At 62.0% G+C, this 41,988-nt stretch carries 35 protein-coding genes and 1 pseudogene; 26 read left to right on the forward strand and 10 right to left on the reverse strand.

Annotated elements, in window-relative coordinates; genetic code table 11:
* Nucleotides 1–483 precede the first annotated feature (483 nt).
* Together LOC54_RS02415 and LOC54_RS02420 are read right to left on the reverse strand one after the other, a co-directional pair.
* Nucleotides 484–2,322, reverse strand: a complete 1,839-nt coding sequence (locus tag LOC54_RS02415) for an ABC-F family ATP-binding cassette domain-containing protein (protein WP_279312229.1) — start codon at nucleotides 2,320–2,322, stop codon at nucleotides 484–486.
* A gap of 103 nt (nucleotides 2,323–2,425) precedes the next feature.
* On the reverse strand, nucleotides 2,426–3,151 hold the full coding sequence (locus tag LOC54_RS02420; protein ID WP_279312230.1) for a PhyR family response regulator anti-anti-sigma factor: 726 nt from the start codon (nucleotides 3,149–3,151) through the stop codon (nucleotides 2,426–2,428).
* Nucleotides 3,152–3,235: 84 nt separating this feature from the next.
* Between LOC54_RS02420 and LOC54_RS02425 the strand changes: the two genes are divergently transcribed.
* The 4 genes from LOC54_RS02425 (at nucleotide 3,236) to LOC54_RS02440 (ending at nucleotide 6,543) form a co-directional block, all read left to right on the forward strand.
* Complete coding sequence (locus LOC54_RS02425) at nucleotides 3,236–3,775, forward strand: sigma-70 family RNA polymerase sigma factor (RefSeq protein WP_279312231.1); 540 nt, start codon at nucleotides 3,236–3,238, stop codon at nucleotides 3,773–3,775.
* Between the two features lie 84 nt (nucleotides 3,776–3,859).
* The gene (locus tag LOC54_RS02430) at nucleotides 3,860–4,450 is read left to right on the forward strand and encodes a sigma-70 family RNA polymerase sigma factor (protein WP_279312232.1); all 591 of its coding nucleotides are present in this window, start codon (nucleotides 3,860–3,862) and stop codon (nucleotides 4,448–4,450) included.
* Nucleotides 4,451–4,702 (forward strand): NepR family anti-sigma factor, encoded by a 252-nt coding sequence (locus LOC54_RS02435; RefSeq protein ID WP_347709381.1) that lies wholly within the window; start codon nucleotides 4,451–4,453, stop codon nucleotides 4,700–4,702.
* 113 nt (nucleotides 4,703–4,815) lie between these two features.
* Nucleotides 4,816–6,543 carry a sensor histidine kinase gene (locus LOC54_RS02440; RefSeq protein ID WP_279312233.1) on the forward strand — a complete coding sequence of 576 codons (1,728 nt, stop codon included), beginning with the start codon at nucleotides 4,816–4,818 and terminating at the stop codon, nucleotides 6,541–6,543.
* A gap of 45 nt (nucleotides 6,544–6,588) precedes the next feature.
* On the opposite strand, the gene LOC54_RS02445 is transcribed toward LOC54_RS02440, so the two are convergent.
* Nucleotides 6,589–7,041, reverse strand: coding sequence for a hypothetical protein (locus LOC54_RS02445; protein ID WP_279312234.1), 453 nt, complete (start codon nucleotides 7,039–7,041; stop codon nucleotides 6,589–6,591).
* A 109-nt stretch (nucleotides 7,042–7,150) separates the two neighbouring features.
* Here LOC54_RS02445 and LOC54_RS02450 point away from each other — a divergent pair, with 109 nt between their 5' ends.
* On the forward strand, nucleotides 7,151–7,315 hold the full coding sequence (locus LOC54_RS02450) for a hypothetical protein (RefSeq protein WP_279312235.1): 165 nt from the start codon (nucleotides 7,151–7,153) through the stop codon (nucleotides 7,313–7,315).
* Nucleotides 7,316–7,369: 54 nt separating this feature from the next.
* On the opposite strand, the pseudogene LOC54_RS12325 reads toward LOC54_RS02450, so the two are convergent.
* Both LOC54_RS12325 and LOC54_RS02455 read right to left on the reverse strand, forming a co-directional pair.
* Nucleotides 7,370–7,633: pseudogene (locus LOC54_RS12325) on the reverse strand (4Fe-4S cluster-binding domain-containing protein); the annotation flags it as partial.
* A gap of 12 nt (nucleotides 7,634–7,645) precedes the next feature.
* Nucleotides 7,646–7,897 (reverse strand): hypothetical protein, encoded by a 252-nt coding sequence (locus LOC54_RS02455; protein WP_279312236.1) that lies wholly within the window; start codon nucleotides 7,895–7,897, stop codon nucleotides 7,646–7,648.
* A gap of 278 nt (nucleotides 7,898–8,175) precedes the next feature.
* Between LOC54_RS02455 and LOC54_RS02460 the strand changes: the two genes are divergently transcribed.
* The 9 genes from LOC54_RS02460 to LOC54_RS02500 all read left to right on the forward strand — a co-directional run bounded on the left by LOC54_RS02460 (nucleotide 8,176) and on the right by LOC54_RS02500 (nucleotide 22,191).
* Nucleotides 8,176–9,930 (forward strand): ABC transporter ATP-binding protein/permease, encoded by a 1,755-nt coding sequence (locus LOC54_RS02460; RefSeq protein ID WP_279312237.1) that lies wholly within the window; start codon nucleotides 8,176–8,178, stop codon nucleotides 9,928–9,930.
* A gap of 2 nt (nucleotides 9,931–9,932) precedes the next feature.
* The gene (cydC, locus tag LOC54_RS02465; RefSeq protein ID WP_279312259.1) at nucleotides 9,933–11,651 is read left to right on the forward strand and encodes a thiol reductant ABC exporter subunit CydC; all 1,719 of its coding nucleotides are present in this window, start codon (nucleotides 9,933–9,935) and stop codon (nucleotides 11,649–11,651) included.
* A 56-nt stretch (nucleotides 11,652–11,707) separates the two neighbouring features.
* Nucleotides 11,708–13,552: a DNA helicase RecQ gene (gene recQ, locus LOC54_RS02470; RefSeq protein ID WP_279312260.1), complete on the forward strand. Its 1,845-nt coding sequence runs from the start codon at nucleotides 11,708–11,710 to the stop codon at nucleotides 13,550–13,552.
* Complete coding sequence (locus tag LOC54_RS02475; protein WP_279312238.1) at nucleotides 13,549–14,322, forward strand: DeoR family transcriptional regulator; 774 nt, start codon at nucleotides 13,549–13,551, stop codon at nucleotides 14,320–14,322. The genes recQ and LOC54_RS02475 overlap by 4 nt, the downstream gene beginning before the upstream one ends.
* 87 nt (nucleotides 14,323–14,409) lie before the next feature.
* Nucleotides 14,410–15,930, forward strand: coding sequence for a glycerol-3-phosphate dehydrogenase (gene glpD / locus LOC54_RS02480; RefSeq protein WP_279312239.1), 1,521 nt, complete (start codon nucleotides 14,410–14,412; stop codon nucleotides 15,928–15,930).
* A 49-nt stretch (nucleotides 15,931–15,979) separates the two neighbouring features.
* Nucleotides 15,980–16,795, forward strand: a complete 816-nt coding sequence (locus tag LOC54_RS02485) for an aquaporin family protein (RefSeq protein WP_279312240.1) — start codon at nucleotides 15,980–15,982, stop codon at nucleotides 16,793–16,795.
* Between the two features lie 48 nt (nucleotides 16,796–16,843).
* Nucleotides 16,844–18,331: a glycerol kinase GlpK gene (glpK, locus tag LOC54_RS02490; protein ID WP_279312241.1), complete on the forward strand. Its 1,488-nt coding sequence runs from the start codon at nucleotides 16,844–16,846 to the stop codon at nucleotides 18,329–18,331.
* Nucleotides 18,332–18,371: 40 nt separating this feature from the next.
* Nucleotides 18,372–21,791: a DNA polymerase III subunit alpha gene (dnaE, locus tag LOC54_RS02495; protein WP_279312261.1), complete on the forward strand. Its 3,420-nt coding sequence runs from the start codon at nucleotides 18,372–18,374 to the stop codon at nucleotides 21,789–21,791.
* A gap of 73 nt (nucleotides 21,792–21,864) precedes the next feature.
* Nucleotides 21,865–22,191 carry a hypothetical protein gene (locus LOC54_RS02500; protein WP_279312242.1) on the forward strand — a complete coding sequence of 109 codons (327 nt, stop codon included), beginning with the start codon at nucleotides 21,865–21,867 and terminating at the stop codon, nucleotides 22,189–22,191.
* Nucleotides 22,192–22,229: 38 nt separating this feature from the next.
* Here LOC54_RS02500 and LOC54_RS02505 read toward each other — a convergent pair whose 3' ends face one another.
* Nucleotides 22,230–22,640 carry a hypothetical protein gene (locus LOC54_RS02505; RefSeq protein ID WP_279312243.1) on the reverse strand — a complete coding sequence of 137 codons (411 nt, stop codon included), beginning with the start codon at nucleotides 22,638–22,640 and terminating at the stop codon, nucleotides 22,230–22,232.
* 95 nt (nucleotides 22,641–22,735) lie between these two features.
* The gene (locus tag LOC54_RS02510; RefSeq protein ID WP_279312244.1) at nucleotides 22,736–24,595 is read right to left on the reverse strand and encodes a hypothetical protein; all 1,860 of its coding nucleotides are present in this window, start codon (nucleotides 24,593–24,595) and stop codon (nucleotides 22,736–22,738) included.
* Between the two features lie 210 nt (nucleotides 24,596–24,805).
* On the opposite strand from LOC54_RS02510, the gene dapF reads away from it, so the two are divergent.
* Genes dapF through LOC54_RS02530 form a run of 4 tightly spaced genes read left to right on the forward strand, consistent with a single transcriptional unit; the run spans nucleotide 24,806 to nucleotide 28,927 of the window.
* Nucleotides 24,806–25,630, forward strand: a complete 825-nt coding sequence (gene dapF / locus LOC54_RS02515) for a diaminopimelate epimerase (RefSeq protein WP_279312245.1) — start codon at nucleotides 24,806–24,808, stop codon at nucleotides 25,628–25,630.
* On the forward strand, nucleotides 25,627–26,874 hold the full coding sequence (gene mtaB, locus LOC54_RS02520) for a tRNA (N(6)-L-threonylcarbamoyladenosine(37)-C(2))-methylthiotransferase MtaB (RefSeq protein ID WP_279312246.1): 1,248 nt from the start codon (nucleotides 25,627–25,629) through the stop codon (nucleotides 26,872–26,874). The genes dapF and mtaB overlap by 4 nt, the downstream gene beginning before the upstream one ends.
* Before the next feature lie 5 nt (nucleotides 26,875–26,879).
* Entirely contained in the window at nucleotides 26,880–27,842 is a 963-nt protein-coding gene (gene ftsY, locus LOC54_RS02525; protein ID WP_279312247.1) for a signal recognition particle-docking protein FtsY, read from the forward strand.
* Entirely contained in the window at nucleotides 27,842–28,927 is a 1,086-nt protein-coding gene (locus tag LOC54_RS02530; protein ID WP_279312248.1) for a glycosyltransferase family 61 protein, read from the forward strand. The genes ftsY and LOC54_RS02530 overlap by 1 nt, the downstream gene beginning before the upstream one ends.
* A 32-nt stretch (nucleotides 28,928–28,959) precedes the next feature.
* Here the strand turns inward: LOC54_RS02530 and LOC54_RS02535 are convergent, their stop codons facing one another.
* The 3 genes from LOC54_RS02535 to LOC54_RS02545 all read right to left on the reverse strand — a co-directional run bounded on the left by LOC54_RS02535 (nucleotide 28,960) and on the right by LOC54_RS02545 (nucleotide 31,682).
* Nucleotides 28,960–29,604 (reverse strand): 2OG-Fe(II) oxygenase, encoded by a 645-nt coding sequence (locus LOC54_RS02535; protein WP_279312249.1) that lies wholly within the window; start codon nucleotides 29,602–29,604, stop codon nucleotides 28,960–28,962.
* A gap of 93 nt (nucleotides 29,605–29,697) precedes the next feature.
* Nucleotides 29,698–30,588 (reverse strand): prephenate dehydrogenase/arogenate dehydrogenase family protein, encoded by an 891-nt coding sequence (locus LOC54_RS02540; protein WP_279312250.1) that lies wholly within the window; start codon nucleotides 30,586–30,588, stop codon nucleotides 29,698–29,700.
* Complete coding sequence (locus tag LOC54_RS02545; RefSeq protein ID WP_279312251.1) at nucleotides 30,585–31,682, reverse strand: lysylphosphatidylglycerol synthase domain-containing protein; 1,098 nt, start codon at nucleotides 31,680–31,682, stop codon at nucleotides 30,585–30,587. The genes LOC54_RS02540 and LOC54_RS02545 overlap by 4 nt, the downstream gene beginning before the upstream one ends.
* A 370-nt stretch (nucleotides 31,683–32,052) precedes the next feature.
* Between LOC54_RS02545 and hpnA the strand changes: the two genes are divergently transcribed.
* From hpnA to LOC54_RS02585, 8 genes are all read left to right on the forward strand, one after another.
* Complete coding sequence (hpnA, locus tag LOC54_RS02550) at nucleotides 32,053–33,063, forward strand: hopanoid-associated sugar epimerase (protein ID WP_279312252.1); 1,011 nt, start codon at nucleotides 32,053–32,055, stop codon at nucleotides 33,061–33,063.
* A gap of 109 nt (nucleotides 33,064–33,172) precedes the next feature.
* Nucleotides 33,173–34,039 carry a squalene synthase HpnC gene (gene hpnC / locus LOC54_RS02555; RefSeq protein WP_279312253.1) on the forward strand — a complete coding sequence of 289 codons (867 nt, stop codon included), beginning with the start codon at nucleotides 33,173–33,175 and terminating at the stop codon, nucleotides 34,037–34,039.
* A 16-nt stretch (nucleotides 34,040–34,055) separates the two neighbouring features.
* On the forward strand, nucleotides 34,056–34,970 hold the full coding sequence (gene hpnD, locus LOC54_RS02560) for a presqualene diphosphate synthase HpnD (protein WP_408740278.1): 915 nt from the start codon (nucleotides 34,056–34,058) through the stop codon (nucleotides 34,968–34,970).
* Nucleotides 34,967–36,259, forward strand: a complete 1,293-nt coding sequence (hpnE, locus tag LOC54_RS02565) for a hydroxysqualene dehydroxylase HpnE (protein ID WP_279312263.1) — start codon at nucleotides 34,967–34,969, stop codon at nucleotides 36,257–36,259. Before hpnD ends, hpnE begins: the two co-directional genes overlap by 4 nt.
* Nucleotides 36,260–36,301: 42 nt before the next feature.
* Nucleotides 36,302–38,263: a squalene--hopene cyclase gene (shc, locus tag LOC54_RS02570; RefSeq protein WP_279312254.1), complete on the forward strand. Its 1,962-nt coding sequence runs from the start codon at nucleotides 36,302–36,304 to the stop codon at nucleotides 38,261–38,263.
* Nucleotides 38,253–38,954, forward strand: a complete 702-nt coding sequence (locus tag LOC54_RS02575) for a hypothetical protein (protein ID WP_279312255.1) — start codon at nucleotides 38,253–38,255, stop codon at nucleotides 38,952–38,954. Before shc ends, LOC54_RS02575 begins: the two co-directional genes overlap by 11 nt.
* 85 nt (nucleotides 38,955–39,039) lie before the next feature.
* A complete protein-coding gene (locus LOC54_RS02580; RefSeq protein WP_279312256.1) occupies nucleotides 39,040–41,577 on the forward strand; it encodes a glycosyltransferase family 2 protein in 2,538 nt (845 codons plus the stop codon).
* Nucleotides 41,578–41,746: 169 nt separating this feature from the next.
* Nucleotides 41,747–41,917: a hypothetical protein gene (locus LOC54_RS02585; RefSeq protein WP_279312257.1), complete on the forward strand. Its 171-nt coding sequence runs from the start codon at nucleotides 41,747–41,749 to the stop codon at nucleotides 41,915–41,917.
* Nucleotides 41,918–41,988: the final 71 nt, after the last annotated feature.

Genomic DNA, 41,988 nt, shown 5'->3' on the forward strand with positions numbered 1-41,988 from the left:
CCTCCCCAAATCAAGAGAATCAGAACTGACGCCAATCGTCACTTCACACACAAGTCAGCGGCTACCGCCTTTGGTATAACGGCCAGTCCGAGAGGGTGAAGGGGAGCATTGTCACGTTCCCTGTGGCAACGTTGATGACGCCGCCCGTGACGCATCCGGCACCGCATCCCCATGTTGTCAGAACAAAATGTCCGGCAAAATTAACGGGCTGGCTTCTGGCCTTACGCAGCATTGTTGCGAACCGGCGTTCTCTATCTGAGCGAAGTCTGAGCTGTGGCCGGCGGGCGGGTTCTGTCACCTGAACTTTATGGTCGGAAAATGATTCCGTGGCGGCGGATGTGATGCCCGGGCACAGCGAGGCTGAGAGGCACAGAATGAGAGGGATTTTGTGATGTCTCAGTGCCATTGATGCTTTTTCGGGAAGCTTCGGTGCGTCTTTGCCGGTATTTTTCGATATCGGGCGGGTGTGCGGGGCGGATGGAATCAGCCCTGATCGCCGGAGGCGAGGGTTTCCTTTTTCATTTCCAGTTCCAGCCACTGTTCTTCCGCGCGGGTGAGATTTTCCTCTGTGGTGGTCAGCTGGTCCGTGAGGGATGTGAATTTTTTCGGGTCTTTTGTGTAGAGCCCGGGGTCTGCGAGGGTTTCGCGCAGGGTGCTGATCCGTGTCTCGAGCGCTGCTATTTCTTCGGGCAGTCTGTCGAGCGCGTGCTGGTCCTTGTAGCTCAGTTTTTTCCGGGGGGCGCTGCGTTGTGCCGGTGTGGCTTGTGCCGGTGTGGCTGCGGCGGCCGGGGTCTGGGTCTGGCGGGATACGGGCGGTTCGGAGGCCTGTGTGAAGCTGTTCCGCAGGGCGAGCATGTCGCTGTATCCGCCTGCGTATTCGACCCATGATCCGTTACCTTCCGCGACGAGGACGGAGGTTGCGACGCGGTCGAGGAAGTCTCGGTCGTGGCTGACGAGTATGACGGTGCCGTCATAGGCGGCGAGCATGTCCTGAAGCAGGTCGAGGGTTTCGATATCGAGATCGTTTGTCGGTTCGTCGAGGATCAGGAGGTTGGAGGGTTTTGCGAGGGCGCAGGCGAGCATGAGCCGTCCGCGTTCTCCGCCTGAGAGATTTCCGACGGGGGTTCTGGCCTGTTCGGGCCGGAACAGGAAGTCTTTCATATAGCCGATGACGTGGCGTTTTTCCGATCCGACCTGGACGATATCTCCGCTGCCGCCTGTGAGGGTGTCGCTTAATGTGGTGTCGGGGCTGAGGGTCTGGCGCTGCTGGTCCAGTGTGACCATGGAGAGGGATGCGCCTGTGGTGACGGTTCCGCTGTCGGGCTGATCCGCTCCGGTGAGCAGGCGAAGCAGGGTGGTTTTTCCCGCGCCGTTGGGGCCGACGATTCCGAGGCGGTCTCCGCGCAGGACCCGGAGGTCGAGGTTTCTGACGATCGGGCGTTCGCCCCATGATTTCGAGATATTTTCCGCGACGGTGATGAGTTTTCCTGATGTTCCGGCGGCGTGGGATGTCAGGGTGACGTTGCCCTGTGCGCGGACGGTTTCGCGGCGTGTGGTTCTGAGGGCGGCGAGTTCCGCGACGCGGCGGACGTTGCGTTTGCGGCGTGCGGTGACGCCGTAGCGCATCCAGTCTTCTTCCCGGGCGATCTGGCGGTCGAGTTTATGAAGGTCGCGCTCTTCCTGTTCGAGCACGTCTTCCCGCCAGGCTTCGAATTTCGCGAAGCTCTGATCCAGTCTGCGGCTTGTTCCGCGATCGAGCCACACCACGCTTTTCGAGACGGTTTCGAGCATGCGGCGGTCATGGCTGATGATGACGATGGCGGTGCGCAGGGAGAGCAGTTCGCGTTCCAGCCATTCGATGGCCGGGACGTCGAGATGGTTTGTCGGCTCATCCAGCAGCAGGACGTCGGGTTCTGCGGCGAGAACGCGGGCGAGGGCGCAGCGGCGGGCTTCTCCGCCGGAGAGATGGGCCGGGTTTTCCTCTCCGGTCATTCCCAGTGCGCTGAGCATGGCGGTTGCGCGCCAGTCCTGCGTGGGGTCGGTCAGTCCGGCCTGCACGTAGTCCAGGGTTGTTGCGTGGCCTGAGAGGTCCGGTTCCTGGGGGAGGTATTGCAGGGCGCATCCGGGCTGGAGGAAGCGGGTTCCTGAATCGGCCTGCAGCATGCCTGCGGCGATTTTCAGCAATGTGGACTTGCCGGAGCCGTTCCGGCCGACGAGGCAGATTTTCTCTCCGGGTGCGACGGAGAGTTCCGCGCCTCCGAGGAGGGGTTTTCCGCCGAGGGTGAGAGTGATGTCCTGGAGTGCGAGAACCGGGGGTGCCATGCGCGGGAGACTGGTCCGGGGGGCGGGATCACGCAAGGGGCGGGGAGAAAAAAACTGCCTGCCGGGGGCGTGATCCGGGGAACGGGGTTTTATGGCGGCTGATTCAGGGGACGCGGACGCCGCCGGATGTGGCCTGGTATGTTGCGATGGCGAGTGTTGTGGGTTCGAAGGGTTTTGTGATGACGAAGGCCGGTTCCACGGTGTTTCCGGTCAGGAGGGATTCGGGATAGGCGGTGACGAAGATGACCGGGACGTCGTTGTCCCGGAGGATTTCGGCCACGGCCTCGATCCCGTTCCCGCCGGTTCCGAGGTTGATGTCTGCGAGGATGAGGCCGGGTTTCTGTTCCCGGGCAAGCGCCACGGCCTCTTTGTGTGTGTGGGCGACGCCGGCGATCGTGTGTCCGCAGGCCCGGACCTGGTCTTCGATGTCCATGGCGATGACGGGTTCGTCCTCGATGATGAGGATCGAGGTCCGGGCGGAGGCTTTCAGAGTTTCATATGTTTTCGCGAGCAGCGTGTCTGCCTGATCGGGGGACAGTCTGAGGACGTCTGCGGCTTCTTCCTCCGGGAGGTCTTCGAGTGAGATCAGGAGGAGGAGGCACCGGCTGGTGATGTCTTCCGCGTCTGAAAGAACTCTTGCGGCCCGTTCGCAAATGGCCTGATACAGGGTGAGGCGGGCGGCGAGCTGGCCGGAGGGGCTTCGTGAGAGATCCCGCAGACTTTCTGCAACGAGAAGATCGCCGTCGGACTGGCTTCCGGTAAGGGCCCGGGCGAAGCGGCGCGCATAGGGAAGGGTACGGATGAGTTCGCTTCGCTGCGACTCAGACATCAGGGTCGACTCCTTTGCGCGTCTGGTAACGGTTGCGGGTCATTACGATTGCATGGTCTGCACGCATCCGAAAGGGTACTTGATGTGAGAGACGCGGAGGGTGGCATAAAAACCACGGAAAATCAGAACTTTCGTGGTTCTCTGGTTTCGCTGCTGCCTGCTCTTCGTGGTTTCGCGCGGTTTCTGACCCATGATCCGGTCCGTGCGGATGATCTGGTTCAGGAGACGATCGTCCGTGCTCTGGCGGCTCAGGACCAGTTTACCGAGGGGACGAGTCAGAAGGCGTGGATGTTTACGATTCTGCGGAATCTGTTTTTCGAGCAGGTCCGCAGGCACCGGCGTGAGGCTGAGGTGATGGATGAGGCGGAGGCGGGGATCAGTCTGTCTCATGCGCCGCGTGCTGTCATTCAGGATGACATCCGGGATCTGGACCGGATGCTGCGGGATCTTCCGCCCCGGATGCGTGAGGCTCTGATTCTTGTTGCGGCTCAGGGGATGAGCTGTGAGGAGGTTGCCCTGATCACCGGGGTTGCGGTGGGCACGGTGAAGGCGCGGGTGTCGAGGGCGCGGCGGCTTCTGTCCGAGCAGCGTGCCGCGGGGGGTGTTCCGTCCGGCGTTGCGTGACCTCACGTTCATGTGAAGATGAATTCGCAACCTTTCGTTTTTCCCGTTCATTGATGTTTCAAAAGTGCAGGGAGAACGAAAACGATGTCAGATACATTTCATGACCAGATGGTGGTGATTCTCCCGAAGCTTCGCGTGCAGGCTCTGGCTCTGACCCGCAACCGTGCAGCGGCTGAGGATCTGGTTCAGGATGCGGTGTGCAATGCGCTGTCGGCGCAGGACAGTTTTACGCCGGGTACGAATTTTGCGGCCTGGATGCACAGGATTCTGAGAAACCGCTTCATTTCCGATCTGCGCCGCAAGCGGGCGACGACGGATATTGATGATGTTCCGGGCAGCTTTCTTTCCACTGATCCGGACCAGGAAGATCGTCTGGCTGTGAAGGATCTGGCGCTTGCGCTGGGTCTTCTGCCGGCTGACCAGCGTGAGGCTCTGGTTCTTGTTGTGCTTCAGGGGATGAGTTATCAGGAGCTCGCGGAAATTGCCGGGTGTGCTGTAGGAACGGCCAAGAGCAGGGTGTTCCGGGCCCGGCGTCAGCTTGAGGCCTGGATGTCCGGCGATCTTCCGTCCGATGACAGGCTGCGTCAGAAGGCGGGCGAGCTGCGCGAGATGCTGCTTCGTCGCCGGAGAACCTCGACTTCCGTTTCCGGCCGTTCCGAGCCGGAGATGGTCTGAATGGGGGCCGCGGTCGTGTTGATTTCTGGTGTGGGCGAATGGCTGCGGGCTGATGGCTATTACTACGGATCGGGGTGTTTTCTTATGACGGAGAAGGACAGGAAGTCCGGAGCGTCAGGGAAGGCTGCGGATCCTGTATTTGATCTGTGGCTGCGCAAGGGGCTGCATCAGCTGTTTGATGATGTGGCCAGCGAGCCGGTTCCGCAGGAGCTTCTGGACCTGATTGAGCAGAGCAGGGGCAAGCCGGATTAGGGTTTCCCTGTCCGGCTTTATGGTCAGGCTGCCCGCGGGAGGGCGCTCCGGGATGTGTGACGAGGGCCGGTCTGTGCATGTTACGCGCGCTACGTAGATTGCTTGGCAGGCGTATGGCTTCGGTCAACGCCCGGCTGTCAGTGATCGTGATCGGGTCTCTTGCTCCGGTTTCCGTTCTCGGCAGCATTCTGATCTGGAACAGCTATCAGCAGTGGACGCGGCCTTCCGAGGTCGGGCTTCAGGATCTGGTCCGGAGGATGAAGTTCCGGCTCAACCATGATGTTGACCGGATCGGTTCCGTTCTTGAGACCACGGCGGTTCTTGATCCCTATTCCGAGCTTTTTGCCCGTGACGTTATGCTGGTTCAGAATCTCAGCGGGAGCAGGTTCTGTTTTATCGGCAGTGTGAAGCCGTCCGGCGAGATCGGGCGGTCGGGTGAGCTGACGTCTTCGGGCGGGAACTGTGAGCACGTTGTCGTCTCCCATGTTCAGCGGACCGGCAATCCGCCTTTTTCCGTCGTGACTGACCGGGGTGTTCCCTATCTGCTGATTATGGTCGGGGCGTTTTCTCCGTCTGCGACGTACAGTGATTCCAGCCGGGAGGTTCCGCAGGGTCAGGTTGTGGCGGCGATGCCGCTTGAGCAGAGCATTCTGCCACTGATATCGGACACGCATGGTTCGGTTCATCCTGAGGAGGGGCTGGAGGGGAGTCAGGTCTGGCTTCTGAACAAGGACGCCGGTGCTGTTGCCATCTGTCCGGAGTGTGGCTGGACGCTGCCGCCGGACATTCTTTCTGATTCCCGTGTAAAGGCTGTTTTTTCGGCATCGGGAGACCAGCGGCGGACTCTGGCGGATGCCTGGGTTTCAAAGGGGTATCTCTGGCAGACGGCGTATCTGGGGGGGGCGGTGCCTGTTCTGGCGGGCAAGCCTCTGTCTCCGGCCGAGCGCAGTGCGGGCAGTCTGTTTGTTGTCTGGCTGGCTGTTCTGGCCGGGATGCTGACGGCGGCTCTGATCGGGGTTGCGATCGGTGCGAGGGAGCTTGTCCTGCGTCCCGTGCAGAAGCTCAAGGCGGCTGCGGTGAGCTGGGAGAAGACGGGTCAGTTTCAGGTCAGCCGCCGGGGGATGCCTCTGGAGTTCCGTCAGTTTGTCTGGGCGTTTCATCTGGTGACGGCGCGTCTCTCGCGCAGGGAGACCGAGCTTGAGCTGTCTCTTGAGGGGCAGCGTGAGCTTCTTAAGGAAGCGCATCACCGTGTGAAGAACAATCTTCAGATCATTGCGTCTCTTCTCAATCTTCAGGCGAGCCGGATTGCCGATCGGGAGGCGAAGGCTCAGGTTCTGCGGGCGCGTGAGCGTGTGCGGTCTCTGGGGACGCTGCACCGGTATCTTTATGACAGCGGGGATACCAAGAGCTTTCATGTCCGGCCTTTTCTGCGTGAGCTGAGCGCGCAGATCGTTCTGAGCGGGAGTTCCGCGCGGGAGGGGGCAGCGGAGGTGCGTCTGCATTTTGATGCGGATGACATTACCCTGACGCCGGATCAGGCGGTGCCTCTGACTCTTCTTCTGACGGAGATCATGACCAACGCGGTGCAGTATGCGTTTCCGGATGGTCGTCAGGGGAAGGTTTCTCTTCTTGTGCGGAAGGAGGGGAACATGGCGACGGTTCGTGCCGGGGATAACGGGATTGGCATGACGAAGGAGAGTTCCGGGCTTGGCCTGCGTCTGATCAACGGGTTTTCCCGGCAGCTTGGTGCGAGGATGTCTGTCAAAAGCCGTCCGGATGAGGGGACGTGGTTTACGTTCCGGGGGATTGTTCTGGCGGATCCGCCGGAGCCTTTCTCCTGAGGGAGGCGTGGCTTCGGCGGTGTTCTGATCCGGGCTGTCTCGTGTTCAGGGTGTGAGTTCGGGATGTGTGCGGGGGGTGCTGTCGGCACCGGCTGTCTGTCTGAGGCAGGCGCGGGCCAGTTCGGGCAGCATGTTCCGGGATGTGTCGTGGTTGTATTCCCGGGCCAGCAGGGCGTGGATGAACAGGGCGGTCTGCGGCTGTGCGAGGATGTCCTGTATGGCGCTCCGCACGGGTCCGTCCTGGCAGACATCGAAGCAGAAATCGCAGGTGCTCAGGGGCCAGTAGGTTTCAAAGCGGCTGTCATGTGCGACGAGCTGTTCGCGCAGCCAGTCGAAGCCGAGTGACTTGATGGCGGCCCAGAGCGTGTTTTCCTGTTCCCGTCGTGTTGTCTGTTCCGGGCTGTCCAGCAGGATATTTCCGAAATCGAGCGGGTGTGCGCGGGTTCTGAGCGAGACGATGGTGTTGCAGCAGGGGATGACGCGTCCGTCCTCGAACACGTGTGGTCCGGTTGAGGGGCACAGCCCGTAGCGTGTTGCGCTTCTTCCGGTCTGAGAAATCCGCTGAGTTCGTCGCGGAGTTTTTTTCCTCATCCGTCATGATTTCAGCATGGGTGAGGCGGACGGTTATTTTTGCCTTGCGGGCGCGCATGGCTTTCATGGCGTTGTGGACGTGGCCCAGGGGGATGAAGGACTGGTGATGCACGTCTGTCGAGACGGTCATGAATTTTATGTCCGGGACGGCGGCGAGCGCTTTCTCGCAGCTTTCCGGTGATTTTGCCCAGAAGGCGCTGGTGATCGCGCCGTAGCGTGCGCCGTGTCCGGAGACGATGGCGGCGAACTGTCTGAGTTCTCTGGTGTGATGGAAGGGTTCTCCGCCTGTGAAGGTGACGAAGCTGACGTTGGGGCGCAGGCGGAGATAGTCTCCGAAGGCTTCTGCGAGGCCCGGGGCGCCGCGGTTCGTGTCCGGGGAGGAGCCTGAGACGCAGTGGGCGCATTTCAGCGGACAGGAGTTGGTGACAGATATGGCGATATGCTCGCCATATCTGCTCAGCTCGAAGTCCGGGGCGGGTTCTGAGCTGAATGTGGTCATGATATCAGGGCTTCAGATATCGATGACGGTGATGATCGTCTTGATCATCGCGGCGTTGTCGATGCCGTTTTTAATACCGTAATCCGTCAGGCGCCTGCGGAGCACATCTCCGGAGACACCGAAGAATTTGGCCCGGTTTGCGGGACTTTCGAAGAATGTATCCGGATCATTTGCGAGGGTGCTGAGATCGGCGTTTGTCAGTTCGGGGACGGAGAGCTTTGAAGAGGAGGACTGGGAGTAGGGATTTTTGACGACGCGGGCCATATTTTTATTTCCGTGTCCAGGAATTTAGAAAAAATTGCAAATATTTTTACTTGCAAGTGCCTGAGTCGCACTCATTCAGTATTATAAATATTTACCGATTCGCCATATTTAATTGGTTATTATTTGTATCTTATCTTTTCCGGTTCAGAAAATGACATCGTTTCATGCGGAACTGTTGCAGAGCGGGAACAGCGTGCCGGGCGGGTTCTGACGGTGGCACACGGCACCTTTTCGTCTGGTGACTGTCTCGTTGTCCGGGAGTCCGGTATAGAGCCGGTATGAGCGACACTAAGGCAGCGATACGGCTCTGGACGAAGGCGCAGATGCGGCTGGGGTTCAGGGCGGGCAGTCCCGTTATTCTGATATCCATGGTTTCCGCGCTTCTGGGGGCGGGGCAGATGTGGTGCCTTGCATCGGTGCTCGGGCCGGTTCTGGCGCGTACGATGGCCGGGGGCGGTGCGGAGCCGGAGGCCGGCATGGCTGACGGTGTTCCTTTATGGGGTGTGGCCGGGTTTGCGGTCTGTGCGCTTTTGCGGGTCGTGGCGGGGATCGTGTCCGAGGGGCTGGCCGCGCGGGCCGGAGAGGTGGCGCGGCGGCGTCTGCGGCGGGACGTTATGGGGCGTGTCGTGGCGCATGGTCCTGCGCTGCTGCGGCGCAGTCACAGCGGGGCGTTTGCGGCTCTGATCGTTGACCGGATCGAGGCGGCTGACGGGTATTTCTCGCGCTGGGTTCCGGCTTCGGTTCTGTGGATGGCGATCCCGGCTCTTCTGCTTGTGTGTGCTTTTGCGGTTCAGCCGTTTGCAGCTCTGATCCTTCTGGTTTGCGGTGCGGCGGTTCCGGTGTGTCAGGCGGTGTTCGGGATCGGTGCGGCGGTTGCGTCGCGCAATCAGTTTCTGGCGATGACGCGGCTTCAGGCGCGGTTTCTTGACCGTATCCGCGGGATTGCGACGATTGTTCTGGCGGGCCGGGCTGAGGATGAGGCGCGGCGTCTGGCGGAGGCGGCGTCTGATCTGCGTGTCCGGACGATGAAAATCCTGCGTGTTGCGTTTCTGTCCTCTGCCTCCATCGATGTTGCGATGGTTGTGGCCCTGATCGGGATCGCGCTTGCGGATGCGCATGGTGTGAGCGGGATTCAGGCGATGATTTCGGCGCATCCGGATCATGTTGCGGCTCCGGCTGCTGCGGTGACGCGGGGGATGTTCGTTCTTCTGCTTGTTCCTGAGTATTTCGCGCCGTTCCGTGGTCTTGCCCTGGCCTATCAGGATCGTGCCCATGCCCAGGGGCTGGCGTCTTCGGTTCTGGAGCTTCCGGAGCTTGCGGAGCGCGAGGCGGGGGCGCCTTTGCAGTCTGTCGGGCCGGAGGGGGTTTCTGTTGCGTTCGAGGATGTGAGTTTTACGTGGGACCCGGCGCGGGGGCAGGCTCTTTCGGATGTGAGTTTTGCCGTCCCCGCGGGGCAGGCGCTGATTCTTTCGGGGGTTTCGGGGTCTGGCAAATCGACTGTCATGGAGCTTCTGCTTGGCTTTGTGCGTCCTGGCAGCGGTCGTGTTCTGTTCAGTGGCACGGATCTGCGGGATATCGCACCGGACAGTCTGGCGCGGATGACGTCCTGGATCGGGCAGCGTCCGGTTCTTTTTGCCGGGACGCTGCGTGAGAACGTTCTGTTCGCGCGTCCGGAGGCGACGGAGGCGGAGTTGTTTACGGCGCTGCGTGCGGCGGCTGTGGACCGGTTTCTTCCGTCTCTTCCCGATGGTCTGGATACGCCGGTGGGTGAGGGCGGGTTTGGTCTTTCCGGCGGGCAGGCGCAGCGTGTTGCGATTGCCCGGGCCTGGCTGAAGGATGCGCCGCTTCTGCTTCTGGATGAGCCGACGGCGCATCTCGATCCTGCGACGGAGGCGGATGTGTTTGAGAGTCTGCGGCGTCTTGCGGCGCGGCGGACGGTGATCATGGCGACGCATTCGGGGGCGGCTGAGGCGATTTCCGGGCATCGTGTCGTTCTGTCGGGTGGCTGTGTCGTCCGGGGTTCGGAGGTCTGATGATGCGCGGGCGTAGAAAATCCAGCGAGGCTCTGGCGGATCTTGCCGGGCAGGAGGAGGCTCTGACGGATGTTGCGGCGATCCGTGAGGTTGTCGGTCTGTGGAAGCCGCAGCGTGTGCGGCTGGTGACGGGTGTCGTGCTTTCGGTTGTGGCTCTGGGCTGTGGTCTGGCGCTGATGCGCGGGGCCGGTCTGCGGTATTCGGGGGCTGTGACCGGGGCTCTGGTCGTGGGGTCTTCGGCTCTGGCCGTTCTGGGTGTGTGTCGGGTTGTTTTCCGTTATGCCGAGCGGCTTTATGCGCACGGGGCGATGTTCCGGGCTCTGGCGGATCTGCGCGTGTGGTTTTTCCGCAGGCTGGCGGGCGGGGCTGCGGCGGGGCTTGGTTTCCGCCGTGCGGGGGAGCTTTTGTCGCGGCTTGTGAGCGATATCGAGGCTCTGGACGGGCTTTATCTTCGTGTGCTTCTGCCTGCCGTTGCGGCCTGCGTGATCCTGCCGGTTCTGTGGTTTGCTCTGGCGCGTTATGACGTGCCTCTGGCGTCTGCCGTGGTGCTTCTGTTTCTGGTGTCCTGTTTTGTCGTTCCGGTGACGGCGATGCGGATCAGCCGCCAGGAGGGGGGTGTTCAGCTTCAGGCTCTGGGGCGTCTGCGCGTGGGGGTTCTGGATCTTGTGAGCGGGATTCGTGAGATCCGTGCGTTCGGGTCCGAGGAGCGGATGCTCGGTCGGGTGCGTGAGGCGGATGAGGAGCTGATGCGGTGTCAGGCGGCTCTGGCGTGGCGGATGGCTCTGGCGGATGGTGTGTCGCGGCTGTGCGGTTATGGTGCGGTTGTGCTTCTGCTTCTGGCCGTGACGGGGACGGGGTTTTCGGTGCTTCCCGTTGTTCCGGCTGTCGGTCTGATCTTTCTGGTTCTGGCGGGATTTGAGAGCGTGTCGTCCCTGACGCGGGCGGGGATGCTGTCCGGCATGATGGGGGCTGCGGCGCGGCGTGTGGTCGCGGCTGCGGGGCCTGAGGAGCGGCGAGTGCGTGCGGGGGGCGGTGCGCTGCTTCCGGCGCCGGAGGAGACGGATATCCGGTTTGATTCCGTGACGTTCCGCTGGCGCGAGGACGGTCCGAAGGTTCTGGATCGTCTCAGCCTTGATATTCCTGCCGGGTCGCGCGTTGTGATCCTTGGTCCGTCGGGAGCGGGGAAGTCCAGCCTGGCGGCTCTGCTTCTCAAGGTTGTCTCCCCTGAGGGCGGGCGGATTCTTCTGGGCGGGGCTGATCTTGCGTCGGTTTCGGATGTGTCCGTGCGGCAGCGTGTGGCGTGGCTGTCTCAGGCGACGCATCTGTTTGATGATACGATCCGTGCCAATCTTCTGCTCGGGCGTCCGGACGCGTCTGAGGATGATCTGTGGCGGGCTCTGGATGATGCGGCTGTCGGCGATGTGGTTCGTGAGCTGCCGCAGGGTCTTGATACCTGGCTGGGTGAGGGTGGTGTTCGCGTGTCCGGTGGTCAGGGGCGGCGGATTGCGCTGGCGCGGACGCTTCTGTCCGGTGCGCCGGTTCTGCTTCTGGATGAGCCTGCGACGGGTCTCGATTCACAGACGGAGATGGAGTTTCTGGCCACTCTGAACCGTGTGGCTGAGGGGCGGACGGTGATTCTGATCGCGCATCGTCTGACCGGTGTGGAAAAACCTGATTACGTCTGGAAAATTTCCGAAGGTCAGGCCATCCTGGTTTCGTGACTGATTTTTTTGCAGATATTGCGGATGATCCGGGCTGGGTTCCCGGTGAGGATCAGGTGAGTGTCCGCGACCGGTTTGTCGGGCGCGATCCTGCTCTGGTTCTGCGGGAGGTTTTCGGGTTTCCGGATTTCCGGGGGCTTCAGGCTCAGGCGGTCGGGCGTGTCATGGACGGGCGGGATGTGCTTGTCCTGATGCCCACGGGTGGCGGGAAGAGTGTCTGCTACCAGGTTCCGGGGCTGTGCCGTCCGGGGACGGGGCTTGTGATTTCTCCGCTGATTGCGCTGATGGATGATCAGGTGGCGGCCCTGAGGCAGCTCGGGATCAATGCCGGGGCGCTGCATTCGGAGCTTCCTGCGGAGGAGGCGGCGCGGGTCCGTTCCGATCTTGCGGCCGGTGAGCTGGATTTTCTCTATATTTCTCCCGAGCGTCTTCTGGCTCCGGGGATGGTTGCGCGGCTGTCGCGGCAGCGTGTGTCCGTGATTGCGATTGATGAGGCGCATTGTATTTCGGCCTGGGGGCATGAGTTCCGGCCGGAGTATCGTGCTCTGGCCTGTCTTCCGGAGTCCTTTCCCGGGGTTCCGCGGATTGCCCTGACGGCGACGGCGGATGCGCGGACGCGGCAGGACATTCTTTCGGCTCTGGCGATGCCAGAGGCGGAGACGCTTGTTGCGAGTTTCCACCGGTCCAATCTGTTTATCTCTGCCCTGCCCAAGGGTGGGGAGATGCGACAGCTCGTTTCGGCTCTGGCACCGCATGAGGGGGCGGCGTGTATTGTCTACTGCGGCAGCCGTGCGCGGACCGAGCGTGTTGCCGCGTCGCTCGTGACGCAGGGCTGGCCGGCTCTGGCCTATCATGCGGCGCTGTCTCCGCAGGAGAAGCGTGCGGCTCTGATCCGGTTCCGTTCGGGGGAGCCGGTTGTGATTGTCGCGACGGTTGCGTTCGGGATGGGGATTGACCGTCCGGACGTGCGGGCGGTGATTCATCTGGACATGCCGTCGTCTCCGGAGGGGTATTATCAGCAGATCGGGCGTGCGGGGCGTGATGGTCTGCCGTCGGATACGCTTCTGCTTTATGGCGGGGAGGACATGGTCCGGGCGCGGTACTGGCTGGATCAGTCCCAGGCTCCGGACAGTGAGAAGCGGATCATGCGCGGGCGTCTGGAGGCGATGAATGCGCTGACGGAGACGACGGGCTGCCGGACGACGGCGCTTCTGGCGTGTTTCGGTGAGGTTCTGTCCGGGCCCTGCGGGCATTGTGACAACTGCCGGACGCCGGTTGCGACGTTTGACGGGACGGAGGCGGCGCGCAAGCTGCTGTCTGCGGTTTACCGGACGGGACAGCGGTTCGGTCTGATCCATGTCATCAATGTTCTGCGCGGGAAGGTGACGGAGTCCGTGGAGAAGCACGGGCATGAGCGGCTTTCGGTGTGGGGGATCGGGAAGGATCAGGGGGAGGCGTTCTGGCGCAGTGTCAGCCGTCAGCTGATTGCCAGGGGCATTCTGATGGCGCCGGATGATCACGGGGGGCTGGCTCTGGATCAGGAGCGGGCGCGGCCTGTTCTGCGCGGGGAGGAGGAGATCCGGATGCGGGTTGATCCTCTTGTTCCCAAGGAAGAGCGGCGTCCGGGTGTCTCGCGCAATGCGGTTCCGGAGGATCTTCCGGAGGAGGCGCGGCGGCGGTTTGTTGCGCTGCGGTCCTGGCGGCGGAGTGAGGCGCAGGAGCAGGACATTCCGCCTTATGTCATTTTCCATGACTCGGTTCTGCACGATATTGCTCTGGACTGTCCGGATTCGATTGCGACCCTGGGAGAGGTTCGCGGGGTCGGGCGGTCCAAGCTGGAGCGGTATGGCGCGGCGGTTCTGGCGGTTCTGGCGCGTGACCGGGCGGAGCAGGCGGGATGAATCCGAGGCATCAGGCGATTATTTCCGAGGTCTGCCGCAGGGGATATGCCTCTCATGAGGATCTGGCGCGGCTGTCGGGGGTTGCGGTTCAGACGATCCGGCGTGACGTGCGGACCCTGGCGGATGCGGGGCTGCTGATCCGGCATCACGGGGGAGCGGCGGCTCCGTCTTCTGTTGAGAATATTGATTATTACGACAGGAAAATTCTTGATCGCAGCAAGAAGGAGGCGATCGGGGCCTGTGCGGCTGCGGCCATTCCGGACGGGGCGTCCCTGTTTGTGAATATCGGCACGACGACGGAGGCTTTTGCGCGGGCTCTGTCGGGGCATGCGCGGCTGCGTGTGATTACGAACAACCTGCATGTCGCGAGTGTTCTGGCGCGGGATCCGGAGTGCCGTGTCGTGGTGGCGGGCGGGACGGTGCGGGTGCGGGACGGGGGGATTCTCGGGCCTGCGGCTCTGGAGGTTCTGGAGGGGTATCGTGCCGATTACGGCGTGGTCGGGATCAGCGGAATCGATGAGGACGGGACGCTTCTGGATTTCGATGCGGATGAGGTGCGCTGCGCGCGGACGATCATGCGGAACTCGCGGCATGTTTTTCTGTTAGCGGATCATACGAAGTTCAGTCGCCGGCCGCTGGTGAGGGCAGGGCATATTTCGCAGGTGAGTGCGTTTTTCACGGATCGTCCGCCGCCGCTGCCGGTGCGGGAGATTCTGGAGAAGAGCGGGGTTGCGCTTCACATTGCGCCAGATGTTCGGAAGCGAACATAAATATGTTCGGTTTTACTTGCTTCCTGAGTGAATGTTCGTTTACGAATAAAGGCGAGCACTTGCCAGAAACAGCGAACGGGACCCGTCATGTCTGCACAGGAAAAACCGGTTTATGACCTGCTGATCATCGGCGGAGGGGTGAACGGGACCGGAATTGCGCGTGATGCGGCCGGGCGCGGGGCGTCTGTTCTGCTGGTCGAGCAGGATGATCTTGCCAGCTATACCTCCTCTTCCAGCACGAAGCTGATTCATGGCGGTCTGCGGTATCTGGAATATTACGAGTTCCGGCTGGTGCGCGAGGCGCTGATCGAGCGCGACCGTCTGCTGGCGATTGCGCCGCACATCATGTGGCCGCTGCGTTTCGTGCTGCCGCATTCGAAGGATCTGCGCCCGCGCTGGATGCTGCGTGCGGGTCTGTTCCTTTATGATCATCTTGCGCCGAAGATGAAGCTTCCGAAGTCCCGCGGGGTGAAGCTGCGGCAGCATTCTGCCGGGCGTCCTTTGAAGCCTGAATATGAGTATGGTTTCATCTATTCTGACGGCTGGGTTCAGGACAGCCGTCTGGTGGTGCTCAATGCGATGGATGCGCGGGATCGCGGGGCGGAGATCCGCACGCGGACGATGCTGACGGGGGCGCGTCGTGAGGGTGAGTTCTGGGAGGCTGATCTTCAGGACATGTCCGGCAGCAGCGGGGTGACGTCCTCGGTGCGGGCGCGTGCGATTGTCAATGCGGGTGGTCCGTGGGTTGCGCATCTTCTGAACCGTCAGCTTTCGGTGTCTCATTCCAAGACCGTGCGTCTTGTGAAGGGGAGCCACATTGTCGTTCCGCAGATTTTTGACGGGCCGCAGTGTTATATTTTCCAGAATCCGGATAGGCGGATCGTGTTTGCCATTCCCTATGAGCAGAAGTTTACGCTGATCGGCACGACGGATGAGGCGTGGAATGCGGAGCCGGGCCGTGTGGAGATTTCTCCGGCTGAGGTGAGCTATCTGTGTGAGAGTGTGAACAGGTATTTCACGACGAATGTGAAGCCGTCCGATGCGGTGTGGAGCTATGCCGGTCTGCGTCCGCTTTATGATGATGCGGCCAAGAATGCGTCTGCCGTGACGCGCGATTACGTTCTGGATCTGGACACGCAGGGCGGTGCGCCGCTTCTGTCGATTTTCGGTGGCAAGATCACGACGTTCCGCAAGCTTGCCGAACATGCTCTGGAGAAGCTGGAGCCGGTTCTGCCTGCAGTTCGTGGCGGGTCCTGGACGGCGGATGCGGCTCTGCCGGGCGGTGATCTGGGTGTCGGCGGGTTTGAGGGGGCTCTGGCCCGTCTGAGGGCTGCGGCGCCGTTCCTGCCGGAGCAGCTGGCCTGGCGTCTGATGCGCAGCTACGGCACGCGGGCTTATGAGATTCTCGGTTCGGCTCAGTCCATGGCTGATCTGGGGACGGATCTCGGGGGTGGTCTGACCACGCGCGAGGTTGACTATCTGGTTTCACAGGAGTGGGTCCGCCGTCCGGAGGATGTTCTGTGGCGCCGGAGCAAGCTTGGTCTGCATCTGTCGGCGAAGGAGCGTGAGGCTGTTGCGGACTATGTGAATTCAGTCGTTTCCGGCTGAGACCGGATGGTCCGGTCTGGCCTGTTTCGCTGTGAGAAGAAGAACAGAAATGAGCGAAGGCAGGAAGTTTATCGGCGAGCTGATCGCTGAGTGTATTGCGGTATTTATCATCATCGTTTTCGGGGATTCCGTGGCGGCGATGTATACGCTTTATGATCCCAGCCCGTACAAGCTGGCGTACTGGGGGGTTTGTATTGTCTGGGGTCTGAGCGTGACCATTGCGATCTACACCACGGGGATGGTTTCGGGGACGCATGCCAATCCGGCGGTGACGCTGGCTCTGGCTCTGTTCCGCGGGTTTCCGTGGCGCAAGACGGTTCCTTATGTTGCGGCTCAGGTTGTCGGGGGCTTTCTGGGTGCGATTGTGGTCTATGCGCTGTTTTCTCCCGTGATTGATCATTTTGCCCTCACGCACGGGATTGACCGTCTGCATGACGGGGCTGCGGCGGGTGTGTTCTTCACGCATCCGGGTGATTTCATCACGCCGATGCATGCGTTTTCTGATGAGATCATTCTGACGGCGATGCTGGTGTTCGGGATTTTCGCGATCACCTATGAGTTCAACACGATGGCTCCGACGGCCAATATGGGCGCGCTGATGATTGGTCTTCTGGTCGCGATCATCGGGGCCAGTGCCGGTTATCTGGAGGCCTGGGCGATCAATCCGGCGCGTGATTTCGGGCCGCGTCTGTTCTGCTGGTTTGCCGGCTGGGGCGGGCAGGCGCTTCCGGGTCCGATGAATTACTGGTGGGTTCCGGTTGTTGCGCCGCTGATCGGCGGTGTGATCGGCGGCGGTGCTTTCCAGTGTCTTCTCAAGCCCTTTATGGCGGACAGGCGGGTTCCGGATGAGCTGTCCGGCAACTGAATCATCAGGCAACTGCATCATCCTGACGAGGCAAGAAGGAATATAAGAATGACCAGACAGGATCGTATTCTGGCGATTGACCAGGGCACCACGTCCACCCGCAGCATCGTTTTTGACCGTGAAGGTCGTGAGCTGTCGGTCGCGCGGCGGGAGTTTACGCAGCATTATCCCAATGCCGGCTGGGTTGAGCATGATCCGGAGGATATCTGGCGCGACACGGTGGATACGGCGCGCGAGGCCGTGGAGGCGTCGGGCGGTGCGGAGACGATTGCGGCGATCGGCATTACGAACCAGCGTGAGACGATTGTCGTGTGGGATCGTGCGACGGGTCAGCCGGTTTACAATGCGATTGTCTGGCAGGATCGCCGCACGGCGCGTCTGTGTGCGCGTCTGAAGGAGAAGGGTCGGGAGGCTCTGGTGACGGAGCGGACCGGTCTTGTTCTGGATCCGTATTTCTCTGCGACCAAGCTGGCCTGGATTCTTGAGAATGTTGAGGGCGTCCGGGCGCGTGCCGAGAAGGGTGAGCTTGCGGCCGGGACGATTGACTGTTTCCTGCTGTGGCGTCTGACGGGCGGTCGTGTTCATGCGACGGATATTACGAATGCGTCGAGGACGATGCTGTTCGATATTCATCGTCAGCAGTGGGATGACGATCTTCTTGCGATGGTCGGGGTTCCGAAATCCCTGCTTCCGGAGGTGAGGGATAACAGCTGTATTTTCGGCGAGACCGATCCCGAGATTCTGGGCCGTTCCGTTCCTGTTGCGGGGATGGGGGGTGATCAGCAGTGTGCGGTTGTCGGTCAGGCGTGTTTCGAGCCGGGTTCCGTGAAGTCCACCTATGGCACGGGCTGTTTCGTTCTGATGAACACGGGTGACAAGCCTGTGAAATCGACGCAGCGGATGCTGACGACGGTTGCCTACCGGATTGATGGCCGGACGGCCTATGCTCTGGAGGGGTCTGCGTTTGTGGCCGGTGCGGCGATCAAGTGGCTGCGTGACGGGCTGCATCTGATCACGCATGCGTCCCAGACCGATGACATGGCGACGCGGATTCCGCATTCGCATGGTGTTTACATGGTTCCGGGCTTTGTCGGTCTTGGTGCACCGCACTGGGAGCCTGAGGCGCGGGGTCTGATCAGCGGTCTGACGCTGGATGCGACGGCGGCGCATATCGCGCGTGCGGCGCTCGAGTCCGTGGCTTATCAGACCTATGATCTCGTGAAGGCGATGGTCAGTGACGGGGGTGCCCGTCCGACGCAGCTTCGCGTGGATGGCGGCATGTCTGCCAATGACTGGCTCTGTCAGTTTCTTGCGGACATGGTTCAGACGGATGTGGAGCGTCCGGCCCAGATCGAGACGACGGCCATGGGGGCGGCGTTCCTGGCCGGTATCGGTGCGGGTCTGTGGTCTGATCTGGATGAGGTTGCCTCGGTCTGGTCGCGTGGCAGGCTGTTCAGTCCGAAGATGGAGGACGGGCAGCGTCAGAGCATGCTGGATGGCTGGCACAGGGCGGTTCGTCGCGCTCTGGTGAAATAAGGGCGCGGGTGCGGGGTTTTCCTGTGCTAGAATGACCGGCATGTCACATGCCGGTTTTGTCCATCTTCGCGTTCATTCCGCCTATTCCCTGAGCCAGGGGGCGATCCGGGTTCCCGAGATTGCCGCTCTGGCCAGGGAGATGGCGATGCCTGCGGTCGGGATTGCGGATACGGGCAATCTGTTCGGTGCGCTGGAGTTTTCGCAGTATTGTTCCGGCAAGGGCATCCAGCCGCTGATCGGGTGTCAGATTGCCCTGCCGCCCCGGTCTGGTAAGCATGGCGCGCCGGCTGAGCCGGTTGTTCTGATTGCCCGTAATGAGACGGGTCTTCTCAATCTTCAGTATCTGTCTTCCGCGGGGTTTCTTGAGGCCAGCGGGGATGAGGCGACGGTTGCGGCGGAAATGATCGCGGCGCGGGCCGAGGGTCTGTTTCTGCTGACGGGCGGGACGCGCGGTCCGGTTTTCCGGATGATGGCGGACGGGCAGGAGGAGGAGGCCGGGCTGTTCCTGCGCATGATGCGCGATGCGTTTGGCGATTATATGGGGATGGAGCTCAACCGGCATGGTCTGCCGCAGGAGGCGGGGGTTGAGCCTGGTCTGATTGCTCTGGCGGATCGGTTTTCCCTTCCGCTTGTTGCGACGAATGAATGTTTTTTTCCGAAGCGTTCGATGCATGAGGCGCATGATGCGCTGATCTGTATCGCGCAGGGCTGCACGATGGCGGAGAAGGAGCGCTGGCGCGTATCTCCGGAGCAGTGGTTCAAGCCGCCGGAGATGATGCGCGAGCTGTTTTCCGATCTTCTGGATGCGTGTGACAATACGCTTGAGATTGCGCGTCTGTGTTCGGTGAAGGTTGAGACGCGCAGTCCTCTGCTTCCGGTCTGTCCCAAGGTGCGGGAGGGATCGACGGAGGATGAGACACTGCGGGCGATGGCGCGCGAGGGTCTGGCGCGGCGTCTGTCCGGCACGGGTATGGATGAGCAGACCCGCCGGACCTATGAGGAGCGTCTGGAGTTCGAGCTGGGTGTGATCTCCGATATGGGATTTCCCGGCTATTTCATGATCGTTGCCGACTTCATCCAGTGGGCGAAGGCACACGATATTCCGGTGGGTCCGGGGCGTGGATCGGGTGCGGGGTCTCTGGCTGCCTGGGCGCTGACGATTACGGATATTGATCCTCTGCCGTTCAATCTTCTGTTCGAGCGGTTTCTGAATCCTGAGCGTGTGTCGATGCCGGACTTCGATATCGATTTCTGTCAGGACCGCCGGGACGAGGTGATTTCCTATGTCCGCAATGAGTATGGCGCCGATCGTGTGGCGCAGATCATCACCTTCGGAAAGCTGCAGGCGCGGGCTGCGGTGCGTGATACCGGGCGTGTTCTGGGTCTGCCGTACGGGATGGTCAATCGTGTTGCAGAGCTGATCCCGAACAATCCGGCGAATCCGGTGACCCTGCGGCAGGCGATCGAGGGGGAGGAGAAGCTTCAGGAGATGCGTGACGGGGACGAGGCCCTGCGTCGTCTTCTGGAGATTGCGCAGGAGCTTGAGGGTCTGTTCCGTCATGCCTCGACCCATGCGGCGGGTGTCGTGATCGGGGACCGGGATCTGCGGGAGCTTGTTCCACTTTATCGCGATCCGAAGAGCGACATGCTTGTCACTCAGTACAACATGAAGTTTGTCGAGCAGGCGGGGCTGGTGAAGTTTGACTTCCTCGGTCTGACGACGCTGACGATTCTCAAGAGAGGTGTGAATTTCCTGCGGCAGCTCGGGACGGAGGTGGATCTTTCTGCGATACCGCTCGATGATTCCCGGACCTATGAGATGCTCTCGCGCGGGGATACGGCGGGTGTGTTCCAGTTCGAAGGCGCGGGCATGAAGGATGTCCTGCGTCAGATGCGTCCGACGCGTCTTGAGGACCTGATTGCGGCGGTTGCACTTTACCGGCCGGGTCCGATGGCGAATATTCCTGATTACTGCAGGAGAAAGCACGGGGAGGCGTGGGCGCCTCCGCATGAGGAGATCCGCGATATCCTGGAAGAGACCTATGGTATCATGGTCTATCAGGAACAGGTGATGCAGATCGCCCAGAAGATGGCGGGGTACAGTCTGGGCGGGGCTGATCTTCTCCGGCGTGCGATGGGCAAGAAGATCCGTGCGGAGATGGACAAGCAGCGCGAGATTTTCACGAAAGGAGCCACGGGTCGGGGTATTCCGCAGGAGAAGGCTGTTGAGGTTTTTGACCTCATGGCGAAATTTGCTGATTACGGCTTTAATAAATCTCATGCTGCGGCTTATGCGCTGGTTTCGTATCAGACGGCCTGGATGAAGGCCAATCATCCGGTTCCGTTTCTTGCGGCCTGTATGTCTCTGGCGCGGGAGAGGACGGACAAGCTGGCGTCCCTGCGGCAGGAGGCGGAGCGCATGGGGATTGCGGTTCTGCCGCCCGACATCAACCGTTCGGGGCCTGACTTTACGGTGGAGACGGATGCGGAAGGGGTTCTGTGCATCCGTTATGCGCTTGCGGCGGTCAAGAAGGTTGGTCTTTCCGCGATGGAGGCTCTGGTTGCCTGTCGCGGGGATGAGCCGTTTAAGGATCTGGCGGATTTTGCGAGCCGGGCTGATCCGAAGATGCTCAACAAGATGCAGATTGAGAATCTGGCGAAGGCCGGGGCATTTGATTCCATGGAGCCGAACCGGGCCAGGGTTTTTCTTTCGGTTGAGGCTCTGCTGCGCCGGGCGCAGTTGCGGGCGCAGGAGGAGGCGAGTGGTCAGATCGGTCTGTTCGGCGGACCTGCGCGTCCGGAGCCTTTAAAGCTGTCTGATGATCCTGACTGGCCGGATTTCGAGAAGCTTGGGTATGAGGCGGAGGCGATCGGGTTTCATATGACGGCGCATCCTCTGGATGCGTATCGTGTGACGCTGCGTCGTTTTGGTGTGACGCCGATGTCCCGTCTGGCTCAGGTGGCTGAGGCGGGTGTGACCCGTGTGAAGATTGCGGGTTGTGTGATCGATCGCAAGGAGCGTCCGACGCGCAGTGGCAGCAAGATGGCGTGGCTGAGGATGTCCGATGCGTCGGGTTCATGCGAGGTGACGCTGTTTTCCGAGGTTCTCGGGCGGGTGCGTGAGATGCTGGTTGCGGGGCGTCCGGTTCTTGTGACGGCGGATCTGAAGCTTGAGGGCGAGGCTTTGCGGATCACGGCGACGGATCTTGCCGATCTGGAGCAGATGGCGGGGCAGAGCGGCGGGGAGATGCGGATCTGGCTCGATAATGCGTCTGCTGTCGAGCGGATTGCGGCCATGCTGGAGGAACAGCGGGGCGGGGCGGGTCAGGTTGTTCTTCTGCCGTCGGTGGATGAGGTGTGTAATGTTGAGGTCCGGCTGCGTGGCCGGTATCGCATCAGTCCGGTTCTGACCCAGGCGATAAAAACCGTGCGAGGTGTTGTCCGGGCCGAGCAGGTATAGGTGAAATAATAGTTGGAAAAACAACTATTGGTTGTATAATGGGGATGAAACACACTTCGCGGAAAAACGTGCCATGCAGGTCAACACTGTAAAGAATGCTGCTTCGGGCAGCGATCCTACTGAAGCGGTCGGGAAAAAAACGGCTTCGGATATCGCTCCGGTTTCTGACGGGGATGCTTCTGAGCAGGAATCCCGTGATACTCAGGCGCAGGGGCTTCAGGTGAAGACGTGGTCTTCCGAGGCGCCGGTTGTGAATCCGGTTCAGCGGATTGATCCTGCGCTGGGCATTCTCGTGACGGAAGTTTACGGGATGGACGGCACGGTTCAGTCTCAGGTGCCGACGGCTGAGGCGCTTCGTGAGTATCAGCTTTTCGGTACGGCGAACGGGCAGAAGATCTGAGGGTTCAGATCCTTCTGTTGCGTACCGGCTGACACGTTTTACATCGAGCGTGCGGCGAGAGCGGAGACGGTTGCGCCGGCAGCGGCGACGGCCATGAGCAGGATTCCGTCAAAGATCAGTCCGGACGGCGTGAGTGTATGTCCGCTGAGGATGATCTGCTGCGGGATGACGCCGGCGATATGGGAGACGGCATCGCTGGCCTGCGGATCGATTGTTGCGGCACTTCCTGAGGCTGCGGAGATCAGATGCGGCAGCAGTGACCAGCCGATCCCTGCGATCAGCAGGAGCGGGGCGAGCAGTTCAGCGAGCTGCTGTGCGATATAGAACAGGAAATAGACAACGGCCCAGATGATGGTTCCGATCCGGAACTGGCCGGAGAGGCTGTTCCCTGATGAAGTCCGGCGCGGGAGGCGCCAGTCCGTTGTTCCCGGGGATGACCTGTTATCCATAGAGCCCTGTGACCATGTTTTCTGCGGCAAGGTTGGACTGGCGTAACGCTCCGGCGCGCGAAAAGCAATCTTCCTTTCGAGGCCGTGGCCGGAGATTACTGGAATGGCAGGTAGCGGAAGTCGAGGAAGAGCTGGCTGACATCGGCGGAGGGGTGTCCGCCGACGGCTTCCCAGGTGTCGCGGCGGGACCATGCGAGCTGCACGCCGACTTCTGCGGTGCCATATTTGCCTTTGAGGAAGCGCCACCATGCGCCTGCTGTGGCTTCCGTGACGGCGCGTGTATTGGCGGCGCAGGGCAGGGAGGACAGCTCGATATTACAGCCCGTGTTGTTGTACATCGGGTTGCCGTAGCCGTAGTCTGATCCGTTCTGTGAGAAGTAGCGGCGTCCTGCGCGCTGGGTTCCGAAATATCCGTAGACATCGAAGGCTGAGGTCGGGTGTGCGATCAGCCCTGCGGTGGCCTGTACGGAGAGGACGGGCACGGGTTGTCCGTTCCGGCCGATGGCGGCGTCGGGCAGCATGACCGATCCGTAGCGTCCGATCCCGGTTCCGACCAGGCCGGCGAGGCGCATTTCCAGCAGATGCGGGACGAGGGGCAGGACGGCGGATCCGCCGCCGCCGCCGGCCACGACGGTGTGGCTGTTGCCGCCTCCGGTCCAGGAGACGCGGTCATGCGGGAAGTGGAGGATGCCTTCGAGTTCGTAATGGCCCCATTTCGGGTCCCAGGCGATTTTTCCGATGACGTCGGGGGCGGCTTCGCTGGAGAAGAGGGCGTTGTTGGTCAGGCCCGTTCCGTCTTTTCCGATGGTTGCGACTCGCCCGCCGGGGAGGACGAACTGCCCATCATTGCCGTTATATGTTGAGAAGCCCGTGGTGTCGTAAAGCGTCTGCGGGTTTTCGATCGACAGTCCGAGCCACAGCCGGTGTTTGAAGAAGTCCTTGACCATGCGGATCTGCCACTGGCGGGCCCAGGTCTGTCCGGCGAGCATGGAGGATTCGATGGTTTCCGGCAGGCTTTCCTGACGGGGCGTGATGCCGATGCGGTTTGGCGTCAGCATGCTCCAAGCCTGTCCGGCGAGGAAGTGGAAGTTCAGCTCGCTGTTGTCGTAGGCCATATAGGCCTGGCGGAGACGGAAGGCGTAGCTGTTGCTTTCATAGGCGTCGGTGGTGGCGGCACCGGCTCCGAAGTCCATTTCGAAGAAGCCGGAGACGGTGGAAACCTTGTCGATGTTTCCGCGCGCCATAAGCGAGATGCGGCTGTAGCGCGCGCCGCCTTCGAAGCTGTGGGTGTGGTAGTGCGGGCTGTTTTTGAGCGGCAGGGCGCTCCAGTAGTTGAATGTGCCGGTTGCGGTCTGCCGGTTCTGATAGACTGCCGAGGCATCGATGAAGCCGCCCAGGGCGATGGTGACGGGTCCGAGGTGGAACACGCCGTGATCGCCGACCGCGCCGCTGAGCTGTGCGCCCACGGTTTCGCGCGCGTGGGGGCCGACCTGGTTTTCGGCCATATGCGCGATGATGTCTTCGGCTCTGTGGCCGATGACGAGGTCTTTTTCCGGCACGTCGCGGAAGGAGGGTTCGGGTTCGGGCTCTGATGAGACGCGGTGGCCCGGTGTTCCGGGTTCGGCGTCCGCGGTCATGAGCTCCGGCTCCTCACCATGGCTGCGGGTGCGGGCCTCGATCTGTCTGCGATGTGACGGGGTGAGGGCGTCTCCGTGGTGTCCGCTTGCTGCTTTTGCTCTGCGGACGGCCAGCTGCTTCTGCATGCCGACGAGGGCTTTCGTAAGCTTTGCCTGTTCTTCCTGAATGTGAGCGATCTGGCGTTCCATCACTTCCAGCGAATCCGTCTCGTCATCCGCGCGGGCGGGATGCGCCATGAGGACTGTGCCGGACAGCAGGCAGGAGCCCAGGGCTGTGAGGCTTCTGGCGCCCTGGCGTGCGGAGATGGAAAAAGGCATAGGCGGACGGACTTTCGGAGCAGGGAAAGGTTTTTGTCTGATTAGTGACGAAGTATTTCAATGTGAGCATGGAATGCAATGCTGCCAGACCCGGAATGATTTTAATGCCTGCGAGTTTGCTGGCAATATGCTTTTCCGGTCACAGTCCGCCAGGGGCTGATCAACCTTTTCTCGCTTCCGGCTGCAACATCTCCTATATACGCAGCTCTTATGCGTATTGCTTTTCACAAGATGAACGGTCTGGGGAATGACTTTGTCATCGTGGACGAGCGTGTCTCGTCTGCGGGGCTGTCCGTGTCTAGGATCACGGCTCTGGCGGACCGGCGGCGCGGGATCGGCTGTGATCAGCTTGTCGTGCTTGGTGCGCCGTCCGGTCCGGATCATCATGTTCATGTCCGGTTTTTCAATCCTGATGGCAGTGAGGCCGGGGCGTGCGGCAATGCGTCGCGCTGCGTTGCCTGGCTGATTGCGTGCGAGACGGGTCTGCGCGAGGTGGTTCTGCGGACGCGGGCGGGTCTGCTGGCGGCGGTTGTCGAGAGCCGGGATTCGGTGACGGTGGATATGGGGGTGCCTGATCTGTCGTGGCACGGGGTGCCTCTGTCGCGGGAGGCGGACACGCTGTGTCTGCCGCTTCCGGGCGGCCCGGCGGCTTTGTCGATGGGTAATCCGCATGCGACGTTTTTTGTCGATGATCTGTCTGAGGATCTGCCCGATGCGGCGTCCGGTGCGGCTCTGGAGAGTGATCCTCTGTTTCCGGAGCGGGCGAATATCGGATTTGCGCGGATTCTTGCGCCTGATCTGATGCGTCTGCGGGTCTGGGAGCGCGGGGCCGGGTTTACGCTGGCCTGCGGGTCCGGGGCCTGTGCGGCTGTGGTTAATGCGGCGCGGCGTGGTCTGGGGACGCGGCGGATGCGTGTTGTGGCGGATGGCGGAGAGATGGTGATTGACTGGGGGGAGGACGGGCGTGTCCGGATGACCGGTCCCGTGGCGCTTTCGTTTACCGGTGAGGCTGAATCCGCGGATTATCCGCAATGACGAAGCCTGACATCATGACATTCGGCTGCAGGCTCAATACCTATGAGAGTGAGGTGATGCGCGGGCATGCGGCGGGTCTGGAGAATGTGATCATCGTCAACACCTGTGCGGTGACGGGGGAGGCGGAGCGTCAGGCGCGTCAGGCCATCCGCCGGGCGCATCGGGAGCGTCCGGAGGCGCGGATTGTCGTGACCGGCTGCGCGGCCCAGATCGATCCGGACCGCTGGGGGGCGCTGCCGGGTGTGGTGCGGGTTGTGGGCAATGAGGACAAGCTGAGGGCGGAGAGCTGGACGGCTTCGGCTCTGGGTTCGGGCGATGCCGTGTCGGACATCATGGCGGCGCGGGAGACGGTTCCGCAGCTTGTGACGGAGTTTGCCGGGCGCACGCGGGCGTTTGTTCAGGTGCAGCAGGGCTGTGATCACCGCTGCACGTTCTGCATCATTCCGTTTGGCCGCGGTCCGTCGCGTTCGGTGCCGGTCGGGGCGGTTGTCGAGCAGGTCCGGACGCTGCTTGCGGGGGGGTATCGCGAGATTGTCCTGACCGGAGTGGATATCACGTCCTGGGGGAGTGATCTGCCGGGAGAGCCGCGTCTGGGTCAGCTGTGCCGCAGGCTTCTGGCTCTGGTTCCTGATCTGGAGCGTCTGCGTCTGTCGTCGGTCGATCCTGTGGAGATCGATGAGGATATCTGGCGGCTTCTGGAGAGCGAGCCGCGTTTCATGCCGTATCTGCATCTTTCCCTGCAGGCGGGATCGGATATGATTCTCAAGCGGATGAAGCGGCGTCATCTGACATCCGATGCGCGTGACGTGATCCTGCGGGCGCGGGGTCTGCGTTCTGACATCGGGATCGGTGCGGATGTGATTGCGGGATTTCCGACCGAGGATGACGGCCTGTTTTCCGAGACGCTGGATTTCGTGACGGAGATGCGGCTGCCCTATCTTCATGTGTTTCCGTACAGCGTGCGTCCGGGGACACCTGCGGCGCGGATGCCGGCCGTTCCCGTTGCAGAGCGAAAGCGGCGTGCGGCGTGTCTGCGTCAGGCGGGAGATGTGGCGGCGCGGGGGTATTATGAGACGCTTGTCGGGCGGGAGATGGATGTTCTGATGGAGACGTCCGTGTCCGGTCATTCGGAGACATTTGCGCCCGTGCGTCTGCCGGAGGGCGGCGTTGCGGAGGCGGGCCGGATCGTGCGGATGCGTGCGGTTTCGGCTGATGCGGGCGGTCTGACAGCGGAGAGGGTATAGCGGCGATGGCACTCGGATTTTTTTCCCGTCTGAAACAGGGTCTGGCGCGGTCTTCCCAGAAGCTGGGGGCGGTGTTTACCGGCGGGCGGAAGCTGGATGATGCGGCTCTGGAGGAGCTGGAGGATCATCTGATCTCGGCTGATCTCGGTCCGGCTCTGGCGGAGCGCGTGATCACGCGGTTCCGCAGCACGCGGTTCGGGACGGAAGTGACGGATGAGGAGATCCGCGAGGCTCTGGCGACGGAGATCGCGCGGGTTCTGGAGCCGGTTGCGGTTCCGTTTGAGCCTGATCCGGCGTTAAAGCCGCATGTTGTCCTGATGGTTGGCGTGAACGGGACGGGCAAGACGACCTCTATTGGCAAGCTTGCGCGGTTTTTCGGCGAGCAGGGACGCAAGGTCATTATGGTGGCCGGGGATACGTTCCGTGCCGCGGCTGTCGAGCAGCTTCAGATATGGGGTGAGCGGACCGGTGCTCCGGTCGTGACCGGCAAGCCCGGCGGGGATGCGGCGGGTCTGGCCTTTGAGGGCCTCAGGCGCGGCAAGGCCGAGGGAGCTGATCTGCTTTTAGTGGATACGGCGGGGCGTCTGCACAACAAGGGCGCGCTGATGGAGGAGCTTGCGAAGATCATCCGTGTGATGCGCAAGTTTGACGAGACCGCGCCTCATTCGGTCATTCTGGTTCTGGATGCGACGACCGGGCAGAACGCGATCGAGCAGGTCCGTGTTTTCAGTGAGATGGTCAATGTTTCGGGTCTGATTGTGACGAAGCTGGACGGGTCTGCGCGGGGCGGGATTGTCGTGGCTCTGGCCGATCAGTTCGGTCTGCCGGTTTATGCTGTCGGTGTGGGTGAGAAGGCGGAGGATCTGCGTCCGTTTTCCGCGACGGAGTTTGCGCGGGATCTGGTCGGCGGGGCTGTTGTCGGCGGGACGGTTGAGGTTGCGGAGGAGCCTGCTCCGGGTCCGGCGTGATGCTGCGTTCCGTTGCGGCTCTGCTGCGTCGCGTCCGGGGTGATGCGCCGCTTTTGCGGGATGTGGCGGTTCAGTCCGAGCTGATCGAGCAGTGCGTGTCCGAGGTGATGGTTCCGCCGCCGGGGCTGAGTGCACCGGAGCGCAATCCCTATATTGCGTGGCGCAGCCTGCCTGCGGAGCTGCGGCGGTGGCGTCTGCGGCGGGTTGTTCTGGACCGGGAGCTGATGGTGCAGATGCATCGGGGGCGGGCGCTGCGTGAGACGTCCTATCTTCAGCCCGAGGAGGCTGTTACGGCGCTGCGGCCTGATCCCTCCCGTCTGCGGGCGGGGCCTCCGGGGCTGTCGGTTCTCGGGTTCGATCACTGGGATGCGAATTACTACCACTGGCTGATGCACGGGGCGGTGCCTCTGGCTCTGAACAGCTGCCGTCCGGCGGGGGAGCGGGGGCGTCCGGTTGTGCCGCGTCGGGTTCCGATGGTTGAGGATACGCTGGCTCTGCTGGGTGTTTCCCCGGATGAGGCTTTTGTTGCCGGGCGGGAGTTTCAGTATGATTTCCCGCTCCTTGATTACTATGACTACACCCGCGGCAAGGCGAATTTTGCGATATCGCGCACGGTGCAGGGGGCACTGGAGACGCTTGCGGCGGGGGTTGTGCCGGGAGATGTGCGGCGGGTTTATATTGACCGGCGGGGCGGCGGAAACCGTGCCCTGTGCAATGAGGGGGATCTGATTGCGCGGCTTGAGGGGCGCGGATTTGCGGCCGTGCGGACGGAGGCGCTGACGCTTCCGCAGCAGATCGCGCTGTTTCGGGGGGCGGAGTTTGTCGTGGCGCTGCACGGGGCGGGGCTGACGAATATCGGGTTCTGTCGTCCGGGCAGTTTTGTGTATGAGCTGCTGCCTTCGCATTATACCAATCCGTGTTTCGTGCGGATGGCGATGCAGGCGGGTCTGTCTTACTGGTCGGATGTGTTTGACAGCGGGCAGGAGTCACGGACGCATTATGCGCCCTGGGTCAGTCCGGTGGATGTTGAGGCCGTGATCCGGCGGGTTGATGAGATTGACCGGCTGCGGGCCGGGGGCGGCTGACCTGTCGGGTGCTGCCTGATCCGTGATGCGTTTTATCTGAGGAATGGCAGGCGTTTTGCGAGGGCCGAGAGGTGGTGGCGGCGCATTTCGTGGCGCGCGCGCGCGTCAGTGGCCATGTAGTTGAGCTGGATCGTATAGCGCGGGCCGACATAGCGGCGGTGTCCGTGCCAGGTGTCCGGGCTGTTGGGAAAGACCAGGAGCGTTCCGTTTACGGGGGGGATTTCGGCGGCGTAGTCCTCGATATCGTCCGGGCCTCGGAGCAGGCGGAGGCAGCCTTCCTTTCTGCTGAAGGCATCTGATTCCGGGTTGAGATAGAGCAGGATGGTGACGCGTTTGGAGATGGAATCCCGGTGGATGCGTCCGTCCTTTTCCCGGGTGCGTCCGCGGATCGTTAGCATGGTGGGGGCGTCTGTCAGGTCGAGGCTGAATTTTGCGGCGATGATGTCCCGCAGTGTCTCGCCTCTGAGCTGCGCCACGAGGTCTGCGACCAGCGGGTTGAGCGTGAGGGATTCGGGGGGCCAGGAGCCTCCGGCGGAGATATCCGGCATGGAGACGAACAGGGCTCTGAGATCGTCAGGGCGGATGAAATGTTCCACGACGACATGCGGGAACGGGTCTGTGGCGACCGGGGTGTTCCGCAGTGCGGTGTAATCCGGCTGAACTGTCTGGGCGCACATGTCCGGTGGTCCTGATTTCTGCGTTATGTCCGGGTTTTTGCGGTGCAGTATAGGGCAGGAAGGCCGGGCGGATAAGGGGCTGTGTCTGTTGTGTCAGACCTGCCGGTTTTCGATCAGGCTGCGGCGGATGGCCCGGCTGCGTTCGATGCGGTTCACGATATAGTCTGAGTCGCTCCAGCGGATGGCGCGGGCCATGGCCTGGGCGTCTTCCATGAAGCGGGCGAGCATTTCCAGCACGGCCTCGCGGTTCGAGAGGAAGATGTCGCGCCACATGGTCGGGTCCGATGCGGCGATACGTGTGAAATCCCGGAAGCCGGAGGCGGCGAAATCCAGCACCTCGGAGCGGGTTTCGTCCGCGAGATCGTCGGCCGTGCCGCAGATGGTGAAGGCCAGCAGATGCGGCAGGTGGCTGACGATGGCGCAGACCTTGTCGTGGTGCTGCGGGGTCATCAGGCGTGTGCGGGCGCCGCAGCGTTCCCACAGGCTGATGATTTTCCCGATATCCGTCTCCGGGGTTCCGGGCAGGGGGGTGAGCAGGGACCAGCGGTTTTCGAACAGGGTGGCGAAACCGGCATCCGGTCCGGAATATTCCGTTCCGGCCATCGGGTGTGCGGGGATGAAGCTGATATCGGGGCGCAGTGCCGGGGTGACGGCGTCGATGACCGAGACTTTTGTCGAGCCCGTGTCGGTCAGGATCGCGCCGGGTTTCATGACGGGCAGGATCTCTGCCGCGACGGGGCCGATCGCGCCGACGGGGACGCTGAGCATGACGCAGTCGGAGCGGCTGGCGGCGTCGCGGGCGTCTGCCGTGACTTCATCGGCGATGCCGAGCTGCTCCACGCGCTCGCGGAAAGCGGGGTTGATGTCCACGGCGATCAGTCTGCGGGCGAGTGTTCCGGTTCTGCGGGCGCTGTGCAGGACGGAGGCGCCGATCAGTCCGGGGCCGATGACGGTGAGGGTGTCGAACAGGGGTTCCGTGCTCATGACACCTGTTCCGGGGATCTGTCGGGTTCTGCGGGGCTGTAATCCGGCTCTCCGGCGGGGGAGATGCGGGCCGGTCCGGGGCGTGCGGTCTGTGTCCGTGTGTTCTGCCTGCGGAGGGCGCGCATTTCGAGAATCTGCCAGCCGATGAGGACGGGAATGCCGATGCTCAGCTCCCTGGCCCGGCGGAGGAGGGAGAGCGCGACGCAGGTTGCGGTTTCGATGCCGAACAGGCTTCCGAGCAGTGTGTAGGCGCCTTCCTGGACGCCGAGGCTGGCGGGAACGAAGAAGGAGGCGGACATGATTCCGCAGGTGACGCCTTCGATGGCGACGGCCTGCGGGAAGCTGATATGGACGTGCAGCAGGATGCAGGTGATCTGGAGCACGGCGGCGCTGGCGATCCAGCCGAGGAGATGCACGGCGGCGGCGGCGGCGATGCGGGGTGTTCTTGCCCAGGCGGCTTCGAGGCGGTTCTGTATTTCTCCGGCGCTGTCTGCGATATCGCTGCTCCACTGACCGGCGATGTGCCGTCCGAAGAAGCGTGCGAGGCGGCTGACGGCCGAGCCGCCGTGATGCTGTGTCCAGATGAATCCGGCGACGCCGAGGGCGAGCACTGCGGCTCCGGCGGCGACCGGCCCTGCGAGCCGGTGGTCCGTTGTGTGTGACATCAGGAGCAGGACGGCGAGGATGATGAAGGCGATCTGCCCCATCACCTCGGTCGTGATATCCACGATGTTCAGGGTTGTGGCTTCTGTCAGATCGATGGCAGGTTTTGTCTCGTCAGCAGAAGGGCGGCGGCAGGTTGCGCGGGTTCCGATGACCATGCCGCCGAGCTGTGAGAAGGGCAGGCAGGCTCCGGCGGCGTCGCGCACCATACGGGCGCCGGTGAGATGCAGCCAGGAGATTTCGGGGAAGGCGACGTGCCAGGCGAGGCCGAGAATGGTGTCGACGACGAGCTGACAGAGGATGGTGATCAGAAAGCCGCCGGGTCCGATTCCGCTGACGGCCGCGAGGACGGAGCCAAATCCGCTCCACGCGACGACGGCGGTCAGTCCTGCGATACCGAGCAGGGCGAGAAGGATTGTCAGGGATCTCATGAGATACGGCTGACTGGAAGGGCTGTGCCGCGCGGTTCAGGTAGCATCTGGCGTTCCGTGGCGGCGGGGGCGCGGGGACCTGCGGAAGAACCGGGGTCCGTCCGTCCGGCCGGAGGTGACGGAGGCACCGGCGGGTCAGGCCGCCGGGCGGGAATGAGGCGATCCCATACACGACCGTGCCGGGTTTCACCAGTCCTGCCCGGTTCTGCCTGATCCGGGTGTCGGCTCCGGAGGTTTGTGCCGGGGGACTGCTTCGGGGAGTTGCTCCGGGGGATTGCCCGAGGCGGGAGGCTGTGGAAGATGGGGGCGTGATACGGTTTCGTGGCGACAGTTCTGCGGGCCGGGTTCTGCTGCGGGGAGACCGTCTGTCTTGAGTGCACCTGTTCTTGTTACCGGCGCGACCGGTTTTGTCGGCTCTGCCGTGGCCCGCAGGCTGGCGGCGCGGGGGTTTCCGCTGCGTCTTATGGTACGCGAGGGCAGCGACCGGCGGAATCTTGCCGGGCTGGATGCGGAGCTTGTGGAGGGCGATCTGTCGCGTCCGGGCAGTTTTGCGCGGGCTGTGAAGGGGTGCCGTTACGTCTTTCATGTGGCGGCGGATTATCGTCTGTGGGTGCCTGATCCCGCGCCGATGATGGCGATCAATGTGGACGGCACGCGGCAGCTGATGATTGCGGCGCAGGAGGCGGGGGTCGAGCGGATCGTGTACTGCTCTTCCGTTGCGGCTCTGGGGCTGATCGGGGATGGGACGGTGTCTTCGGAGGAGACGCCGGTTCATGAGCATTCGGTGATTGGTATTTACAAGAAATCCAAATACCGGGCGGAGCAGGCCGTTCTTGCGCTGGTGCGTGATCGCGGGCTTCCGGCCGTGATTGTCAATCCGTCCACGCCGGTCGGGCCGCGGGACATCCGGCCGACGCCGACGGGGCAGATGATTCTCGACTGTGCGGGCGGGCGGATGCCGGCTTTTGTCGATACGGGCCTGAATGTCGTGCATGTGGATGATGTGGCTGAGGGGCATCTTCTGGCGCTGGAGAAGGGCCGGATCGGGCGGAAATATATTCTTGGCGGTGAGAATATTCTTCTGGGCGATCTGTTTGAGATGGTTGCGGGGATTGCCGGGGTGAAGGCGCCGGGGATCCGTCTGTCTCAGTCCGTGCTGTGGCCTGTTGCGACAGCGTCCGAGTTTCTGTCCAGGAAGTTCGGCATTGAGCCGCGGGTGACCCGTGAGATGCTGGCGATGTCGAAGAAGAAGATGTTCTTTTCCTCTGACCGGGCGGTCAGCGAGTTTGGCTATGCGCCGCGTCCGGCGCGCGATGCGGTGCGTGATGCGGTGGACTGGTTCCGGGAGGCGGGAATGCTGCGTCCGGGCCGGGCGAGGTAGGCAGAATGGTTTTCAGGGTGTAAACCACGCCGCCATGTCTTTCTCTTCCTCTGTATCAGGGGTTTCGCCTCAGGCGGTGTCCTCTTCGGTTCCGGGCACGGATTCTGCCATGCGGGATGATCCGTGGGGGCGTGAGGACGTGTCTACGGGCAAGGGCGAGGGGGATGAGAATTTCCCGGTCGGGTCCGTTCTCTTTACAAGGCGTCTGCGTGCGGATGTCAGTGCGTATTATGATTTCGCGCGGGCCAGCGACGATATTTCGGACAGTGAGCGTCTGACGCCGGATGCGAAGGTTGCGCGTCTGGATGCGATGGAGGCGGTGCTGCGCGGGGCGCTCGAGGCTCCGGCGGGTCGTGCGGATGCGCGGTCTGCGGTCCGGCTGCGGGAGTCCTTTCTGCGCAGCGGGATGCCGTTTGAAGTTGCGACGGATCTTCTGATCGCGTTCCGGCAGGATGCGCGTAAGGTGCGTTATGACTCATGGGACGATCTGCTCGGGTATTGCCGGAATTCGGCGAATCCCGTGGGGCGTTTCCTGCTGATCCTGCACGGGGAGGATGCGCGGAGTTTCGGTCCGTCCGATGCGCTGTGCACGTCGCTGCAGATTCTCAATCATATTCAGGACTGCAGGGGCGATCTTGAGCGTCTTGACCGGTGTTATGTGCCTCTGGATATGCTGAAGGCGCATGGCGCATCGGTGGATGATCTGCGCGGGTCTGCGGAGACGGCCGGTCTGCGGCGGGTTTTTTCGGATATGCTGGACCGGGTTGATGATCTGAATCGGGAGGCGTCTGCTCTGGTTCCGCTGGTCCGCGACCGGCGGATGAGGATGTATTGCGGGGCCGTGGTACGTCTGGCGCATCTGCTGGCCGCGCGTCTGCGGCGTGGTGATCCGGTGGCCGGGCGGGTGTCGCTCAGCCGTGCGGATTTCGTGCGTGGGTTTGTGTCGGCTCTTCGTGCGGCTGTCCGTGGTGTCTGACAGGGGAGAGGTATTTGTGAAGCTTCAGGCTGTTCTGGATCGCTGTCTTTCCCGCGGGGCGGGAGCGGATCGTGATGAACCGGCGCTTCCGGGCTGTGATTCTGCGGATATTGCGGCTGTCGGACGTATTGTCCGCGAGGCGGGGACCTCGTTTGCGGCCGGGATGAAGGTTCTGGAGCCGTCGCGCCGGTATGGCATGTATGCGGTTTATGCCTTCTGCCGGATGGTGGATGACATTGCGGACGGTGATGCCGGGGTGTCTGATCCTGTTGCGGCGCTGCAGGAGTGGAAGGCGCGGATTGCGCGTCTTTATGACGATCAGCCGCAGGATGCGCTCGACCGTGTGCTGCATGCGGCGATCCGTTCCTTCGGGCTGCGTCAGGCGGATTTCGATGCGGTGATCGAGGGGATGGAGACGGATGCGTCGGGTCCGGTCGTGGCACCGGATGAGGCGGCGTTCGATCTGTACTGTGACCGTGTGGCGTCGGCTGTCGGGCGGCTTTCGGTGCGTGTGTTCGGAGACAGTTCGCCGGATGCGGACATCGTGGCGTATCATCTGGGGCGCGCGCTGCAGATCACGAATATTCTGCGTGATATTGCGGCGGATGCGAAGCTCGGGCGGCTTTATCTTCCGGGGCCGCTTCTGGCGCGGTTCAGCGTTGATCCCGATCCGTCGAAGATCTGCATTGCCGCAGGGCTGCCGGGTGTGAGCGCCATTCTGGCCACCCGTGCGAAGGATCATTTCCGCCGGGCGTTTGAGGCCATGGGGCGGTGTTCTCGCCGGACGATGCTGCCTGCGCGTCTGATGGGCGGGCGGTATCTGGCGGTTCTTCTGGCGCTGGAGAAGCGGGGCTGGGACATGCCGCTCATTCCCGTGAAAGTTTCGCGCGAGCAGACGATGCTTGGCGTGGTCCGCACGTTTCTGGGCTGATGGGTCACGTTCATATCATCGGCGGGGGTATGGCCGGGCTGGCCGCCGCCGTTGAGGTTGCGGGCAGCGGGCAGCGCGTGACGCTGTATGAGGCCGGTCCGGCCTGTGGCGGCCGGGCGCGGTCTTATGAGGACCGGCGTCTGGGGTGCCGGATCGATAACGGCAATCATCTCCTTCTGAGCGCGAATGATGCGGTTTTCCGCTATCTCGGGCTGACCGGTGCGCTGGGAACCATGACGGGTCCGGAGCGGCCGGTGTTTCCGTTTGCCGATCTTGCCGATGATCTGTCCTGGACGCTGCGGCTTTCGGGCGGGGTTCTGCCGCTGTGGGTGCTGTCCCGCGGGCGTCGTGTGCCGGGGATGCGGATCGGGGAGCTTCTCAGTCTGCGGAATCTGCTGCGTGCGGGTCCGGAGGCGACGGTTGAGGAGTGCCTGATCCCAGGGGCGCTGAGCCGGCGTCTGCTCGATCCTTTTTCCGTATCGGCTCTGAATACGCCGTCGTGCACGGCGAGTGCGCAGCTTCTGGGCAATGTGATCCGGGAGTCTCTGGCGCGGGGCGGGGCAGCCTGTCTGCCGCGTTATCCTGCGGAAGGAATGTCCGAAAGTCTTGTTGATCCGGCTGTGGCGCATCTGTCGGTCATGAAGGCGGAGGTCCGGACGGGCGCGCGCCTGAGCTGGCTTGAGGTGACTGACGGATCTGTGACGGCTCTGCTGTTCGGGGGAGAGAGGATCGTGACGGGGCCGGAGGATTCGGTGATCCTTGCGGTGACGGCGCCGGTCGCGACGGATATTCTGACGCCGCATCTGCCGCGGTTTCAGGCGCCTGATGAGTTTGAGAGTATTTTTAACGCGCATTACCGGCTGGAGCGGGCTCCGGAGCCTGTGGGAGCGCTGCGTGAGGCCGGGTTCATGGGCGTGATCGGCGGGATTACGGAGTGGATCTGGGTCCGCAGGGATATTGTTTCCGTGACGGTCAGTGCCGCGAATCGCTATGCGCATCGCGACCCGGAGGAGCTGGGTGATCGCATCTGGGATGAGGTGCGGCGGGCGCTGGACCCGCATCTGCGGGTGCCTCTGCCTCCGGGCATGCCGCCCAGGCGTCTGGTGCGGGAGAAGCGTGCGACTTTTGCGGCGACGTCGGAGCAGGAGCGGCGGCGGCCGGGTGCGAGGACCGGGCTGCGGAATCTGGCGCTGGCCGGAGACTGGACGGCCACGGGTTTGCCCTGCACGATCGAAGGTGCGATGAGGTCCGGCGCGGAGGCTGTTCGCGTGCTCGGGCTGCGCGCGTGACCGCAATCATGAGAGATCAGAGAAGGACCAGGGACGTACACGATGTCTGAGGCACAGGCTGCGACAGAAGCTCCGGCAAGGGAGGATCTCGACCGTGTGGTCCGCAATGCGCATGCGGCGCTGGCCGGGAAGCAGAATGAGGACGGGCACTGGGTGTTCGAGCTTGAGGCGGATGTCTCGATCCCGGCTGAGTATGTTCTTCTGGAGCATTATCTGGACCGGATCGACGATGCGCTTCAGGCCCGGATCGGGGTCTATCTGCGCCGGACGCAGGCTGATCACGGGGGCTGGCCGCTTTATACTGACGGCGGGTTCAGCCTGTCTTCCACGGTCAAGGCCTATTACGCTCTGAAATGTATTGGTGATGATCCGGATGCGCCGCATATGCGGCGTGCGCGTGAGGCGGTTCTGGCGCATGGCGGGGCCGAGCGGTCCAACGTGTTCACGCGGTTTCAGCTTGCGCTGTTCGGGGAGGTTCCCTGGCGTGCGATGCCTGTCATGCCGGTGGAACTGATGCTTCTGCCGCGCTCGGCGTTTTTTTCCATCTGGAACATGTCCTACTGGTCCCGTGCGGTGATTGCGCCCCTGCTTGTGCTGGCGGCGAAGAAGCCTGTGGCGATCAATCCGCGCGGGATTCATGTGCAGGAGCTGTTTGTCACGCCGCCGGACCGGGTCCGGGACTGGATCAGGGGGCCTTATCGTTCGGTCTGGGGGCGGATGTTCACGTGGCTGGACAAGGGCCTGCGTCCGGCGCTGAAGCTGGTTCCGGGACGTGTGCATGAAAAGGCGCTTCGTGCGGCGGTGGATTATATCGAGCCGCGGCTGAACGGTGTTGACGGTCTTGGCGCGATTTATCCGGCGATGGCGAATGTCGTGATGATGTATCGCGTGCTTGGCGTGCCGGACAGCGATCCGCGGGCCTTGACGGCGTGGAAGGCCGTCAAGGGTCTGCTGGTTGTGAAGGATGACGAGGTTTACTGCCAGCCCTGCTTCTCTCCGATCTGGGATACGGGGCTGGCGGCTCATGCCATGCTGGAGGCGGCATCCGGTCCGGACGGGATCGAGCCGCAGAAGACGAAGGCGGATCTGGAGCGTGCGGCGGCCTGGCTGAAGGAGCGTCAGGTTCTTGACGTGAAGGGGGACTGGGCCGTCAACGCGCCGGATGTCGAGCCGGGCGGCTGGGCCTTCCAGTACCGCAACGATCATTATCCGGATGTGGATGACACGGCTGTCGTGGCGATGATGCTGCATCGCGAGGGGAATCCGGAGCATGCGGAGGCGATTGAGCGTGCGCGGCGGTGGATTATCGGGATGCAGAGTTCCTGCGGCGGTTGGGGTGCGTTTGACATCGACAATAACAAGGAACTCCTGAACCATATTCCGTTTGCGGATCACGGGGCCCTGCTCGATCCGCCGACTGCGGATGTGACGGCGCGGTGTGTGTCTTTCCTTGCCCAGCTGAAGAATCCCGGGGATGAGGATGTGATTGCCCGGGCGATCGACTATCTGCGTAAGGATCAGGAGAAGGACGGTTCCTGGTTCGGGCGCTGGGGAACGAACTATATTTATGGCACCTGGTCCGTGCTGTGTGCGTTCAATGCGGCGGGTGTTTCCCGGGATGATCCTGCGGTTGTCCGTGCGGTTGAGTGGCTGCGGTCGGTTCAGCGTGAGGATGGCGGCTGGGGTGAGGACTGCGCCAGCTATGAGGGTGAGCCGGGGGGGCAGTATAAGGAGAGCCTGCCGTCCCAGACGGCTTGGGCGACGCTGGGCCTGATGGCGGCCGGGCGTCGGGATGATCCAGCTGTCGCGCGTGGGATGTCCTGGCTTATGGCCCGGCAGAAGGAAGACGGTGAGTGGGATGAGCGCTCGTTCAATGCCGTGGGATTCCCGAAGGTTTTCTATCTCCGCTATCACGGATACCGGCAGTTTTTCCCGCTTCTGGCGCTGGCGCGGTATCGGAATCTTGAGAGCAGCAACACACGGCAGGTGGCTTTTGGTTTCTGATCTGCCTGCGTGTACTCCGGCGGGCTCCGCTCTTTCCGGGGCTGGATTTCTTGTCGGGCTGAAGGATGAGGCACGTCTTCTGCGGCGTGTTTTTCCTGATGTTCCTGTTGCGATCAGCGGGGCGACCACTGAGGGGGCGGTTCGCGGGGCGGAGCGGCTGATCCTTTCGGGGGTGCGTTCTCTCGTGTCGTTCGGTCTCGCCGGAGGGCTGGATGCATCCTGTCCGGTCGGGACGATTGTCATTCCGCACCGGGTTCATGCACGCGGGAGCGTGTATGTCTGTGCTGAGTCGCTGCGTGCGTCCCTGGGGGCGGATGTTCCGGGCGTGTGGTCCGGTGATCTGCTGCACAGTGATACCGTTGTGATGACGGCTGTGGAGAAGGCGGATCTGGCGGCGCGCAGCGGCTGTGGGGCTGTTGATATGGAAAGCGGCATTCTGGCGCAGGCGGCTGAGAAGGCCGGTCTGCCTTTTGCCGTGTTGCGGGTTGTGTGTGATCCGGCGGAGCGGGATCTGCCGGATGCGGCGCGGTATGCGCTGTCTCCCGAGGGGGGGGTTCAGTGGGGCGGGATGTTGCGGAGTCTGCTGCGGCACCCGCTGCAGATTTCCGCTTTGACCGGTCTCGGGGCTGAGTCCGCGCGAGCACGCAGTAAGATGCGGGTATTTCTGGAGCAGATCTGCGGTCGTGACTGAGGTCGGGTTCCGGCTTTTAAGTATTTCCGGCTAAAGTCTTTTCCGAAAAAAATATGACCGGTTGTTTTTCGGGAGAGAAGAAACGGTGCCAGCGTCTGAAGCTCTGAGTCCGGTACAGCGGAAAAGCCGTTATGCGGGGATTTTCCACACGCTCGATGGCTGCGAGGCCAGAGGCTGGGTATGTGATCTGTCTGCTCCCGAGCGGCCGGTTCAGATTCATGTCCTGATTGATCACCAGCAGGTGGCGACGCTGACCTGTGATGTCGAGCGTGAGGATATCCGGCACAGGCTCGGGGTGTCGTCCGGGCGTCTGGGATTTCGTTTTCTGATACCTGAGGCCTTTATTGACGGGCAGGTGCATGTTCTGGGGTTCCGGCTGCCGGACCGCTCCGTTCTGCCGGTCATGTTTACGGAAAAACCGGGTGAGGCGGGGGAGGAGTGCAGGTTCCGCCTGAACTCGGGATATCAGTTCATCTCCTGTCTTGATGATGTGGCCGGGGGGCGTCTGCGGGGCTGGGTGCAGCGGCGTGATCCGTTTACGGGCGAGCTGTCCGGGGGATGCACGGTTCTGATCAGTATGGACGATGCGCCCCTGATGCAGGCGAAGGCCGATCGTTATCGCGGGGATGTTGCGGGGGTTGTCGGCGGGGATCCGGAATGCGGGTTCGAGGCGACGATTCCGCGTCATCTGCGGCGGAGCGGGGAGGTGGAGCTTCGTGTGACCGTTCTGCCGGAGGGGCGTGATCTGGAGGGCAGTCCGCTGACGGTGTCGATGCTCGATGACCGGACGGAAGAGGCTCTGGTTCAGCTTTCGGAGACGGTGGACGCGCTTTACAGGGAAATTGCCACGCTCAGGACGCAGATGAACTCGCTGCTGCGTCCCAGGGGTTATGATCTCGGCGGGTATGACCGCTGGGCGCGGGCGTATTATGCGCAGCTCAGGGTGCGTGTGGCAGAGCGCAGGGAGCTTCGGGCATCTGCGGCGGGACGGCGCCGGAAAGCGCCGCTTGTGAGCATTATATGTCCGGTTTACAGGCCGCTGATGTCGGATTTCGTTGCGGCGGTGGAGTCGGTTCTTGCACAGACATGGCAGAACTGGGAGCTGATCATTGTTGATGACGGTGCGAAATCACCTGAGGTTTCCGAAAAAATTTCTGAGTATTGCAGGGCGGACAGGCGGATACGGGCTGTTACGCTGCGTCGGAATAAAGGAATTTCCGGTGCCACGAATGCGGGTCTGAAAGAGGTCCGGGGCGACTGGGTTGCTTTTTTCGATCATGACGATCTCCTGGTGGATGTGGCGATCGAGACGATGCTTCAGCATGCTGAGGGGACGTCTGCCCGGGTTCTTTATTCGGATGAGGACAAGATTGATGCGGACGGGATTTTTTCCGAGCCCAATCTGAAGCCTGATTTTGACTATCGCTATCTTCTCGGGTGCAATTACGTCTGTCATCTGACCATGGTGCGGACGGATACGCTTGCGCAGGCCGGTGAGCTGCGGACGAAGTATGACGGGGCTCAGGATCATGATCTTCTGCTGCGTCTGACGGAGATCGTTCCGGCTTCCGGGATTCTGCACGTTCCGGAAATTCTCTATCACTGGCGTAAGACTCCGAACTCGACGGCCGTGACGATTGAGAACAAGGAGTATGCGGTCGAGGCGGGTGTCAGTTGTGTCAGGGACCATCTGAAACGGCGGAAGAAGCCTGCGGAGATCGGATCTGTTCTGGGAATGACGCTGTATTCCGTGCGCTGGCTCCGGACGCGTCAGCCGAAGGTGTCTGTCATCATTCCGTTCAGGGATCAGCCGGAGGTGACGCAGGAGTGCCTGCGGCGTCTGCTGACCCTGACGGACTATCCGGATTTTGAGGTTATCCTTGTCGATAACTGGTCTGTTGAGCCGTCGACGCAGAGCATGCTCCGGTCTGCGTGCAGGGATTCTCGCGTGCGCGTTCTGCGTGCGGAGGAGGAGTTCAATTTCTCAAGGCTGAACAACCGGGCTGCGGAGCAGAGTGACGCTGATTATTTCTTCTTTATGAATAATGATCTGTTCGTGGAGGATGAGAGCTGGCTCAGCCGGATCGTGTCGGAGGCGGAGGCCGGTGACAGGGTGGCGGCTGTGGGCGGGAAATATCTCTATCCCAACGGCAGGGTTCAGCATGTGGGGGTTGCGGTCGGTCCGGAGGCGATTGCGGTTCATGTTCATAAGGGTCTGCCGGGGGACCAGAGCGGCTATGTCGGTCATGCGATTCTGACGCATGAGGTGACGGCTGTGACGGGTGCAGGCATGCTGGTCCGTGCGGAGGCGTTCCGGGCTGTTGGCGGGTTTGATGAGGAGAATCTGCGGGTTGCCTATAATGATGTCGATCTGTGCCTGAAGCTGAGGAGTGCGGACTGGAAGATCATTCAGTGCAACGAGTTTGTTGCGACGCATCATGAGAGCCTGTCGCGGGGCAGCGACGATCAGCAGATGCATGAGGCGCGGTTTTTCGGAGAATCGCAGTATATGCGGGAAAAATGGGCGGAGAGCCGGTTTTTCGCGCGTGATCCGGCGTATTCCCGTTTTTTCAGCATCGGGAAACTGCCTTATCACGACCTGAGAGATCCGCTTTCTCTGTGAAGCGTATCTTCCTTGCGGGACACCCGCATTTTTAACTGCCTGGTAATGTCATCGGATTAGTCTGAGGCGGGCTGCAGAAGTGCCTCCTCTGGTGATTTTACAGGAAGAACTTTAGAAAAATGCGTGATTATCCGGTTCCCGGCCGGGAGGCTCAGATCGTATGAGAAATATGGCTGAGAGCCTCCGGTCCCTCGGACTGCCGCGTCTTGCTGCCCTGGTTGCTGTTGCTGTCAGTGTGCTGGCCGGTCTGGTGGTTTTTTCCTTTCATGATTTCCAGGGGCCTATGGCGCTGCTTTACCGGGATCTCGATGCCCGGGAGGCCGGTCAGATCGTAGGGTAATCTCCCCATTTTTAATGGGGCGTTGAATGAGAATTCAGGCAGCTGTTTTTAGTTTCTGGGCGGGTGTGAAC

This window comes from Acetobacter sp. AN02 (assembly GCF_029759835.1).
GTDB lineage: Bacteria > Pseudomonadota > Alphaproteobacteria > Acetobacterales > Acetobacteraceae > Acetobacter.

What these genes read in the sequence shown, in the direction of transcription:
- LOC54_RS02440 (WP_279312233.1), top strand. Translation starts at nt 4,816, where the DNA reads ATGGCTTCGGTCAACGCCCGGCTGTCAGTGATCGTGATCGGGTCTCTT.
- mtaB (WP_279312246.1), top strand. Translation starts at nt 25,627, where the DNA reads ATGACGAAGCCTGACATCATGACATTCGGCTGCAGGCTCAATACCTAT.
- LOC54_RS02435 (WP_347709381.1), top strand. Translation starts at nt 4,451, where the DNA reads ATGGGGGCCGCGGTCGTGTTGATTTCTGGTGTGGGCGAATGGCTGCGG.
- LOC54_RS02500 (WP_279312242.1), top strand. Translation starts at nt 21,865, where the DNA reads ATGCAGGTCAACACTGTAAAGAATGCTGCTTCGGGCAGCGATCCTACT.
- LOC54_RS02535 (WP_279312249.1), bottom strand. Translation starts at nt 29,604, where the DNA reads ATGTGCGCCCAGACAGTTCAGCCGGATTACACCGCACTGCGGAACACC.
- hpnC (WP_279312253.1), top strand. Translation starts at nt 33,173, where the DNA reads ATGCGGGATGATCCGTGGGGGCGTGAGGACGTGTCTACGGGCAAGGGC.
- LOC54_RS02530 (WP_279312248.1), top strand. Translation starts at nt 27,842, where the DNA reads ATGCTGCGTTCCGTTGCGGCTCTGCTGCGTCGCGTCCGGGGTGATGCG.
- dnaE (WP_279312261.1), top strand. Translation starts at nt 18,372, where the DNA reads ATGTCACATGCCGGTTTTGTCCATCTTCGCGTTCATTCCGCCTATTCC.
- dapF (WP_279312245.1), top strand. Translation starts at nt 24,806, where the DNA reads ATGCGTATTGCTTTTCACAAGATGAACGGTCTGGGGAATGACTTTGTC.
- LOC54_RS02420 (WP_279312230.1), bottom strand. Translation starts at nt 3,151, where the DNA reads ATGTCTGAGTCGCAGCGAAGCGAACTCATCCGTACCCTTCCCTATGCG.
- LOC54_RS02545 (WP_279312251.1), bottom strand. Translation starts at nt 31,682, where the DNA reads ATGAGATCCCTGACAATCCTTCTCGCCCTGCTCGGTATCGCAGGACTG.
- LOC54_RS02475 (WP_279312238.1), top strand. Translation starts at nt 13,549, where the DNA reads ATGAATCCGAGGCATCAGGCGATTATTTCCGAGGTCTGCCGCAGGGGA.
- LOC54_RS02430 (WP_279312232.1), top strand. Translation starts at nt 3,860, where the DNA reads ATGTCAGATACATTTCATGACCAGATGGTGGTGATTCTCCCGAAGCTT.
- LOC54_RS02510 (WP_279312244.1), bottom strand. Translation starts at nt 24,595, where the DNA reads ATGCCTTTTTCCATCTCCGCACGCCAGGGCGCCAGAAGCCTCACAGCC.
- LOC54_RS02460 (WP_279312237.1), top strand. Translation starts at nt 8,176, where the DNA reads ATGAGCGACACTAAGGCAGCGATACGGCTCTGGACGAAGGCGCAGATG.
- LOC54_RS02505 (WP_279312243.1), bottom strand. Translation starts at nt 22,640, where the DNA reads ATGGATAACAGGTCATCCCCGGGAACAACGGACTGGCGCCTCCCGCGC.
- LOC54_RS02455 (WP_279312236.1), bottom strand. Translation starts at nt 7,897, where the DNA reads ATGGCCCGCGTCGTCAAAAATCCCTACTCCCAGTCCTCCTCTTCAAAG.
- ftsY (WP_279312247.1), top strand. Translation starts at nt 26,880, where the DNA reads ATGGCACTCGGATTTTTTTCCCGTCTGAAACAGGGTCTGGCGCGGTCT.
- LOC54_RS02415 (WP_279312229.1), bottom strand. Translation starts at nt 2,322, where the DNA reads ATGGCACCCCCGGTTCTCGCACTCCAGGACATCACTCTCACCCTCGGC.
- glpK (WP_279312241.1), top strand. Translation starts at nt 16,844, where the DNA reads ATGACCAGACAGGATCGTATTCTGGCGATTGACCAGGGCACCACGTCC.
- LOC54_RS02585 (WP_279312257.1), top strand. Translation starts at nt 41,747, where the DNA reads ATGGCTGAGAGCCTCCGGTCCCTCGGACTGCCGCGTCTTGCTGCCCTG.
- glpD (WP_279312239.1), top strand. Translation starts at nt 14,410, where the DNA reads ATGTCTGCACAGGAAAAACCGGTTTATGACCTGCTGATCATCGGCGGA.
- shc (WP_279312254.1), top strand. Translation starts at nt 36,302, where the DNA reads ATGTCTGAGGCACAGGCTGCGACAGAAGCTCCGGCAAGGGAGGATCTC.
- LOC54_RS02485 (WP_279312240.1), top strand. Translation starts at nt 15,980, where the DNA reads ATGAGCGAAGGCAGGAAGTTTATCGGCGAGCTGATCGCTGAGTGTATT.
- cydC (WP_279312259.1), top strand. Translation starts at nt 9,933, where the DNA reads ATGCGCGGGCGTAGAAAATCCAGCGAGGCTCTGGCGGATCTTGCCGGG.
- LOC54_RS02540 (WP_279312250.1), bottom strand. Translation starts at nt 30,588, where the DNA reads ATGAGCACGGAACCCCTGTTCGACACCCTCACCGTCATCGGCCCCGGA.
- LOC54_RS02450 (WP_279312235.1), top strand. Translation starts at nt 7,151, where the DNA reads ATGGGTGAGGCGGACGGTTATTTTTGCCTTGCGGGCGCGCATGGCTTT.